Below are 57,328 nucleotides of genomic sequence, written 5' to 3'. Positions count from 1 at the left end.
GCGACGCGATCGATCTCGTCGCCGACCGCGCCGGCCATCATCGCGATGTTCTGGGCGTGCAGAGCCATGTGGCCTTTCTGGATGCCGGTGGTCGCCAGCGCCTTCAGCGCCGAGAAGTTCTGTGCCAGCCCAACCGCGGCGATGATGCGGGCGAGACGTTCGGCGCTGGTCACGCCGAGGATCGCCAGACAGGCCTGCGCCGTCGGATGCGCCTTGGTGGCGCCACCGATCAGCCCGACCGCCATCGGCAGTTCGATGGAGCCGCTGAGCTGTCCGTCGGCGGTTACCTCGAAGCGGGTCAGGCTGCCATACTGGCCGCTGCGGGCGGCAAAGGCATGGGCGCCGGCCTCCACCGCACGGGTGTCGTTGCCGGTCGCCAGCACGACGGCGCTGACGCCGTTCATGATCCCCTTGTTGTGGGTGGCGGCGCGATACGGGTCGGCGGCTGCGAAGTGATAGGCGCTGATGATGCCGTCGCGCACCGACTCGCCGCCGATCTGGTCGAGCGGCCACACCGCATGCGCCCGCGCCAGCCGGCGGTCGGCCAGATTGGACAGGATGCGCAGATACACCCGGCCGCCGCTCCAGGCGGCGATGTGGGGGGCCAGCTTCTCCGCCATGCTGTTGACGGCGTTGGCGCCCATCGCGTCGCGGGTATCGACGATCAGATGGGTCACCAGCATCGGGCCGCCCTGGCTGTCGAGCACACGCACCTCGACGTCGCGGAAGCCGCCGCCGAAGGACAGCAGTACCGGGTCGCAGCCGTCGCAGATCGCCTTGATCTCCTCGCGCCGCCCGAGGATGCGCAGGCGGGCCGCGTGGGGGTCGGCCACATCGACCGCCTGGATCTGGGCGATCATCAACGTGCCGGACATCGAGGTGGTGAAGCCGCCGGCGTCATAGCATTGCCGGGCCGCGTTGCAGACCGCGGCGACGACCGACGACTCCTCCGTTGCCATCGGGATCAGCACATCCTCGCCGTCGACCCTCATATTGGTCGCGACTCCCAGCGGGATGTTCATCGACCCGATCACGTTCTCGACCAGACGGTCGGCAAGGCCCAGATCCAGGTTCCCGGTGTCCGACAGCCGCGCGGCGGCCGCCGCATCGAGGCCGGCGAAGTCCGAGACGATGCCCAAGCGCTCCGCCGGCGATTTCTTGTGGAATCCGGAGATGCGGGAACTGCGGGTGGTGTCGATCATTCCTGAACCCTGTCGTACACTTTGTGGATGCATCCCCCTCCGGCGCCGCACGGCGGCGCGCACCGGATGGAGCAATGAGGGCGGGACAATGCTGGTGCTGGTTGAACGGGCGCCGCGGGCTTCCCCACCATCACCATTCGTTCCATTGATGATCAGTGATACAAAGGGACGGCACAAGGGACAGTTTCCCGAAATCTCCGGGACACTGTACCAGCGCATTCATTGGGACACTGAAGCGGTGACGCGATGACACGGGTGGGCAGCATCGTCGACAGGATCGCCGGCCTGATCGGCGAGGGCCTGTTGAAACCGGGGGAGCGCCTCCTGTCGGTGCGGGCCGGCGCCGTCGAGCACGGCGTCTCGAAGAACACGATGGCGGAGGCCTACGACCGTCTGGTGGCGCTGGGCCATGTCGAGGCGAAGCAGGGGGCCGGCTATTATGTCGCCCGCGTCCGCCACGCGGCGGTCGGACAGCAGTCCGCCCATGTCGCAGAGGCGGTGGACTTCGTGTCGCTGCTGCGCGAACAGCTGGTGCAGAGCTATGCCGTGCGGATCGGCGACGGCCGCCCGCCGCCGTCCTGGATGGAGCGGTTCGAGGTCGGCGGCAATCCGAGATTCACGGCCGCAAGCCGCGGCCTGACGCCGGACCACGGCTACGGCTCCCCCTGGGGCTTCCTGCCGTTGCGGGAGCGGCTGGCGCTGACGCTCGGCGAACGGTCGATCACGGCGTCGCCGGACCAGATCCTGCTGACCCAGGGCGCCAACCACGCACTCGACCTCGTGGCCCGCCAGATGCTGGAACCGGGGGACACGGTGCTGGTCGACAGCCCCGGCTATTATCCACTGTTCGGCAAGCTCCGGCTGTCGCGCATCAACATCGTTGGCGTCCAGCGGCGTCACGACGGCCCCGACCTCGACGATCTCGCCGCCAAGGCCGCCGCCCACAAGCCGAAGCTGTTCTTCACCCAGTCGCTGGCGCACAACCCGACCGGCGGCTCGATCACGCCCGCCGTCGCGCACCGCCTGCTGCGGATTGCCGAACAGCACGGCCTGTACGTCGTCGAGGACGACCCCTTCGCCGATGTCCTGCCCGCCGCCAGCCCGCGCCTCGCCGCGCTCGACCAGCTGGAGCGGGTCATCTATGTCGGCACCTTCTCGAAGACCCTGTCGGCCAGCCTGCGTGTCGGCTATGTCGCAGCGAAACGCCCGCTGATCGACCGGCTGTGCGACGTCAAGATGCTGACCGTCGTCAGCACCTCCGACTATGTCGAGCGGATCGTCTACGCCTTCATCGCCTCCGGCCAATATCTCCGGCACCTGCGCCGGCTGAAGACGCTGATCGGGGAGCATACGGAAAAGGCGACGCTCGCCCTGACCCGCATCGGCGTCCGACTGCCGCCGGCTGCTTCCGGCGGATATTATCTGTGGGGTGAACTTCCCGACCGCATCGACGAGGCGGAACTGGTACGCCAAGCTGCGGAACAGGGGATTTTCCTGGCGCCCGGCACGCTGTTCCTGCCGACGCGGACGGCCACTGCGCCGGCGATGCGGATCAACATCGCCTACGCCGACGACCCCCGCTTCATCGCATTTCTCGGCGACCGTCTGCACGCACAGGGCGCGCGGTAACCGCCGCCGCGGCGACCCGCCGCTTCGCCACAACGGGCACTATCTGCGGTCGCCATCCCGGCGGCTTTCCTCGACGACCCAGCGGCGGAAGCGGTCGCGACGCTCATCCGGCTTGCGCCGGCTGGAGACGACCAGGAAATAGCCCCGTTTCGTCTGGATCGGCCGGTCGATCAGGGCAACCAGATGCCCGTCCCGCATCAGCTCGGCGATCAGCGGGCTCCATCCCAGCGCCACCCCCTGGCCCATCAGGGCAGCCTGCAGAACCAGCGGGTAATTGTTGAAGGTCAGATCATGGCCGCCGGCCGGCACGGGCAGCCCGTGCAGGGTGAACCAGTCACTCCAGGACAGCCAGGCGGCCGGCCCGACGCTTTCCAGATGCAGGAGCGGCAGGGATGACAGATCGGCCGGGGAAGCGGCGCCCCCGGCGGCGAACGGGGCGCGGCTCGCCCGGAAGGCAGGGCTGCAGACCGGCAGGACCCGCTCGGGGAACAGGAGTTCCGCCTCGCAGGCGGGCCAATGGCCGTGACCGAAGGTGATGGCGATGTCCGCCGCCTCGCGGCGCAGGTCGATCGCGTTCTGCGTCGTCACGATCCGCACGTCCAGTTCGGGCAAAAGCTGGCGCAGGGCGCCGAGACGGGGCAGCAGCCAGCCGGAGGCGAAACCGAAGTCGGTGGCGACGTTCAGAACGCCCGGCCGCTGCCGGTCGCGGATGCGGGTCACCGCATCGCCGATGCCGTCCAGAGCCTCACGCGTCGCCTCGTAGAGCCGCACGCCGTCCGGCGTCAGCGCAACTCCGCGGTGCAGGCGACGGAACAGCGCCGTCCCCAGATCGGCCTCCAGCCAGCCGATCTGGTGGCTGACGGCCGACTGGGTGCAGGCAAGCTCGCGGGCGGCAGCGCTGAAGCTGAGCAGCCGGCCGGCCGCCTCGAAGAAAAGCAGGGTGCGCAGCGGCGGCAGGCGGTCCTTTCCCATGAGCGGCCTTCATACCGGCATGATGAGACAGGGGCTTCACGCCCGCTGTTGGGTGCGTCAATTCTATCGTTCTCGAACGATCTGTCCATAAACGGTATGAAGTAGGCGGATATGGCACGGCGCCCCAACATCCTCATCCTTATGGCCGACCAGATGATCCCGCAGGCGCTCGGCGCCTACGGCAACTCGACGGTACGGACGCCGCACATCGACCGCTTGGCGGAGGGCGGCGTGGTGTTCGACAGCGCCTACTGCAACAGTCCGCTCTGCGCCCCCTCGCGCTATGTCTTCCTGTCCGGGCGGTTGCCCTCGGCCATCGGCGGCTACGACAACGCCGCCGAATTTCCCTCCGCGGTCCCCACTTTTGCCCATTACCTGCGACTGGCCGGCTACCAGACCATTCTGTCCGGCAAGATGCATTTCTGCGGGGCCGACCAGCTTCACGGCTTCGAGGAACGGCTGACCACCGACATCTATCCGGCCGATTTCGGCTGGACGCCGGACTGGACCCGGCCCCAGGATCGGCCGAGCTGGTATCACAACATGAGTTCGGTGCGCGACGCCGGCCCCTGCCTGCGCACCAACCAGCTCGACTTCGACGAGGAGGTGGTCTTCACCGCCGAACGCAAGCTGTACGACATCGCCCGCGGCCGGCGGGAACGGCCCTTTTGCTTCGTGGTGTCGCTGACCCATCCGCACGATCCCTACGCCATCACCGAGCGCTACTGGAACCGCCACACCGACGCGGAGGTCCCGCTGCCGCGCGTCACTCTGGCGCCGGACGCAATGGACCCGCATTCACGGCGGTTGCGCCATGTCTGCGCAATGGACGAGATGCCGCTCAGCGAACGGCAGATCCGCAACGCCCGCCGCGCATACTATGGTGCCGTCGCCTATGTGGACGACCAGATCGGTCGGCTGATGGGCGCACTGGAGGAAACCGGACTGGCCGAGGATACCGTCATCGTCCTGCTGTCCGATCATGGCGACATGCTTGGCGAACGCGGGCTGTGGTACAAAATGAGCTTCTTCGAGTCCGCCTGCCGCATCCCGCTGATCATCCGGGCGCCAGGCTGGTTTCAGGCCGGGCGGATCGCCGCCTCGGTCTCGTCGATGGACCTGCTGCCGACCCTGGTCGAGTTCGCCCATGACGGGGCGGCGCCAGGCTGGCGGACGCCGATCGACGGGCGCAGCCTGCTGCCGCACCTTCAGCGCAGCGGCGGCCATGACGAGGTGATCGGCGAATATCTCGCCGAAGGTGCCCTGGCCCCCATCGTGATGATCCGGCGCGGTCGCGACAAATTCATCCATTCACCGGCCGATCCCGACCAGCTCTACGACCTGTCCGACGATCCGGACGAGTTGGTGAACCGGGCGGAGCAGCCCGCCGCCGGCTCGGCGGCGGCCGATGCCCTGCAACGCTACCGCGCCGAGGTGGAACAGCGCTGGGATCTGGCGCGCCTGCATGAGGAGGTTGTCGCCAGCCAGCAGCGGCGCCTCCTGGTGGCCGATGCGCTGCGCCAGGGGCCGCACCGCTCCTGGGATTTCCAGCCCTTCACCGACGCAGGCACCAGCTATATGCGCAACCATCTGGATCTCGACGATCTGGAAGCCATGGCCCGCTTCCCGCGCCCTGGCACCCCGGCGCATTAAGACGGCGCCCTGGCGCGCCGGACGTCGACCATCACCCGACAGGAGGGAGAGCACATGCGTGCACCGGAGCTTGCAATGGGCGGTTTGACAGCGGGGCGTTCGGCACTGGCCGGTCTGGTGGTCGTGATCGGGATGACGGCCGGCGCGCTGGCGATTTCGGCGGCTGCATCGGCATCGGCGGCGGAGCCCGCGAGCTGCCAGACGGTGAGGATGGCTGATCCTGGTTGGACGGACATCACCGCGACCAATGCGGTGGCGGGAGCGCTGCTGGGAGCCATGGGCTATCAACAGAAGATCGAGACGGTCGCCGTGCCGATCATTTTCCAGGGGCTGAAGACCGGTCAGATCGATATCTTCCTCGGCAACTGGATGCCGGCCCAATCCACCTTCCTCGACAAGCTGATTGCCGAGAAATCGGTCGAGATCGTGCGCCCGAACCTGGAGAACGCCAAATTCACCCTGGCGGTGCCGAAGGCGGTGGCCGATGCCGGCGTGCACAGTTTCGCCGACCTCGCCCGGTTCGGCGACCGGTTCGAAAAGAAGATCTACGGGATCGAGCCGGGAGCGCCGGCGAACCAGAACATCCAGCGCATGCTCGACAAGAAGGATTTCGGGCTGGAGGGCTGGACCCTGGTCGAATCGAGCGAGCAGGCCATGCTGGCACAGGCGATGCGACGGACGCGCAGCAAGGATTGGGTGGTCTTTCTCGGCTGGCAACCGCACCCGATGAACACCCGGATCGACATGACGTATCTCAGCGGCGGCGACGCCTATTTCGGTCCGAACTATGGCAGCACCACGGTCAACACCCTGTCCCGGCGCGGCTACGGCACCGAATGCACGAATGTCCACCGCCTGTTCAGCCAACTCGCCTTCACCGTCGAAATGGAGAACGAGATCATGGCCGCCATCACCGAAGACAAGAAAGCCCCCAAGGACGCAGCGGCCAGCTACCTGAAGGCGCATCCCGACCTGCTCGGCCCCTGGCTGGCCGGCGTGTCGACCCGCGACGGCAAGGACGCCGCCACGGCCGTGCACATGGCATTGAGCCTGAAGTGACGCAACCAAACGAGAAGGAGACGTACAACCATGCTGGCCGCGTTGCGCGCATGGGTCCGGGCCCGCTTCCCCTCCTGGTTCAGGCCGGCCTACCGGCCTGAACGCCATTACATGCGGGGTCCCTCCGGTTTGCGATGAGGCCGGAGGGGGAAGGGCCGCCGGATCATACGGCAACCATCTCCATCAGCCGGGCACGATCGGCCGGGGAGGCCGCTTCACCATGGAGCGTGATGCGTCCCCGCTCCACCGCGTAGAAGCGGTCGGCAACATCCAGGGCGCGGTGGATGTTCTGCTCCACCAGCAGGATGGTCAATCCCGCCCGCTTCAGTTCCGTGATGATCGCGAAGATCTCGTCGACGATCATCGGCGCCAGACCTTCCGTCGGCTCGTCGATCAGCAACAGCCTGGCGGTACCCACCATCACGCGGGCCATCGCCAGCATCTGCTGCTCGCCGCCGGACAAGGTGGTGCCGAGTTGCCGGCGCCGTTCGGCCAGCCGGGGGAAGCGGGCGAAGGCCTGTCCGATCGCCTGCTCATTCTCGCGGCGCGCCCGGCCGGGACATTGGCGCAGCCCCAGCCGCAGGTTCTCCTCGACGCTGAGTCCCGGGAAGATGCGGCGATCCTCCGGCACCAGCCCGAGCCCAAGGCGGGCGATCGCGTCGGGCGTCTGCCCGGCCAGATCGACGCCGCCGAAGCGGATCGTGCCGGAACTGGCCGGCACCCAGCCGGCGACGGATTTCAGGATGGTGGTCTTGCCGACGCCGTTGCGGCCGAACAGCCCGACCACCTCGCCCGGACCGGCCTGCAGGGACACCCCTTGCAGAACATGGCTCAGGCCGTAATGCGCGTGCAGGTTCTCGATGGAAAGCATGGGTGTCACCCGTGTCCGAAATAGGCGGCCTGTACGGCGGGATCGGCACGCACCACGGCGGGCGGCCCTTCGGCAATCTTCCGGCCCTGGGCCATCACGACGACATGGTCCGACAGGCTCATCACCAACCCGATGTCGTGTTCGATCAGCAGCACCGTCAGGTCGCCGGCCAGCGAGCGGATCAGCGCACCGGTGTCCGCCGTGTCGCCGTGGCTCATGCCCTGGGTCGGCTCGTCCAGCAGCAGCACCCGCGGCTCGGCGGCCAGCGCCACCGCGATCTCCAGCCGCCGCTGTTCCCCGTGCGACAGGTTGCCGGCAAGCTCGCGCGCCTTGGCCGACAGGCCGAAGCGCTCCAGTAGCGCGTCGGCCTTGGCGAGCGCACGACGGCTGTGGCCGACCGGACGCAGCGCGTGCCAGGGCCTCTCCAGCACCTGCGCGGCGATCCGCAGGTTCTCCAGCACCGGCAGCTCGAAGAACAGGTTCGTGATCTGGAAGGACCGCGCCAGTCCGGCGGCGAGCAGGCGGTCGGGGGACCGCCCCGTGACATCGGCGCCGTCCAGGGTGACCCGACCGCCGGTCGGGCGGATAGCGCCGCTGATCAGGTTGAACAGCGTGCTCTTGCCCGCCCCGTTCGGACCGATGACCGAGGTGATCCGTCCGGCCGCAGCCTCGAAGCCGACGCCCGCCACCGCCTGGAGCCCGCCGAAGTTCACCGACAGGTCGCGCACGCCCAATGCACAGGCGCCGCCTGCGCTGGCCGCCGCCTTGAGGGAGGATGCCGTCATGGCGTCGTCCTCCCGGTTTCAGCTCTTGAGTCGCCGCGGCGACTCAACCGGGCCAGCAGCGCGCCGACCAGCCCCTTACGCAAGAAGATGACGGACAGCATGAAGATGACCCCCACGACGATCAGGTGATGTTCGGTCCAGGATCCGACGACCGAGCGCAGAGCGGTCAGCAGCAGGCTGCCCACCACCGGCCCGACCAGCGTGCCGACGCCGCCGACGATGACGGTGATCACCGCGTTGCCGGAGGTTTCGAAGAACATCAGTTCGGGCGAGACGAAGCCGCGCAGCATCGGGTACAGCGCCCCCGCCAGCGCGGCGACGCAGGCCGCCAGCACATAGACCGCCAACTTGTAGCGCCAGGCGTTGAAGCCCAGGAACGGCACGCGCTTCTCGTTGGCGCGGATGGCGGCCAGCGTCCGGCCGAACGGAGCGTCCATCAGATAGGACAGCCCAGCATAGGCCGCGACGGTCAGCCCCAGCACCAGCAGGAAGAAGGACAGCGGGTCGGCGGTGTCGAGACTGAACGGCCCAAATCCGACTTGGACCTGCGGGATGCCGATCAGCCCGTCCGACGCGCCCAGCGCGCGGGTGTTGTAGACGGTCTTGGCGGCGACCTGCGCCAGCCCGAAGGTGATGAGGGCGAAATAGACGCCCTTCACCCGGTTGGCGATGACGCCGCCGATCAGGCCCGCCACGCCGCCGGCCAGCAGGGCCGCTCCCATCGCCAGCCAGAAGCTGGGGGCGACATCGCGCAGGACGAGCGCCGAGACATAGGCGCCCAGCCCGAAATACAGCGCCTGCCCCAGCGACAGCAGGCCGGTGTAGCCCAGCAGCAGGTCGACGCTCATCGCCAGCCCGGCGAAGATCAGCGCCTCGGTCGCCAGACGCAGGTAGAAGCCGTTGTCGGTCGCCCAGGCGACGGCGGCCAAGCCCAGCGCCGCCGCCAGGAAGGCCAGCGCCAGCCAATGGACCGGGGCCAGACGGGACAATCCGGACGCCGGCCGGGTGCTGCCGGGATCGGAGAGGGTGTGCAATGTGGCCTCAGGCATGTCCCAGCCTCCCGAACAGGCCCTGCGGCCGGACCATTAGCACCAGCACCATGATCCCGAACACCAGCGGATCCGACCAGACCGGCGAGATGTAGAGGCTGGAGAGCGCCTGCACCTGGGTCAGCAGCAGGCCGGCGATCACCGCCCCCTGGATCGACCCCATGCCGCCGACGATCACCACGGTGAAAGCCATCAGGATGAAATCGCGGCCCATGGTCGGAAACACCGAATAGATCGGCGCCAGCAGCACGCCGGCCAGCCCGGCCAGAGCCACCCCAAAGGCGAAGGTGCCGGCATAGACCCGGCGAACCGGCACCCCCAGAGACGAGGCCATGTCCTTGTCGAAGGCGGCCGCCCGCACCATGGCGCCAAGCCCGGTGCGGAAGACCACCAGCCAGACCGCAGCAATCAGCGCGAGGCCGAAGCCGATCAGGAACAGCCGGTAGTTCGGCAGGAACATGCCGAGGATCTCGGTGCCGCCCTCAATCGGATTCTCGGGCCGCAGTGTGTTGGGTCCATAGACCAGCTTCAGCACATCCTCCAGGATCATCCCGAGCCCGAAGGTCAGCAGCAGGGTCAGGATGTGGCGGTCGCGGCTGTGGAAGACCCGTGCGATCAGCCAGCGCTCGGCCACCCAGCCGATCGGCAGCATCAGAAGCGGCACCAGCACCAGCAGCGCCCAGAACCCGACGCCCAGCCCGGCTAGCGTCAGGGATAGGAAGGCACCCATGGCGTAGAATTCGCCATGGGCCATGTTGATGACGTCCAGCAGCCCGAAGATGATGGTCAGGCCCAGCGCCATCAGAACGACGGCAACCCCGAGCGACAGACCGTTCAGCGCCTGCGGCGCCAGGACGAATTGCAGATAGTCGATGAGATCGGCCATGGCCATCGGCTCCTTGACTGCGTCCTCAGAAGCGGGTGCAGAGGTCCGGCCCGATGGCGGCCTCGCCCGGAACGGTGCCGACCACGTCGAAGCGGTTGTTGGTGCCGTCGGACGAGATGCGCACGGCGTACATGTCCTGAACCGCCTGATGGTCGCCGGCCCGCATGGTCTTGGTGCCCTGCGGCGTGTTCCAGCTCAGCCCCTCCATCGCCTTGCGCAGCGCCTCGGTGTCGGTGCCGCCGGCCTTCTCGACCGCCGCCTTGAAGAAGCCGATCAGGCCGTAGCTGTCGGCGCCGTAGAGGTCGGGGGCGGTGTCGTAGGCCTTGCGGAAGGCGGCGACGAAGGCCTTGTTCTCGGGCGTCGCCAGTTCGGCGGAATAGCCGACGCCGGTGACGAAGCCGTCGGCCGCCTTGCCGATGGCGCCGATGTTCTGAGCAGTGACGGTGCCCGACGCGCCGACAATGGTCAGGTTGCGCAGCAGTCCGTACTCGCCCATCTGCGTCAGCAGCCGCACGGTATCGTTGCCGGCGGTGGAGGTGTAGAGCACGCTGGGCCGCGCGGCGCGGAGCTGGCCGAAATACTGCGAGTAATCCTTGCTGCCGAGGGGCGCGAAGACCTCGCCGGTCGATTGCGCGCCGGTCTTCTCCGCCGCCTCCTTGAAGGCCGCGACGGTGGAGCGGCCCATCTCGTAATCGGGGCCGAGATAATAAACCTTGGCCTTCGGCTTGTCCTTGGCCAGCCATTCCGCCAGCGCCGCCGACTGCTGTCCCGCCCGCGCGTTCACCCGGAAGACGTTGGGCGAGCATTTGTCGGTGGTGATGGCGTCGGAGAAAGAGACGGTGGTGGCGATCAGCCGCCTGTTGCGCTCGGCCAACTGCCCAACCGCCAGCGTCGAGCCGGAATTGACGGTGCCGGTCAGGAAATCGACCTTGTTGACCTGGAACAGCTTCTCGGCCTTCTGGGTGGCGACGGCGGGATTGGCCTCCTCGTCCTCGAACAGCAGCTCGACCTGACGGCCGAGAATGCCGCCGGCGGCGTTGACCTCCTTCGTCGCCAGTTCCAGGCCCCAGCGGACCTGCTGGCCGATCGGCGCGTAGGTACCCGACAGCGGGGTCACCACCCCGATGCGGATCGGATCGGCGGCCTGCGCCGCTCCTGGAGCCACCAATGGCGCCGCCAGCAAGGCCAGCAGCGGCGACAGGGTGTAGATTGACCTCGGAAGAGCGTTCTTGGACATGGATGGACTCCCTCACTGGCGCGATGCCGCGCCCTGTTGTTGGAAAGGCGGCGCCCGCTCGTTCGATGGCGGGCGCTCGACGTCGGAGCCGAAACCGGAACCGGGGATCAGTTGCCCTTGAAGACCGGCTTGCGCTTCTCGTGGAAGGAGGCGACGCCTTCCTTGAAATCCTCCGAGCCGCGCAGGCGGCCGTAGGCCTGCCCCTCGATCTCGATGGCGCCGTTGACCGAAACGTTGTTGCCGCTGTTCAGCACGCCCTTGATGGTGCGCTGGGCGAGCGGCGAGAAGCCGCGCAGTTCATCGACCAGGGCGGCAACCGTCGCTTCCAGTTCGGCGTCGGCGACGCAGTCGGTGACGAAGCCCCAGTCGGCGGCCTGACGGCCGGGGATGCGCTTGGCCCGCATCACCATGTCCTTGGTCCGGCAGATGCCGATCATGTGCAGCAGGCGGGCCGACCCGCCGGAACCGGGGATCATGCCGATGCGCATCTCCGGCAGGGCGAACTGCGCGGTCTCCGACACGATGCGGAAGTCACAGGCGAGCGACAGCTCGAAGCCGACGCCGAAGCAATAGCCACGGACCTGGGCGATCACCGGCTTGCGGCAGCGCTCCGGGGCGGCGATGTTGACCGCCAACTCCGAAACATGCTCCGCCGACTTCTCCATGAAGCCGGCGATGTTGCCGCCGGACGAGAAGTTCTCGCCCTCGGCGCGCAGGACGATCACCCGCACCTTGGGATCGCGGTCCAGCGCTGCGAACACGGCGGCGAACTGGTCGCGCTGGAGCATGCTGACGATGTTGAAGGGCGGACGGTGCAACACGATGTCGGCGCGCTCCAGGGATTCGTCGATCTCCACGCGGAAACCGTCAAGATCGGCGAGCAGGCTGTCGGTGCTGTCGAAACGGTAGGGGGTCACGGTCGGGAACTCCATGGATGAAGGCAGTGTTCAGGAGAGTGTCGGGCTGTGTTCGGCCGGCTTGTGTTCAGTGGGCTTATGTTCAGCGGGCTTGTGTTCGAGCGCGAATTCGCCGGCCTGAAGCTTGCGGCGCAGGATCTTGCCGACCGGCGATTTCGGGATTTCGTCGAGGAAGACGTACTCGCGCGGGCGCTTGAAGTTGGCGAGGCCGGAGGTGCGGCAATGGTCGTCGAGATCCTTCGCCTCGACGCCGCGGGCGCGCTTGATGAAGGCGACGACCCGCTGGCCCCAGCGCTCGTCGGGCAAGCCGGCGACCGCGACCTCCAGCACGCCGTCATGAAGCGACAGCACGCTTTCGATCTCGACCGGCGAGACGTTCTCGCCGCCGGTGATGATCATGTCGTCGACCCGGCCGGTAACGAAGAGGTCGCCGTCGGCGTCGAGGAAACCGATGTCGCCGGTGAAATACCAGCCGGCATGCAGCGCCTTGGCGTCGGCGTCCGGCCGCTTCCAATAACCTTCGAAGGACTCGTCGCCGGACAGGTCGGCTACGATCTGCCCCTCTTCTCCGGCCGCGGCGCACGCGTCGGGATCGAAGCTGCCGAGGCGGACGATGCGGATGCGCTGGTTCAGCGCCGCCTTGCCGGCCGATCCCGGCTTTGCCGGGGCGTTCTGGTCGATGGTGAAGGTGTAGATCTCGGACGAGCCGTAATGGTTGACGAACAGCTCGGGCCGGAAGGCGGCGTCCAGCCGCTTCAGCAGGCCGTCGGTCATCGATGCCCCGGCAAAGCCCAGCTTGCGCACCGACGACACGTCGCTCCGCGCGAAGTCCGGGTCGGCCAGCAGGTCGTGGTACAGCGTCGGCACCAGATAGAGACAGGTCAGCCGCTCCGCCGCGATCAGTTCAAGCGCGCGGCCGGTGTCGAAGCGCGGCAGGCAGACGAAGCAGCCGTCGACCAACGCCATCGCCAGCAGCGAACGCACTCCCATCGTGTGGTAGAGCGGCATGACCCCCAGCGTCCGCTCGCCCCGCCGGTAGCAATTCTGGGCGACATGGGCGATTGCGGAGGCGCGCTCCGTCCGGTGACGGCGCGGCACGCCCTTGGGCTTGCCGGTGGTGCCGGAGGTGTAGAGGAACAGCGAGACATGCTCTGCCATGGCGCGCGGCTGCGCTTGGGCCATCTCGCTTTCCAGCAGATCGGCGAAGCGGTGGTCGCTTCCATCGCCCGGATCGCCGACCGCCCAATCGCCAATCACAATGCGGGGCAGCGCCCGCGCCGCGGCGGAGTCCCTGACGGCGTCGGCCGAAACATCCTGATAGAAGAGGGCGCGCACCTCGGCGTCGGGCAGGCAATAGTCCAACTCGTCGGCCTTCACCCGCCAGTTCAGCGGCACGACAGCGATGCCGGCCAACTGGCAGGCCCAATGGATGGTCGCCATCTCCCAAGTGTTCTGCAGCGCGGTGGCGATGCGGTCGCCGGGGCACAAGGCCAGCCGGTCGAAGGCACCGACCAGCCGGCGGATGCGCTCCAGCCATTGCGCGTAGGTCAGCCGCAGATCACCGTCGATAATGGCGACCGCGTCGGGGCTGCGCTCCGCGCTGGCGAGGATGCTGCGGCCGAGGTCAAACATGGGCGACCTCCTCCATCGTCCGGCTCGTGACCTCCATCACGGCGCGGACGATGCCGGCATAGCCGGTGCAGCGGCAAAGATGGCCGCTCAGCATGTCGCGTAGCTCCTCTTCGGTGGGTTTGGGATTGCGGCCCAGGTAATCGGTCAGCGACATCAGGATGCCGGCCGTGCAGAAGCCGCATTGCAGGGCGTGATGCTGGCGGAAAGCCTCCTGAAGCGCGGTCATGCGCCCCTCGTTGGCCTGCGCCAGCCCTTCGACGGTGTCGATGCGCCGGCCGTCGGCCTGGACCGCCAGGGTCAGGCAGGCGCGGGCAGCCACGCCGTCGATGCGGACGGTGCAGGCGCCGCAGACGCCGTGTTCGCAGCCGACGCGGGTGCCGTGGGCGCCCAGCTCGTGGCGCAGGAAATCGCTCAGCAGCAGGCGCGGATGGGCGTGGCCGGTGCGCGGCGTGCCGTTCAGGACGATGGAGACGGCATGGCGCGTCTCCGCCGCCAGCGGCGATGTTGATTTCAGCGGCGGCATGACAGGGCCTCCTCAAGGACGGTGCGGCCGATCCGGCGGACGAGGTCGCGGCGGTAGCGCGCGGTGGCGTGCTGGTCGTCGTCGCCGCCGAGATCCCAGGCGAAGGCGTTCAGCGCCTCGTCGAGGTCCGGCGGCAGCCTGCCAGCGGCGAGCGGCCAGGAGCGCAGCGTCGGCCGGTCCGCCACCCCGCCGACGGCGAGGCTGGCGCGCTCCCCATCCACTGTGGCGGCGCAGGCAGCGATGGCGAAATCGCCATGCCGCATCGACTGCTCCCGGAAGGCATGGCCGCTGCCCGGACGGGCCAGCGGGAAGCGGACGCATTCGACGATCTCGTCCGACGCTTTCACGGTGGTCAGCGGCCCCAGGAAGAAATCGGCGGCGGCGACGGTGCGACGGCGGCGCAGGTTGCGCAGCACCACCTCGCCGCCGGTGGCGACCAGACAGAGCGGCGTCTCGGCGCTGGGGTCGGCATGAGCGACCGATCCGCAGAGCGTGCCGCGGTTGCGGGTCTGGAAATGGCCAACCCACGGCAGGGCGGCGGCCAGCAGAGGCACTTCCTGGGCCAGGGTCGGACGGGCCAGAACCTCGGCCTGGGTGACGGCGGCGCCGACGGTCAGCCAGCCATCGTCGGCGCGCAGCGTGCGCAGCTCCTCCAGCCGGCCGAGGTCGATCAGCAGGCGCGGCTGCACCAGCCGCATGTTCAGCATCGGCATCAGCGACTGGCCGCCGGCGATCACGCGGGCGTCGTCACCCCCGGCCGCCAGCGCCGCCAGCGCGTCGGCGACGGTCGCCGGCCGCAGATAGTCGAAGGATGCGGGTTTCATCGCTTGAGTCCCAGAAGGCGCAGCAGGCGCGCCAGAAGTGACGGGTGTTCGGCCGGTGCGGCGGTGCCACCGGCGCGCGCCACCAGCTTCTCGAAGAACTGGCCGATCAGCAGGCGCGACGCGCTGTCCAGCATCCGGCCGCCGACCGCAGCGACCTTGCCGCCGACCGACGCGCCATACAGGTAGGTGACGCGCGTGCCGGTGGGCGTGCGCTCCAGCGTGACATGCCCGGTGCCGCTGCCCGATCCGAGCGCACTGGTGCCGCTGCCGGCCAGGGTCAGCGCGTTGGGCGGGTCGAGGTCGGACAGCGCCACCTCCGCGGTGTAGCGACCACGCACCGGGCCGATGCCGACAACAACCTCCGCCCGGTAGGCGTTGGGACCGACGAGGTCCAGCGCCTCGCAGCCGGGCAGCAGCGCCGCAAGCTCCTTCGGGTCGAGCAGGATGGCCCAGACTTGTTCGGGGTTCGCCGGCACCTCGCGGCTGCCCTCCCCGGTCAGGCCGCGCCCGCCTTTGGCGGCGGCCGACGGCGGAATTTCCCTGGCGCCGGCCGCCGGCGCCGGTCGCGGCGGTTCAGGCGGATGGATCAGCGCCGCCAGTTTAGCGGGGGTGATCGGCAAGGACGGCGGCCCGTCCACGGAAGCGGCAGACAGCGCATCGGCCACCGCGTTGGCGAGGCAGACCGGCGTGCTCATGCAGTTCCCCTCCCCCACCCCCTTGGCGCCGAGCGGCGTTACCGGCGACGGGCTTTCACGGTGAAGGATGACGGGAACCGGCACCTCGCAGGCGGTCGGCACCAGATAGTCGGCGAAGGTGCCGGACAGGAAGCGGCCGTCATCGCCATAGGCGTATTCCTCGTACAGCGCGGTGCCGACGGCATGGGCGAAGCCGCCAAGAATCTGACCCTCCACCAGCAGCGGGTTCAGCAGCCGGCCGGCATCGTGCATGGTGACGTAGCGGTCGATCCGCACCGCACTCGTCGTCCGGTCGATTTCCACGCCGCAAAAATCGAAAATGAAGCCGTAGCAGGCCGAACTGTTGATGTGGTCGGCGTCGGTCGGCGCCTTCAGCGGCTCCGGCGTCCAGAAGGCGGTCTCGCGCAGCGCCGCCTCCTGCCCGTCGGGCAGCGTGCCGGGCGCCCAGTGGCCGGCGGCGGCAACGCGGGAGAAGGACAGGCTGTTGTCCGGGTTGGCCTCGGAGAAGACCTTGCCGCTGGCGAAGCGCACATCGTCGGCCCGGCAGTTCAACTGTCCGGCGACCAGCACCGCCATGCGCCCGCGCAGCCGGGTCGCCGCCACCTGGGCCGCCCCCGCCACCGCCCCGGCGAAGCGGCTGGAATAATTGCCCGAAGCGATCGACCAGGCATCCTTGCCGGTGTCAAGGTCGGTGTTGACGCGGATGTCCTCGAAGCGCAGGCCGAAGACGTCGGCCACCACCTGGGCCAGCACGGTGCGGTGCCCCTGCCCCTGCGGAGCCGAGGCCACCGTCACCGACACGCCACCGGTGGGATCGACGGCGACGCTGGCGGTCGCCTGCGCGCCGTTCTTCGGTCCGGCCTTGCGCCGTTCATCGGCGGTCAGGACGGTGGTGATGTAGCCCATGTTGGAGATCGACGGCTCCACCACCGCGGCGTAGCCGATGCCGTAGAGCCGCCCCTCCGCCCGCAGCGCGTCGCGCCGCGCCTTCAGCGCATCGAGCGCACCCTCGCGCACCGCCTGGTCCAGCGTCGCGCGGTAGTCGCCGCTGTCGAGCGTCCCGCCCGACGCGGTGCGGTAGGGCATGGCGTCGACCGCCACCAGATTGCGGCGGATGACGTCGAGCGGGTCGAGCCCCAACTCCGCCGCCACCCGGTTCATCAGCCGCTCCAGCCCGTAATAGAGCTGCCCGCCGCCGAAGCCGCGATTGAGACCGGTCGGCGTCTTGTTGGTGACGACGATGCGGTTGGTCACCGCCAGGTTGGGAATGTCGTAGGCGCCGGTCAGGTTGCCGTGGTTGCGGTAGAGCGAGGCCGGTTCCGGCGCCCGCAGATAGGCGCCGCAATCCTCGGTCTGCTCCATCCGCAGAGCCAGCACCCGGCCGTCCGGCTCCACCGCCGCGTCGATACGCATGCGGCGCGCGGTGGCCGAGGTGGCGGCCATCAGATGCTCCAGCCGGTCCTCCACCCACTTCACCGGCCGGCCGGCAACGCGGGCGCACAGCCCCATCAGCACGACATAGGGGAACACCGCCTGCTTGTTGCCGAAGCTGCCGCCGGAATGGGGCGGCGTCTTCAGCCGCAACCGCGATCCCGGGACGTTCAGCGCCTTCGCCATCACCGGATGGACGGCGAAGGGGCCGGAGAAGTTCGACAGCACCTCGTAGGAATCCTCGGCCGCGTCGTAATCAGCGAGGACGACGAAGCATTCCATCGGGGTGCAGGAGTTGCGGGGATACTCGACCTCGACCGACACGGTGCGGGCGGTGCTGGCGAAGGCGGCCTCGGGATCGCCGTAGCGGAAGCTGCGGCTGTTGACGAGGTTGGAGCCCACCGCCGGATGGAGCGGCTCCGACCCTTCCTCCAACGCCTGGGCAATCGAGGTCACCGGCGGCAGCGGGCGGTAGCGCACCTCGATGCGGTCGAGCGCGTCTTCGGCCAGATAGCGGCTGTCGGCCAGCACCACCGCCACCGGTTCGCCGACATGGCGCACGCGGTCGATGGCGAGACACCAATGCTCCATCGGCGCGCGGATGCCGACCAGGAACGCGCTTGCATGGCGTTTGGCGTCGGCCCCGGTCACCACGGCGGCGACGCCGGGAACCGCCAGCGCGGCAGTGATGTCGATGCCCAGAAGGTCGGCATGGGCATGCGGCGAGCGCAGGATCGCGGCGTGGAGGGTGCCGGGCTTCACCGGCAGATCGTCGGCATAGCGGGCAACGCCGGTCAGCAGCGCCGCATCCTCGACCCGCGGCATCGCGCGGCCGACGAATGGCGCCGGACTTGGCTTGACTTCAATGGTCTGCGTGGCGGTCGCAGGGGCCGTTTGGGTGGCCGTCATCGTCATCCTCCGGTTACCGGAGAAGACTAGACCGTTCGCCCCGCAAAGCTTTTACCGTGGAGTGTCGCGATTTACCCTAGCGTCTCATTTTCATGCATGCCCGGCCTCAGGCGGCCCGCCGCCTGCCCGGTCCACCAGATTGACGACGCGGCGGTATTCGGTGGGCGTCACGCCCTGGTGGTTGCGGAAGAAGCGGCTGAAATGGCTGGGCGCCGAAAAGCCGAGCCGGCCGGACACCTCGGTGGCGCTCTCCAGCCCGGCGGCCATGGCGTCGATGGCCGCTTCCATCCGCAACACGTTGAAATAGAGCGCCGGGGTGATCGCCATCGTCTGCTGGAACAGCCGGAACATGTGGGCACGCGACAGACCGGCTGCGGCAGCGACGCGGCCGGCGTCGAATTCCTCGCCCAGGGTTCCCCGCATGAAACGAATGGCCTGACGGATGCGGAAGTCGCCGGCCGCCGGGGCGGCATGGCGCGTGCCGCCCAGCGTCCGCCATTCGGAGAAACGGTCGATGATGGCGATCATCAGGTCGAACAGCGCCTCCTCCATCCGCTCGCCCGACGGATCGTCATACAGCAGTTCGGCTGCCATACGGTCGGCCAGCCGGCGGATGTACGGCGTCAGCTCGCCGCAGGACTGCGCGAAGAAGCCGGGATTGCCGCTGGCGTTGAGTTCCCTCTGCATGGCGCCAAGCCAGCGCGGTTCGATGTACAGCGCCAGGATGACCGTGCGCGGAGCGCCCGGCTGGTGGGCATAGGAATGGGCCTCCCAGCTGTTGACCAGAACCGCAGTGTCGTCGCGCAGCGGATAGAGCTGTTCCCCCACCGCGAAACGGGTGTCGGCGCCGGACGCCTTGATCAGCACATGGCAATGGGGATGCGCGTGATGGATCAGCGCATTGTCCATGTCCAACAAGGCGACGCGGCCAAAGCTTCCCTGATGGATGCGCATCGCTTTCGACATGGCGTCCGATCCCTTTCTACCCGCCCGCAGCCAGCGGCCGCAGGGGTAATCTTCGATAGTTTGCTTTACAAGCTAATCATCAGCGGCCGCCTTTACCAGATCCATCGGACGGGATCCCTTGGACGCATGGCTGCCGGTAAGAGGAGAAGGAGCGGCAAAAAGAAGTGCCGGCCTGCTGCCCGAAGATGGCGGATCGACCTTAGAGGCGGTTTCCAGAACCCTTGTGTCTTTGAATTTTGCTAGAGAAGAAGCCCTGGGGGGTGGGGCATGCCCCACCCCCCAGGGTGGAGCGGCACCCGCTAAACCCTTGGCCCTGGCCGGCCGCGGATGAGCTTGGGACCGCTCCGCCGTCTTCCACGCCCGAACAGTTGCCTGGCACGACCGCCGAACAGGCAAGGAAGGGATCCGAAGAATGGCACTTCTTCTCATATTTGTCGGCATTGATGTAAGCAAAGACGCTCTCGATGTCCATCTCCTGCCCGGCAACGCTTCCTGGCGCGTGGACAACACCGAGCAGGGCTGGAAACAACTGATGGCGTGGCTGGAACGCCACGGCGAGCCGGCCCAGATCACCATCGCCCTGGAGGCCAGCGGTGGCTTCGAGAAGGGCTGCGCCCGCAAGTTCGCCGAGGCGGGCTATACCGTCTCCATCCTCGATCCGGTACGCGTGCGCCGCTTCGCCGAGGCCGCCGGTCAGTTCGCCAAGACCGACGCCATCGACGCCCGCGTCATCGCCCGCTTCGCCCAGACCTTCACCACCACCCCGGCGGTCTTCGACCAAGCCACCGAGCGGCTGGCTGAGACTGTGCGCTGGCGCCGCCAGCTGATCGAGCAGAAGACCGCGCTGGACAATCAACTGCGTGGCTTGACCAGCACCTCCCTGCGCCGTGCCACGCGCGGCCTGCTGACCCGGCTCGAAACGCTGATCGAGCGGATCAGCGACGAGATCGCCAAGCAGATCCAGGCCAATCCGGCCTGGACCGCCGTGACCAAGCCGATCCACTCGATCAAGGGAGTCGGCCCGGTCACGGTCGCCACCCTGCTGGCCGAGTTGCCTGAACTGGGCAGGCTCGACCGGCGAAAGATCGCCGCATTGGTTGGGGTGTGCCCTTACACCCGCCAAAGCGGCAAGAGCGACGCCAAGCGCATGATCCGCGGTGGGCGCCTTGGACTGCGCAACGCACTCTACATGGCCGCACTAACCGCCATGCGATATGATCCAACCCTCAAAGCCTTCTCCAAGCGCCTCAGAGCCGCCGGAAAGCCGGGAAAGGTCGCCGTCGTCGCTGTCATCCACAAAATGCTGACAATTCTCAACGCTCGGGTCCGTGACGCACTGGCAGCCATTCCCACCAACACATGAACAAGACAGTTGCTCATCCGATGATCACCCCTCCGGAAACCCGCTGATCTGCTGTCGGTTTCCTGTGCCTTTGGCACAGAGAGGCGGGCATGGGACCGACAGTTGCGGACTTGGTTGCAGGGCTCATCGACCGGATCGAGGCTCGGCCTGCCGGCCCCGGGCGTCCGCCGATGTCCACCGTGGAGGTCATCGAAACCCTCCGCTTCTTCCTGCGTGAGGGCGTCCAGTGGCGCGAACTTCGGGCGGCGGACGGGCGCGCCTCAGGCTCAACCCTGCGCCGCCGCTTGGACAAATGGGACACGACAGCGTTGCTCCGCCGTGTCCATGCCGTCCTCGTCCGTATGGCGCGCTCCGGTCCCGATGCCGCCGCTTGGGACGTCGTGGTCGACAGTTGTTCGGTACGTGCAAAGCACGGTGGTGAGTTGACCGGACCAAACCCGACCGACCGCGGCAAGCCCGGCACCAAGTATCACGTGGTGGTCTCCACTGACGGCCTGCCACTGGCGGTCATGCCGTCAGCCGCCAATGTCCATGACACCATGCTCTTCCCGGACTTGCTGCGCCTGGCCCAGGTGGTCTGCGCCGCCATTGCCAAGCTCTACGCCGACGCAGGCTACGACAGTGCCGATAACCGTTGGCTCTGCTTACGTGACGGGGTTCAACCGCACATCCGCAAGATCGGCGAGCCCCATGGCTCCGGGCTCGGCAAGGTCCGATGCGTTGTCGAGCACGGCTGCGCTTGGCTACTCGCGAACAAACGCCTGGATCGACGGCAGGATAGGCTCGGACGGATCGTCCTCTCCTTGCTCACTGCCGCCGCCATCTTCATCATCGCAAACCGCCTCAGTGCATTCTGAAGACCGCCCCTAAGAGGCGATCAGCGACCGTCCGCTCGGCACCTCCTGGGACGACATAAGCGGGGCCGCCAGCGGGCCTCTGGTCGACTTCCTCCAGCTCTGCCTGGAGGCGCTGGGCTACACGCCGACCAAGAATGCCTTGCACAACCGGGACGACTACCAGCTGCCGTTGCACCTCCTTCCGCCATCCTTTGCCACCGATCTGGAGGCATGGATGCGGCGGCTGTCCGGCGCCGATCCGCTGGACGACCTGGGTCCGGCCTGCCCGTTGCGCCCCAGCTCGCTGAAGACCGCCCGCGGCCATGTGCTGCGTTTCGCCGCCTCCGTCGTACGTGCCGGCGAGGAGCCCCAAGACGATCGAGGAGGGGCCGTATCACGAGTCGATGAAGGAGCGCCTGAACAGCCTGGAAGCGGGCAAAGCCCAGTTGCTCGCCGCAGCGGAGGAGTCCGACGCCGATCTGCCGGCGGTACTGCTGCCCCCCTACCGCCGCAAGGTGGAAGCGCTGAAGACGGCCCTCGCTGGCGGCGAGGACAGCGCCGAGGCGATGGAAATGGTGCGGATCATGATCGAGCGCGTTGCCCTGATGCCCTCCCCTGCCGGGGCGGGGTTGGACGCCGACCTGCATGGCGAACTGGCCAGCATCCTGGCTGTCTGGTAGGGCGCTGCTCAGATGCGCAAGGCTCAGACGCACGAACGCCCCGGACCTTCCGAACAGGGCCGTCAGTGTCGGTGGTTGCGGGGGCAGGATTTGGCTTTTACCGAACGTGCGCCCGACATGGGCGTAAAGAACAGGTCACCCAAGCAGATTCGAGCCAATGAGTATCGCCACCATGTCACTTGGTGGAAACTTCTTATGGTTGACATGCCAGCGCATCGGCTGCAAATGCAGGAATGCTGCGCAGAGTCGAGATTACAGCAGCGATGCGCAGCTAACCAAAAATGGAGGTCGGGACGCTTTCGAGTTCTAGTACTACAGCCGGTCTCGACTGGGCGAGTTGAGCTGTTGAGCTGTTGAGCTGTTGAGCTGTTGAGCTGTTGAGCTGTTGAGCTGTTGAGCTTGGATCCTGCGGGAGGGTCTGAGCATGAGTGGCATGGCGCAAGCGGCGGCTTGGTCCGACGCCCTAGCAGGGCTGATCAACGGACTGCACTCGTTCTATAGTGCAGTTGGTCGTCAACGTGCTGTGCGGTACGTACAGGGCCTGCTGGCGCCGCTGGAGCGCAAGACCGGCTGGCAGTTGGCCGAAGCTTTGGGTGATCCCTCACCAGCGGCAATGCAGGATTTCCTGGGCCGGACCCGCTGGGATGCCGATGCCGTGCGCGACGACCTCCAAACTTATGTCATCGAGTACCTGAGCGACGACGAGGCCGTCCTGATCTTGGACGAGACCGGCTTCATCAAGAAAGGGGACCGCTCGGTCGGGGTGAAACGGCAGTATTCCGGCACCGCCGGACGGATCGAGAACTGTCAGGTGGGCGTCTTCCTCGGCTACGCCACCCGGCGCGGCCGGGTTCTGGTCGACCGCACACTCCACCTGCCCGAGGAGTGGGATCGCGCTGGACCATCGAGTCCTGCTTCGAGGCCGCCAAGGGCGAGGTCGGGCTCGACCAATATGAGGTTCGGTCGTGGACGGGCTGGCGCCGGCACGTCACGCTGGCCATGCTGGCTTTGGCCTTCCTCACCGTCGTGCGCATGACGGCCATTGGGGGGAGAGGACCGGCTCAACCTGACCGCCGACCTTCTCCCCCTGACCGTGCCCGAGATCCGCACCCTCCTGGCAGCCTTGGCCGGCCGGTAACTCCTCCCCACCGTCGCTATCGCTTGGTCCATATGGCGAAGACGACATCAACAGCGGGCACGCTGGTCTCATTGGAAACGCCGAACAAAAACCGATAGAGACCGGCTGTAGTACTAGTGCGGTTCAGTTCCCCTTCAATCGGATACCACAACGAGCAGATCCTTGGTCTCGACACTCCATCCCTGCTCGATCACGATGCGCTCGACCGTACCGGGGCGATCGGCGCGCACGATGGTCTCCATCTTCATCGCTTCCAGCGACATCAGCGCGTCGCCGGCTTCGACCCGCTGGCCCGGCCGGATCAGGATCCCGGTGATCAGCCCAGGCATCGGCGCCCCGATATGGGCGGGGTTGCCGTTCTCCGCCCTGGTCCGTCCAGCCCGCGTCGGTGTTACCGAGCGGTCCTGTACCTCGATCGTGCGCGGCTGCCCGTTCAGTTCGAAGAATACGGCGCGCTGCCCAGCTTCGTCGGCCTCCCCGATCGCCAGGTAACGCATGAGCAACGTCTTGCCCGCTTCCAGAGACAGCGACACCTCCTCGCCCCGCACCAGCCCGTGGAAGAAAACCGGGGTGGGGAGCACGCCGACGTCACCATAAACCGCACGGTGCTTGGCGTAGTCGGTGAACACAGTCGGGTACATGAGGTATGAGGCGAGTTGGCAGTCATCGACCGGATGGCCTGCCGCACGCTCCGCCGCGGCGCGCTCCGCCTCCAGGTCGGCCGGCGGGATCAGCGCACCGGGCCGGCCGGCCAGCGGCGTCCCGCCCTTCAACACCTTGCGCTGCAAAGCGTCCGGGAAGCCGCCCGGCGGCTGGCCGATCTCGCCGCGCATCAGCTGCACCACCGAATCGGGGAAGGCGATCTCCTTTGCCGGGTCGAGCACATCCGCCTCGCCCAGCCCGCCGGCGACCATCATCAGCGCCATGTCGCCGACCACCTTCGACGTCGGCGTCACCTTGACGATGTCGCCGAACAACCGATTCACCGTGGCGTAGGCTTCGACCACCTGATCCCAGCGCTCCTCCAAACCGAGCGCGCGTGCCTGTTCCCGCAGGTTCGTGTACTGGCCGCCGGGCATTTCGTGCCGGTAGACCTCCGACGAACCGGCACGCACGTCACTCTCGAACGGCGCATAGCATCGCCGCACCTGCTCCCAATACTGGGACAGCACCGTGATCGCCCGCCGGTCAAGGCCGGTGTCGCGCGCCGTATGCTCAAGCGCCGCGGCGATGGAACCCAGGGGGGGCTGCGACGTCAACCCCGACAGGCTGTCCATGGCGGCGTCCACCACGTCCACCCCGGCCTCCACAGCAGCCAGCACGCTGGCCGCGCCGGCGCCGGAGGTGTCGTGGGTGTGGAAGTGGATGGGCAGCCCGACCTCCTCGCGCAGCGTGCGCACCAGCAGAGCGGCAGCGGCCGGCTTGCACAGGCCGGCCATGTCCTTGATGCCGAGGATGTGGGCGCCCGCCGCCTCCAGTTCCCTCGCGAGGGCCACGTAGTATTTCAGGTCGTACTTGGGCCGGCGCGGATCGAGCAGATCGCCGGTGTAGCAGAGGGCCGCCTCGCAGATCGCCCCGGTCCCGCGAACCGCGTCGATTGCGACGCGCATGTTCTCGACCCCGTTCAGGCTGTCGAAGACGCGGAACACGTCGACGCCGCCCGACGCCGCTTGTTGGATGAAGTGGCGCACCACGTTGTCCGGGTAGTTGGCGTAGCCCACCGCATTCGACGCGCGCAGCAGCATCTGCAGCAGCTGGTTCGGCATCGCCGCCCGCAGGCCGGCGAGGCGCTCCCACGGGTCCTCCTTGAGAAAGCGCATGGCCACGTCGAAGGTAGCGCCGCCCCAGCACTCCACCGAGAACAGCTGCGGCAGCAGTCGGGCATAAGCCGGCGCCGCGGCGAGCAGATCGTGGCTTCGAACCCGGGTGGCCAGCAGCGACTGGTGGGCATCGCGCATGGTGGTGTCGGTCACCAGCACCTTGCGCTGCTCGCGCACCCAGCGGGCCAGGGCGTCGGCCCCGTCCAACTCCAGGCGCTGCTTGAGGCCCGGCGGCGGCGCGTCCGCGGACATGGCGGGCGGCTTCGGCTGTGCCGGACGGGGAGCGGCTTTGCTCTTCAGCTCGGGATAGCCATTGACCATCACGTCGGCGATGTAGGTCAGCAGCCGGCTGGCGCGGTCGCGGGGCGGCGGGCGGCGGAAAAGCTCGGGCGTGGTGTCGATGAAACGCGTGGTGCAGGTGGCGGCGCGGAACTCCGGATGTGCGATCAGCGCCTGAAGGAAGGTGAGATTGGTCGTCACGCCGCGGATGCGGAACTCGCGCAGGGCCCGGTCCATGCGGGCGATCGCCTCGTCCGGGGTCGGCGCCCAGGCGACCACCTTCTCCAGCAGACTGTCGTAGTGCCGAGTGAGCACCGCTCCGGAGTAGGCCGTGCCGCCGTCCAGGCGGACGCCGAAACCGTTGGCGCCACGGTACAGGCTGATGCGGCCGTGGTCGGGGACGAAGTTGTTGTCCGGATCCTCGGTGGTGATGCGGCACTGGATGGCGTGACCCGACAAGTTGATGTCGCTCTGGGCCGGAACCCCGCTCCCGGCATCGCCGATGCGGGCCCCGGCGGCGATGCGGATCTGCGCCTTCACGAGGTCGATGCCGGTGACCGCTTCGGTGACGGTGTGCTCGACCTGGATGCGCGGGTTCACCTCGATGAAGTAGAAGGCGCCGGTGTCGGCGTCCATCAGGAACTCGACGGTGCCGGCGTTGCGGTAGCCGGCAGCGCGGGCAAGCGTGAGTGCGGCGTCGCACAGCGCGGCGCGCTCGACCGCCGTCAGGTAGGCGGCCGGGGCGCGCTCGACGACCTTCTGGTTGCGGCGCTGGACGGAGCAGTCGCGCTCGAACAGGTGGACGAGCGTGCCGTGCGCATCGCCCATAACCTGCACCTCGACGTGACGGGCGCGGCGGACGAGCTTCTCAAGGTAAAGCTCGCCGTTGCCGAAAGCGGCCTGGGCCTCGCGCCGGGCGGCGGCGACCAGATCCGGAAGGCCCTCAGCCGTCTCGACGACGCGCATGCCACGGCCACCGCCGCCCCAACTTGCCTTCAGCATGAGGGGATAGCCGATCTCCGCGGCAAGGCGCGCCGCGCCGGCAACGTCGTCGGGCAGTGCGCCCGTTGCGGGCATGACGGGAACGCCGGCCGAGACGGCAAGGGTGCGCGCCGCCACCTTGTTGCCGAGCAGGCGCATGGTGTCGGCCGACGGACCGATGAAGGTGATGCCCGCCGCGGCGCAGGCGTCCGCGAAGTCCGGGTTCTCGGAAAGGAAGCCATAGCCGGGGTGGATGGCGTCGGCGCCGGTGCGGACGGCGGTGGCGATGATGGCGTCGATGTCGAGATACGCCTCGATGGGTCCCCTGCCCTCGCCGATCCGATAGCTCTCGTCCGCCTTGAAGCGGTGCAGTGAAAAACGGTCCTCGTATGCAAAGACGGCGACGGTCGGGATCCCGAGTTCGGTAGCCGCACGCAGCACACGAATGGCGATCTCGCCCCGGTTGGCGACCAGAATTTTGCGAAAGGGGGAGGCATGCATCACGATATCCCGACCAGAAGAGAACATCCGGAAGCCGTCCGGACCTGACGGAGGGTTGGCGTCACCCCTACAAGGCGGCGTCCAGGGCCGGCATTGCCGTAAACAGGTCGGCGACGAGGCCGTAGTCGGCGACCTGGAAGATCGGCGCCTCCTCGTCCTTGTTGATCGCGACGATGATCTTGCTGTCCTTCATGCCGGCCAGATGCTGGATGGCCCCCGATATGCCGACGGCGATATAGAGATCCGGCGCCACGATCTTGCCGGTCTGCCCGACCTGATAGTCGTTCGGCACATACCCCGCATCCACTGCGGCGCGCGACGCACCGACCGCGGCGCCCAGCTTGTCAGCCACCGCTTCCAAAAGATGGAAGTTCTCCCCCGACTGCATGCCGCGTCCGCCGGAGATCACCACCCGCGCCGAGGTCAGCTCCGGCCGTTCGGACTTCGACAGCTCCGCCGACACGAAGCTGGACATCCCCGGATCGGTCGTGGTCGCCAGCGCCTCGACCGGCGCCGAACCGGTCGCCGCCACCGGATCGAAGGCGGTGCTGCGCACCGTGATGACCTTCACCGAATCCGCCGATCGCACCGTGGCGATGGCGTTGCCGGCATAGATCGGCCGCTCGAAAATGTCCGGCGACACCACCGCGGTGATTTCCGAAATCTGCGCCACGTCCAGAAGCGCCGCCACGCGCGGCAGCACGTTCTTGCCCGTGGAGGTCGCCGCCGCCAGCACATGGCCGTACCCCGGCGCCAGGCTTGCCAGCAGTGTGGCCAGCGGCTCGGCCAGCGCATGCGCGTAGATTGCGTCCTCGGCCAGCAGCACCTTGGCGACGCCGTCGGCCTTGGCCGCGTCCTCTGCCGCGGCGCGGGCGCCTTGCCCGGCAACCAGGACGTGGACTTCGCCGCCGATCTTCCGGGCGGCGGCGATGACGGACAGCGTGGCGGTCTTGAGCGACGCGTTGTCGTGTTCGGCCAGGATCAGGATCGTCATGTCAGATCACCCGCGCTTCCGTCTTGAGCTTGTCCACGAGGGCGGCCACATCGGCCACCTTGATGCCGCCCTTGCGCCTGGGCGGCTCGGTCACTTTGAGTGTCGTCAGACGTGGCGCCACATCGACGCCGAGCGCGTCGGGCGTGAGTGTCTCGAGCGGCTTCTTCTTCGCCTTCATGATGCTTGGCAGCGAGGCGTAGCGCGGCTCGTTCAGGCGCAGGTCGGTGGTGACGACCGCCGGCAGCGCCAGCTCGATGGTCTCCAGACCACCGTCGATCTCTCGCGTGACCGTCAGCCTGCCCTCGCCCGGCACCAGCCTGGAGGCGAACGTGCCCTGCGGCCAGCCGAGCAGCGCCGCCAGCATCTGGCCGGTCTGGTTGCAGTCGTCGTCGATCGCCTGCTTGCCGAGCAGCACCAGCTGCGGAGCTTCCTTTTCGACCAGCACCTTGAGCAATTTGGCGACGGCGAGCGGCTGCAGCTCGGCATCCGTCTGCACCAGGATGGCGCTGTCGGCACCCATCGCCAGCGCGGTCCGCAGCGTCTCCTGGGCGCCGGCCGGGCCGATCGAGACGGCGACCACCTCGGTGGCCTTGCCGGCTTCCTTCAAGCGAACCGCCTCTTCGACAGCGATCTCGTCGAAGGGATTCATCGACATCTTGACGTTGGCCGTCTCCACGCCCGAGCCGTCCGCCTTCACGCGGACCTTCACATTGTAGTCGACCACCCGTTTGACGGGCACCAGCACCCTGCTCAACTCGGCATCCCTCCCTAATTCCGTATGGGTAAGGCCGTGACATCGCGCATCGCCCTGCGCGGCGATCGCCACGGCCTGTTGTCTCGTCACCGGCTCCGGCCGGAACTCCCGGCCTCTACTCCACAGCCGGCTCTCCGGCTGCAGCGAGAACGAGCCGCGCCTTGCGCGCCACCGCTTCGTCGACCATGCGGCCGGAGACCACGCCGACGCCCTTGAGGCTTTCGAGCAGGATGTGGCGGGCCTCCGCCACGGCCTCCGCACTCGGTGTCAGCGCTTCGTTGATGACGGCCACCTGCCTTGGATGGATGGCCGCCTTGCCCCCAAAGCCGAGGCGGATGGATGCATGCGTTTCGGCGCGCAGTCCGGGATCGTCGTCCGGCATGAAGTACGGTGAATCGATGGCGGCAAGCCCGCCGAGCGCCGCCGCCTGGACCACCCGGCCGCGCGCCAGCAACAACGGCTCCCACGCGCAGTCCGCACCGAGATCGGCGGCGAAGTCGGCGGCCCCGAAGAACAGCGCTTCGAGGCGCGGAGTGGCCCGCGCCATGGCCTCGGCCTTCTCCACGCCTCTGGCGCTCTCGATCAGAGCGATCAGGCGGGCGGTCTTTCCCGCCTGGGTCAACAGCCCGTCCAGCAAGCGCAGGATGTCTGGCGAGTCGGCCTTGGGGACGATGATCGCGTCGGGCTGCGCTCCGGAGTGCAGGAGGGCCAGCATATCTTCAAGCCCGAACGCCGTGCCTGGAGCGTTGATGCGCAATGCACGCCCTGTATGGCCATCCGGCGCCTGGGACAGCCAGTCCATCGCTGCGGTCCGTGCCACGGCCTTGCCGCCGGCCGCAACGGCATCCTCCAAATCGATGATGACGACGTCGGCACCGACCTCGGCCGCCCGAGTGAAGCGCTCCGGTTTGGTGCCGGGCGTAAACAGCCAGCTGCGGCGGGGCATCACGCGGCCTCCAGTTCGGCCTGCATGGCGATCCGTCCGGCGGGATCGAGCGCCCACAGCGATGCCCCGTCCGGGGTCGGCGTTCCGCAGAGCGTAAAGGGCTGCACGTCGAACAAAGGCCGTTGCGCGCGGAACTGGAAGGTGGAGATCCGGGCGCCGGGGTTGTGACGCAGGAACAGGTCCATCAGCAGGGTGGCGATCAGCGGACCATGAACCACAAGCCCCGGGTATCCCTCGACCGCCTCGGCGTATTGCCGGTCATAGTGGATCCGATGGCCGTTGAAAGTAAGCGCCGAGAAACGGAACAGCAGCATCGGGTCGGCGTCGACGGTCCGCTCCCACACGGCCGAGGGTGCCGGGTCGGCTGGGTCGGTTGATGGCGCGGCACCGGGAGCCGCGGCCTCACGATAGACGATGTTCTGCAACTCGCGCAGCGCAGGACCGTCCTGAACGAAGACGTCATGCGCGACCGTCACGAACAGCATGGGGCCCGACCGTCCCGTCTTGGGCTCCACGGAAAGGATGGTCGAGCGCCGGCGCAGGGCCTCGCCCTGGCGGATCGGCGCGAGAAATTCAAGGCGTCCGCCGGCGAACATGCGGCGCGGCAACGGCACCGGAGGCAGGAAGCCGCCGCGGTGGGGATGGCCGTCGCGGTCGAGCATCCCCTGCATGGCTTTCGGCAGGAAGTACAGCCAATGCCCGAGCGGCGGCACCTCGCCGGATCGCCAGGGCGGAGCCGCGTAATCCAGCGTGGCGGCCAGCGCCAGAAGCGGCGGCACCGCGGCGACGTCGAGGTTCTCCTCCTCGCGCCCGATCCAGTCCTTCAGGTTTTCCAGGTTCATCATACCCATCCCTCGCGGGCGTCCCGGTCAGAACGACTTCGGCATTTGGAGCACGTGCGTGCCGACGTGGGACAGAATCAGGTTGGTGGAGATCGGCGCGATCTGATAGAGGCGCGTTTCGCGGAACTTGCGCTCGATGTCGTACTCTTCCGCGAAGCCAAATCCGCCGTGGGTCTGCAGGCACGTATCGGCGGCATGCCAGGAGGCCTCGGACGCCAGCATCTTCGCCATGTTGGCTTCGGTACCGCATGGGATGCCGGCGTCGAACATGGACGAGGCCCTGTCGACCATCAACGCCGCGGCCTGCGTCTCCACGTAATTGCGTGCGATGGGAAACTGGACGCCCTGGTTGGCGCCGATCGGGCGGCCGAACACCTCCCTCTCCCGGGCATAGGTCGAGGCGCGGTCGATGAAGAAACGGGCGTCACCGATGCATTCCGACGCGATCAGGATGCGTTCCGCGTTCATGCCGTCGAGGATGTAGCGGAAGCCCTTGCCCTCCTGGCCGATCAGGTTCTCCGTAGGAACCTCCAAATTGTCGAAGAACAGTTCGGTGGTGGCGTGATTGATCATGGTGCGGATCGGCCGGATGGTCAGCCCGTTGCCGACCGCCTGGCGCATATCGACCAGCAGAACACTCATGCCCTCCGCGGGCTTGGCCGCCTGATCGCGAGGCGTGGTGCGCACCAGCAACAGCATCAGGTCGGAATGTTCGGCGCGCGAGATCCAGACCTTCTGGCCGTTGACGATGTATTTGTCGCCCTCCCGTTGGGCGAAGGTGCGGATGCGGGTGGTGTCGGTGCCACTCGTCGGTTCGGTCACTCCGAACGCCTGGAGGCGGAGCGACCCATCGGCAATTCCTGGCAGATAGGCCTGCTTCTGGGTCGGCGTGCCGTGCCGCAGGAGGGTGCCCATCGTGTACATCTGGGCGTGGCAGGCTCCGCCGTTGCAACCGCTGCGGTGGATTTCCTCGAGGATCGCGGTCGCCGCACCGAGGCCGAGGCCGGAGCCGCCGTATTCCTCGGGGATCAGCACCGAGAGAAAGCCCGCCTGTGTCAATGCCTGGACGAATTCGGTCGGGTAAGTGCGGCTCGCATCGAGCTTGCGCCAGTATTCGCCAGGGAAACCCGCGCACAAACGGCGGACAGACTCTCTGATTTCGGGAAAGGAATCCGCGTCCATTTCAATTCCATTAGTGTTGCGGGTTGATGTTCGGGGAATTAAACGGCGCTTGGACGATATCCGTCAAATGGGATGTCATCTATGCAGGTCATAGGGTCCCACTATGGCGGCGTGGCGGAAACGCAATGCAGCCGGTTACCCCTGAAGGCGGGGAGGACCGTCGTTTCAAGCCGTGCCTCCGCGTCACTCCGAGGCATGGCCCTACAGTCCCGGGTAGTTCGGTCCGCCGCCGCCCTCGGGGGTCACCCAGTCGATGTTCTGGGTGGGATCCTTGATGTCGCAGGTCTTGCAGTGGACGCAGTTCTGAGCGTTGATCCGCAGGCGCGGATCGCCGCCGTCCCCGCTGCGGACGATCTCGTACACCCCGGCCGGGCAGTAGCGGGTCTCCGGCGCGTCGTAGAGCGCCAGATTGATGCGGATCGGCGTCTCCGCGTCCTTCAGCGTCAGGTGCGGCGGCTGGTCTTCCTCGTGGTTGGTGTTCGACAGGTACACCGAGGACAGCCGGTCGAAGCTCACCGTGCCATCCGGCTTGGGATAGGCGATCGGCTGCGCGTCGCCGGCCTTCTTCAGCGTCGCGTGGTCCGGGTGCCTGTGGTGCAGCGTCCACGGCGACCTGCCGCCGACGGCCGTCTCGTAGGCCGCGTTGGCGAGGCCGGCCCACAGGCCCTTCCGAAAGCCGGGCCGGATGTTGCGCACCCGGTACAGCTCGTCCCACACCCAGGATTTCCTGAGGCGCGCCTGGTATTCCGTCACCTCGCGCCCGTCGCCGCCGCCGGTCAGGTGGTCGAACACCGCCTCGGCCGCGACCATGCCCGACTTCATTGCGGTGTGGTTGCCCTTGATCTTCGGCACGTTCAGGAAGCCGGCGCCGTCGCCGACGATCAGGCCGCCGGGAAAGGTCAGCTTCGGGATCGACTGGAAGCCGCCCTCGCTCAGTGCGCGGGCGCCGTAGGCCAGACGCCGGCCGCCTTCGAAGGTCGGACGGATGGCCGGGTGCGTCTTGTAGCGCTGAAACTCTTCGAATGGGCTCAGATGCGGGTTGGCATAGTCCAGCCCCACCACGAAACCGACCGACACCAGATTGTCCGACAGGTGGTACAGGAACGAACCGCCGTAGGTGTCGGGGGTCAACGGCCAGCCGATGCTGTGTTCGATCAGGCCCGGATTCGATTTGGCTGGGTCGATTTCCCACAGCTCCTTGATGCCGAGGCCGTAGGTTTGCGGATCGACGCCGTCGCGCAGGTTGAAGCGCGCCATCAGCGTCTTGGTCAGGCTGCCGCGGCACCCCTCGGCGAAGATGGTCTGCCTGGCATGCAGCTCGACGCCAGGGGTGTGGTTGCCGGTGGCCCTCCCATCCCTGCCAATGCCCATGTCGCCGGTGGCGACGCCCTTCACCACGCCCTGTGGATCATGGAGCACTTCCGCACCGGCGAAGCCGGCATAGATCTCGACGCCCAGCTGCTCCGCCTGCTGGCCGAGCCAGCGGCCGAGATTGCCCAGCGAAATGATGAAATTGCCGGTGTTGTGCATCTGCGGAGGGGTCGGCAGGCGGAACGCCTTGGCCTCGGTGAGGAAGAGGAAGCGGTCCTCCTTGGCCGGGGTATCGAGCGGGGCGCCCTTGTCGCGCCAGTCCGGGATCAGTTCGTCGAGCGCATGTGTCTCGAACACCGCGCCGGAGAGCAGGTGCGCTCCCACCTCCGAACCCTTTTCGATGACGCAGACCGAAAGCTCCTTTCCGCTCTCCTGCGCCAGTTGCTTCAGACGGATGGCCGCGGACAGGCCGGACGGACCCGCGCCCACGACAAGCACGTCGAATTCCAAGCTCTCGCGTCCACTCATGTGCATTTCCATTGAGGAGGCGCAGCGGGCCTCGAAAAAGAGGGGAGAGTGTTCGCATAACCCCGACCGAGCGCCGCGCTTCGCGGGGAACGCGCGGTGCGGCGGGAGGTTCTGACTGCGTTTCGCCGCGCGCCGAAGTCGCCGCATCCCGCAATATGCGATGGTTTGGAAAGGGAGCCGGGCGATGCTCGCCCGGCTCAAGTCCCGCACTCCGCCAGGAGGAAGAAAGCGCAGAGCGCGGGAAACTGAGGACAATGTCGAAGACGCGTGCCGAAGAGGGGCGGGATCCCAACCTTCATCTTTTCGATGAAATCCGTGGAACGGACAGCGGCTCCAGCGCAAAGGTGCCCAGCCGCATCCAGGCCGTGTTGTATTGGACCGGTACGCGGGCTTCCCCGGTCCGGTCGAGCGCCACCGCCGCACGCAACGGCCAATAGGGATCCCGAAGCATTTCGCGGCCGAGATAGACCAGATCGGCCTGCCCCTCCCGGATGATGCCCTCGGCCTGGGAGGGCTTCAGGATCATCCCGACGGCCGCCACCGGAATTCCGGCGCCGCTACGGACCGCCTCGGCACCCGGAACCTGGTAACCAGGACCGAAGGGAATGGTGGGGCGCGGTACGTTCCCCCCGGACGACACGTCGATCAGATCGACCCCATCCTCCTTGAGCCAGCGGGCAAGCTGCACCGTGTCCCCGGTGCTCCATCCGCCATCGGTCCAGTCGGTGTGGGACAGCCGGAAGGACAGCACCTTGCCGGCCGGCCAGACGGAGCGGACCGCCTGCGCCACCTCGCGGGTGATGCGGCAGCGGTTTTCCAGAGTGCCGCCATACTTGTCCCCGCGCCGGTTGGACAGCGGCGAATTGAACGAGTGAAGCAGATAGCCGTGGGCCGCATGAACCTCCAGCCAGTCGTAGCCGGCCGCGTCTGCCCTCCGGGCCGCGGCGGCGAAAGCCTCCACTATCCGCCGGATCTCTTCGCCGGTCATCTCGCGCGGGGCGGCATAGCCGTCGTCGAACGCCAGCGGGCTGGCGCCGTCCAGCGGCCATGCTCCCTCCTCCTCCGTAAGGGGGCGGCCCTGCTGTTCGCGCGGGTCGAGTTCCCAGGGGGGGAGCCGGGCGGCCTTGCGTCCGGCATGGGCGAGCTGGATCCCGGCCGCCGCGCCCTGGCTTTTCAGGAAGCGGACGATGCGGGCATGTCCTTCGACATGCCCGTCACGCCAGAGTCCCAGGTCGGACGGGGTGATGCGTCCCTCCGGCAGCACCGCGGTTCCCTCCGTCAGCACCAGTCCGGCGCCGCCGGCCGCGCGGGAGCCGAGATGGACGAGGTGCCAGTCGTTCACCTCCCCATCGACGGAGCTGTACTGGCACATCGGCGAAACGCCGATGCGGTTGCGCAACGTGACGCCGCGAAGGGTGATCGGGTCGAAAAGGCTGGGCATTTGAAATCCTCGAAGAACTCGGGCCAGATCCTGCATGTCCCGCCGCCCTGCTATTTCCGGTAATATTGCCATTCGAGCATCAGGCACCCCCGACGGGAGCCGTAGGGGCCATGCGGCGTGCCCGGCGGCCGGCAGGAATAGGCAGGTGCCTGGATGCCGGATGCGCCGGTGCCATCCTCGAACTGCATGTCTCCCTCCAGGAGGTAGACCTCTTCCCAGTAGTCGTGCACCAGGGTGGCGGACGTGGCGAATCCCGGTGCGAAGCGGACGATCCGGGTGCGCGCACCGGTTTTCGACGTCTCGTCCAGGTCGTCGGAGAGGAGTTTCACCTGCAAGGCGGCCGGGTAGCCCTTCAGCGGTTCCCAGCCTTCGGACAGGTCGAGCGCGGTCAGGTCGATGGGACGGCGCGGAGTGTTCATGCTGCTGGTCTCCGGAAAGCGATGTGCGCCGCTGCGCAAGGCCGGTTGCGTATGGCCTGCCGGGCAAGGGTCGCAGAGGGCAGCATTCCATTTTCGCCGTACCGAAGGAAGAGCCGGAGCCCGGCCGCTCCGGCCCCATAGGAAGCGGCTATCCCGGACATAGCCGATAAGCCACGGGGGCCGCACGGCCGCTCCGACATGCGTCAGGCCGCGGCTTCGCCGACGCTCAGATAGCGGTTGCGCAGGGCCTCGTCCTCCAGCAGGGCCGACCCCCTGCCCTCCCATGCCACCGCCCCTTTTTCGATGATGTACTGCCGGTCGACCACCTTGCAGACTGCCTCGATCTCCTTGTCGACGACGATCATCGACATGCCGTCGGAGCGGAGCATGGCGAGGTTGGCCCATATTTCCTCGCGGATCAGCGGGGCCAGCCCCTCCGTCGCCTCGTCGAGGATCAGCAGCGACGGATTGGTGACCAGCGCCCGTCCGATCGCCAGCATCTGCTGCTCGCCGCCGGACAGCAGGTTGCCCGGATTCCCCAGCCGCTCGCGCAGGCGCGGGAAGACCTCCAGCACCCGGTCGTAGGACCAGCTGCGCCCGGCGTTCCGCATGGGCGCCGGACGGGCCGCCATCAGCAGGTTCTCCCGCACGGTCAGGTTGGGAAAAATCCGGCGCCCCTCGGGAACCAGACCGACACCGCGCCGGGCGATCCGGTGGGCCGGCATCGCATCGATCCGCGCCCCGTCGAAGGCGATGGTCCCGCCGCGCGGCGGGCAAATGCCCATGATCGTATTGATCGTGGTCGTCTTTCCCATCCCGTTGCGGCCGACGAGCGCGATCGCCTCCCCCTTCGCCAGCCGGAGGGAGAGGCCGTGCAGGATGCGGACGGCGCCGTAGCCGGCCTGGACGTTCGACAATTCGAGAAGCATGCCGCCCCCTTAATGCTGATGACCGAGATAGGCGGCCTGGACCGCCGGGTCGGCGCCGATCTCGGCCGGCGTGCCGGTGGCGATCACGCTGCCGCGCACCAGAACGCTCACCCGGTCGGCCAGGGAGAACACCGCGTCCATGTCGTGCTCCACCATGACGATGGTGTAGCGGCCCTTGAGCGATTTCAGCAGCTGCACCAGCCGCTGGCTCTCGTCGCGTCCCATGCCGGCCATCGGCTCGTCGAGCAGGAGCAGCTTCGGCTCCATCGCGAGCGCGATCGCGATCTCCAGCTGGCGGCGGTCGCCGTGCGACAGGTGGGCCGCCATGCTATGCGCCCGGCCGCCCAGGTTGACCAGCCGCAGGCACTCCATCGCCGGTTCCTGCAGCCTGCGGTCGTCGTCGGCCCGCTTCCAGAAACGGAAGCTGTGCCCCTGCCGCGCCTGGATCGCCAGCGCCACGTTCTGCAGCGCGGTGAAGCCGGCGACGATCGAGGTGATCTGGAACGACCGTGCAACCCCCAGCAAGGCCCGGCGATGCACCGGTTCCCGCGTGATTTCCACCCCGTCGAACCGGATGGTGCCGGCGTCGGGCAGGATGCCGCCGTGCAGCTGGTTGATGAAGGTCGTCTTGCCCGCCCCGTTCGGACCGATCAGGGCATGCGTTTCGTGCCGGCGGATGTCGAGCGACAGGTCGCGGGTCACTTGCAGCCCGCCGAACCGCTTGCCCAGCCCGACGACCTGCAGAATGGACTCAGTCATGGCCGCGCCCTCCGTCGCCGCTGCGCAGTGCGCCGATCAGGTTGGCGAGACCGTCGCGCAGGAACAGGACCAGCAGGATGATGATGATGCCGAAGGGAAGCTGCCAATGGATGGTCAGCGCCGACAGGACGAGTTCCAGCAGCAGGAACACCACGGCCCCCAGGGCCGGGCCCCAGACCGTCGCCATGCCGCCGAGCACGACCATGACGATCAGATCGCCGGATCGCACCCAGGACATCTCGGCCGGGCTGATGAAGGTCTGCGACACGACCAGCAGGGCTCCCGCCAGTCCGGCGATCGCCCCGGCGATGACGAAGACCGCCAGACGATAGCTCAGCGGCGCGATGCCGACCGAGGACACGCGCCGGTCGTTGCCGGCGGCCGCGCGGATCACCATGCCGAAGCGGCTGTCGACGAGCCGCGTCCCCGCCACCAGCACGGCGAGCAGCACCGCCAGGCACAGGTAGAAGATCGTGGTCCGCCCGCCGAGCGCCATGCCGGCGACGTCGAGCGACGTGGAGACCTGAAGCCCCTCCTCGCCGCCGTACCGTTCCAGCGCGACGAAGAAGTAGAAGAACATCTGGTTGAAGGCGAGCGTGATCATGATGAAGTAGGCGCCGGCCGTCCGCAGGGCGATCAGCCCGAAGGCCGCGGCGGCCAGCCCGCTTCCCAGGACCGCCGCCGGCACCAGGACCAGCAGCTCGGTCGTGCCGTGCTCCGCCAGGATCGCCACGGTGTAGCCGCCGAGCCCGAACAGGGCGGCATGCATCAGGCTGACCAGCCCGGCGACGCCCAGGACGATGTTCAGCGAGACGGCGGCGATGGCGAACACCACCATGCGGGTGAACACGCGGATCAGGAACGGCTGGTCCAGCCCCTCGGCCAGCACCGGCACGAGGGCCAGAAAGCCGACCAGGATGATGACCGGCGCCAGACGGCGTAGCGGTTCCAGGCCGGACAAGGATGCTGACCGTCGAAAGGTCGTTTGTTCAGGATTGTCAAGCATGGCTCGGAAACAGACCTCCCGGTCGCAGGGCGAGCAGGGCCGCCATGATGACGTAGATCGCCATGGACCCCAGGGCGGGGTGCAGCAGCACCCGGCCGAAGGTGTCGCCCAGGCCGATGAGCAGAGCCGCGACGAAGGCGCCGCGGATCGACCCCAAGCCGCCGACCACGACGACCACCAGCGCCAGGATCAGGATCGGCTCTCCCATGCCGACCTGGACCGCGAGGATCGGTCCGGCCATGACGCCGGCCAGGCCGGCCAGGGCCGCGCCGGCGACGAACACCACGGAGAAGACGCGCGAGACGTCGATGCCGAGCGCCGCCGCCATGGTCCGGTCGCTGGCTCCGGCGCGGACCCACATGCCGCCGCGGGTGTGCGTCACCAGCACATAGAGGACTCCGGCCATGACCAGCCCGACCACCAGGACCACCAGCCGGAACACCGGATATTGCAGGTCGGGGAGCAGCGGCACCGATCCCGCCAGCAGGCCGGGCAACGGCATGGCCAGGGGCGTCGCCCCCCAGATCATGCGGACCAGCTCGTTCGCCGCCAGGATCAGCCCGAAGGTCGCCAGCGTCTGGTCCAGATGGCTGCGGCGATAGAAGTGCCTCAGCAGGATGCGGTCGACCGCATAGCCGACCGCGGCGGCGGCCGGCACCGCGACCAGCACGGCCAGCAGGAAGCTTCCCGTCGCTGCCAGCACGCTCGCCGCCACGTAGGCGCCGATCATATAGAGCGAGCCGTGCGCCAGATTGATCAGGTTCATGATGCCGAACACCAGCGTGAGCCCGGCCGACATCATGAAGAGCATCACGCCGAGCTGACATCCGTTCAGCACCTGCTCGATGATTAGGTTGAGGGTCATGTCATGAATCCCGGCTTGAGGACCGGGAGATGGGCGACCGTTCCTGTATTTTGCATGTCTCCACCCTGTCTCATGAATTATTGCCGGAAGCCGGCGGTCCGGTTCGGTGGAAGCGGCCCGCGCGGATGCGGATCGCGCCGTCGATCGAAGGACGGCGCGGCGGCTGATCTTTTCCGCGGGCATGACGTCTTGAGCGGGCTTCCAGGAGATCGCACCATCCCGCAGCGAAGCGCCTACATTCCGTTTTGCCAACGAACTTTTTGGGATGCGCAGGCCCTTAAGGCCCAACTGGTTTGGAAGAATAACACCCGGCGGTCGGGCGACCTAGGCCCCAGTCGGACTGCCGGCCCAGCCATAGGACCGGCCTATGCCGGATACGGGTTGCAGGTGAGGAAGCCGCCACCGGCGGCCGGGCGCGGCGCCGTCAGGCCGACGCCACCTGCTTGAGGAAGCCGTCCACCTGCGCCCGCAGGGAATCCGCTTCGCCGGCCAGCGCCGTCGCGGCAGCCAGAACGTGTCCGGCGATCCCGTCGGTGCTCGCCATGGCGGCCGAGACCCCGCCGATGCTCTTGGAGGCATCGCCCGTCCTCCCGGCCACCCGCTGCATTCCGGTTGCGATCTCGCGGATCGCGATGCCCTGCTTTTCCACGGCGTCCGACACCCCTTCGGTGACCGCGTCGATCCGGCCGATGATGTCGGTGATGGCCTGGATGGCCTGGGCCGAGTCCTGCGACGCCCTCTGCACCGACAGGATCCGGCCTGTGATGCTCTCCGTCGCCCGCGAGGTCTGGCTGGCGAGCTGCTTGACCTCCCCCGCGACCACGGCGAAACCGCGTCCCGCTTCTCCAGCCCGGGCCGCTTCGATGGTGGCGTTCAGCGCCAGCAGGTTCGTCTGTTCGGCGATGCCGTGGATCAACTGCACGATGGCTTCGATCTCCGACGCGGCCTGCGACAGCGCGGCCATCTTGCGGGTCGACTCCCTGGCTGCAGCGGTGGCTTCCGCCGTGATCCGGACCGAGCTGTCCATCTGCTGGCCGATCTCGCCGATCGAGGCCGACAGCTCCTCCGTCGCCGCAGCGACGGTCTGGACGTCGCTCGTGACGCCGGAGGCCGCGTCCGCGGCGCTCGACGCCTCGCCGGATGCCTGACCGGTGGTCGCGGACAGGCGCGACGCGGTGTCCTGCAAGCTCCGGGCGGAGGAGCCCACCGTCTCCACCACCCGATGGACGTTCCGGTCGAACGACGCGGCGAGCGTTTCCATCGCCGCGCGCCGCGCCTTCCCCGCCTGCTCCCGGATGCCGTCCTGCTCCCGCTTCAGGCGATCCATCTCCAGGATGTTGGCCCGGAAGACGTCGAGCGCCTCCGCCACGGTGCGCAGTTCGTCCCGCCTGTCGTGGCCCGGCACGCTGTCGATCATCTCGCCGCGGGCCAGACGGCGCATGGCGGTGACGATCCCGGCCAGCGGACCGGTGATCCCCCGCCCGATCCCCCAGGCGAGGCCGCTCCCGATCACCAGGGCGAACAACACCCCCGCCGCGATCAGCCAGCCGGCTTCCCGCCGCCCCTGCTCCATCCGGTCGAGCCCGAGGCGGCGCAGCCGCTCGGCCTGCGCGGTGACCTCTCCGGCACTGGCATACAGGCTGGCGGTCAGGCGCCGCTGCTCCGATTTGGCGGCGACGATCTTCCCGGCGCCGGCGCGGAGCTGCCCGATGTCGTTGCGAAGCCTGCCCAAATTCCGGCGGATGTCCGGGTCAGCGACGCGGAAATAGATCTCCTCGGTGATCCCCAGCAGCAGCCCGGTCGATTCGTCGAGATCGGCGCTGTCGGTTCCGCTGGCGACCAGCGCCAGACCCTCGGCTTGCGCACGGTTGCTGAGCCCGATCGTGGTGAGCGCGGCATCGCGGAGATCGGTGGCCTTGGTCAGCCGATCCTGCGCCTCCTCCATCTGGTCGTTCACGGTATTGCGCTCCTCCAGAACCGCAGTCCTCACCAGGCCCATGCGGTCCCGCACCAGCGCCAGCGCTCCGTCGAGCCCCCGCCCGTCGGCAGCGCGGAGCGCGGCATCGAGCGCCCCCGTGTAGGCGTCCAGCGCGGCGGCCAGCGCCGCCGCCGCGCCGTCGCCCAGCCTTGCCCGCAGGGCCGTCACCGCACCCCCGGTCCCGTCTAGAACCCAGCGCAGCCGCTCCGCATCGGCCGGATCGACCGATCCCGTCCAGACGGCCTGCGCGCCTTGAAGTTCCGCGAGGTTCTGGCCGAGCGCGCTCATCAGTTGATCAACCACCGCGGCCTTCGCCTGACGCTGCTTCACCTGGGCGAAGGCGGTCCGCGCCGCCGACACCTCCTTGGCCTGGGCGTCGGCGATGGCGGTCGCCACCGCCTGCAATCCCCCGGTCACCTCGGTCAGGGAGCGGCTGATCTCCCGGATGGCGCCCTGCTGCGCGGTCTGCTCCTCGAAGGCGGCCCTGAAGACCCCGACCGGCGCCTCGAGCACCGCCTGCTCGCCGGTGGCGATCTCCGACAGCCGGCCGACCAGGGCGATGTCCGCGAGCACCTGCCGGATCAGCCGCTCCGCGTCCTTGCCCAAGTCTTTGTCCACGTCATTGCCCGGCGTCGTACCCCGCCCCGGCCTGTCGCCGGCGGCAACCATGGCGGCGGCATCCATCGCCAGCTGCTGCGCCGCCTGGGCGCCGGCGACATGCCGCGCGAAGGCCTCCAGACCCTGCCAGCCGGCGACTGCGACGGCTGCCGTCAACAGCAGCAGACCGAGGAAGCCGCCCATGATCCTGGTTCTGATGGACATTGGAAATCCCCGTTTGGCACGCGGCGGCATCGTCCGCCGGCGGCCGTCACTGTCCGATGCGGGCCTTCAGCTCGTCGGGCAGGATCCGTTGCCGCTCCACCAGCTTTCCGCCCTGAATCTGGCTGACGATCACGGGGATGAGCATCTGCTGCGCCGACCCGTAATCCGCCTTCCCACCATAGGCGGCCGGCCCGTAGAAGGAATCGAACACCACCTCGGGCAGGGCCGCCGCGACCTTGCGCGGATCGACGCTCTGCGCCTTTTCCATGCCGGCCTTGAGCGCCATCACGGCGTTGTAGGCGCCGATCTCGATGGCGTTCAGGTTCTCGCCGAACGTCGCGCGGGCCTCCTCGTTGATCGCCTTCTGTCTTTCTGTCGCGAACGGCCCGTCGAAGGGAATGGCAGCACCGACATAGACGCCGTTGGCCGCCTCGCCGCCGGTCTGGACGATGCCGTCGGTGCCCGATCCTGTGCCTTCGACCTTCACGCCGTCCCAGCCCAGCACCTTCAGCTCCCTGAGGATCGAGCCGCTCTCGCCGGGGGGCGAGGTTCCGAGGTCGACCGCATCCGGCTTCATGCCGGCGATCTTGGCGGCGATCGGCTGGAACTCGGTGGTTCCGCGCTCGTACCAATCGCTCGACACCACCTTGACGCCCAGCGACTCCCAGACCTTGCGGTTGACCGGTTCGGAGTCCTGCCCAGTCGCGTCGTTGGGATTGAGCAGCACCACCGTCCTGATACCGGGATTCTCGTTCTTCACATAGCCCAGAAGCGGTCCGAACAGTTCGTACGGCGTGTTCATCTGGGTGAAGGTCAGCGGGAAGTTCGGACCCTTGATGCTGGCGCCCCAGGCAACCGTGAACAGCAGGGCGCCATTCCGTTCCGACAGCGACTGCAACGCCCGCACCGGCGCGGTTCCGATGCTCAGCGCGATGAATCGCACCCCGTCGCGGTTCAGCAGCGTCTGCGCCACCTTCGCCCCGTCGGCAGCGTTGTATTTGTTGTCGTAGGAAATGCATTCGAAAGAATAGGTCTTGCCGGCGACCTTGACCCCTCCCGCTGCGGCGACGTCCTGCGCCGCCCGCTTGCAGAGCCAGTCCGCCGCCTTGCCCCAGACGGCCGCGGTACCGGACAGCGGCACCGAGAGGCCGAGCTTGACCACCTCGTCCGCCGCCCGGCCGGTCCCGGCCGCCAAGGTGATCATGCCGCCGACGGCCAGAGCCAGCCTGACGCTTCCCTTCATGGTCCCTCTCCCTGATTTGAATTGGTGCTGGCAGGACGCACCGTGTCGGGCCGGCAGGCCATGCGCCTACCGGCCGCCGATCATCGGACGCCTGCAAATATCCGGGAAACAGTGTATTCACCGACAATGTATTTCCAGCGGTAATGCGCCAGTTTTAAACTATTCCTCTCATAGGATTTTACTATGGCCCGAATTTCTTCCGTTGTGGTCACGCCGTTCGTCGGGAGAATGTTTTGCAGCCGACAAACGATTCATCGGGATTGCGGGAAAATGGCCGAACAGGCGACACACTACATCTGGTCCGACCTGCCGTCGGAACATCTGCATGGATCGATCACCCGGCGCTTCGTTACGAGCGAGACCGTGATGGTCGGCGAGGTGAAGTTCCGCAAGGGCGACACGGTGCCCCGCCATTCCCACCCGAACGAACAGTTCACCCACGTCATCTCCGGCGCCTTGAAATTCGCGTTCGGCGATGAGGGGGAACAGGAGATCGTCGTCGGCGCCGGTGGGATCGTGGTGATCCCTTCCGGCCTGCCCCACAGCGTCGAGGCCCTGGAGGACACGCTCGAATACGACATCTTCAACCCGCCCCGGCAGGACTGGATCGATCCGGCCAGCGGCTTCCTGCGCGGCTGAACAGGGATCAACCGGGGAGTCCGCCGCCTCAGCGGATCCCCTTCAGCATGCCGCCATCGACCTGCAGCGTCGCGCCGGTGACGTAGGAACTGCGCGGCGAGGCCAGGAACGCCACCACGTCGGCGACCTCTTCCGGTTCGCCGACACGGCCGAGCGGAATCTCCCGACCCAAGGCCGCCCTCAGATCCTCCAGGCTACTTCCGATCTTCGCGGACGCCTTTTCCAGGCGTCCGGTATGCACCGGTCCCGGACAGACCGTATTGATGCGGATGTTGTCGGCACCAAGTTCGATCGACGCCGTTTTGGCATAGCCGATCACCCCCGCCCAGGTCGCGACGGACAGCCCATAACTGGCGATCGGCTGGATGGCCGATATGGCGGTGATGTTGACCACACTGCCGCCGCCGCGCCGCCGCATCGACGGGACGAAGCCGCGGGTCAGGCGGACGACGCTCATCAAATTCTGCTCGACCGCCATCGCCCATCGGGCATCGTCGAAGCCGAGCAGCTCGCCGACCGGTGGCGCGCCGTCGTTGTTGACCAACACGTCCGCTCCCCCGTAATGGGCGAGGGATTGCGTGACGATGCGCTCGCAATCCTCGGCGCTGCGGATATCGGCGGTGATGGGAAGCACCTCGGCGCCGGTCTGGCTGCGGATGCGGTCCGCCGCGTCCGCCAGCGCCGCCTCCTTGCGGGCGCTGATCGCCAGTTTCATCCCTTCACCGGCCAGCATGCGCGCGATGGCATAGCCGATGCCCTGGCTGGCGCCGTTCACGACGGCGACCTTCCCGGCCAACCGCAAGTCCATGATGCCTCCTGCCGGAAATCAAGCTTCAGCGCGCCAGCCCAAGCTCACGGGCTTCGCGTTCCAGCCCCTCGCGGAACGGTGGAGCCGCGACGTCGATCATCCGCTTCACCCGCTGCGACAGGGTGAGGCCGCGCAGATCGGCCAGGCCATGCTCCGTCACGATGATGCCGGCATCGGAGCGGGCCGTGCTGACCGGGCCGGAGAGGTGGCCGACGATGCGGCTGACCGTCCGATCCCCGCCGCCGGCGGTCGCCGGCAGGGCGATGATGGGCAGTCCACCGCGCGAGCGGTGGGCACCGCGCAGGAAATCGACCGCACCGCCGACCGCACCGACATGGACCCCCCTGACCGTTTCGGCATTGATCTGGCCGGTCAGATCCACCTCGATCGCGGAGTTGATCGCGACGAAGCGATCGATGCTCTCCAGAACGCCGGTATCGTGCGTGTAGGCGGTGGCCCGCAGCGACACCGCCGGATTTCGGTCGGCGAACTGGTACAGACGCCGGCTGCCCATCAGCATTCCGGCCACCGACACCCCGCGATCGACCGTCTTGCGGGCGTTCGTCACGACGCCCCGCTCGATCAGGTCGACCACCTCGTCGCCGATCACGCCGGAGTGGATCCCCAGGTCGCGCCGATCGGCGAGGTCGCCCAGGATCGCTTTAGGCACGCCACCCAGCCCCATCTGCAAGGTCGAACCGTCTTCGATCAGGGCGGCGACCCGCCGGGCGATTGCCCGGTCCACGGGACCGGCATCAGCTGCCGGCAACTCCACCACCGGCCGCGCGGTCCGCACCATCACGTCGATGGCGTCGGCCGGCAGGACCCCGTCCCCCCCGGTCCAGGGAGCCCGCCCGTTCACTTCGGCGATGACCAGACGGGCCGCGGCGACCAGCGGCACCAGATACTCGTGCGCGAGGCTGAGGCTGAACCCATGCGGCCCTTCCGCCACCTGCACCAGCAGAACGTCGACCGCTCCGGGAAGCCTGGCCGCCATGTCCGAGTAATGGCAGGGCAGCGGGTCGAGCAACCCGGCGGCGGCCAGCCGCCGGTTCTCCCCGGTGCCGCAATAGCTGGAGAAGGTGACGGCATCGGCATGCGCCGGATCGGCCGTCCCGGTCAGCGTGATCCCCAGGAAGGCGCGGAAGCCGCCGATGCGATAGCGCTGGGTCATCAGGGCGGCGGTCAGCGGCAGCGGCTCCGCCGCCGCCTGCCCCCAGGCGACCAGATCGCCGGGACGCACGAACTCGGTGAAGTCCAGCGCGTCGAGGGTGATTTCGCGCGGCACCGCTTCAGGCCGCCTCGAACAGGGCGGCAAGACCCTGCCCGCCGCCGATGCACATGGTTTCCAGCCCGTAACGTCCCTTGCGGCGGCGCAGCTCGTGCAGCAGCGTGGTCATCATCCGCACTCCGGTCGCCCCGATCGGATGACCGAGCGAGATGCCCGAGCCGTTCACGTTGAGGCGGGAGCGGTCGTCCCAGTCCCACCCCTTGAGCACCGCCAGCACCTGTGCGGCAAAGGCCTCGTTCAGCTCCACCAGATCGATGTCGGCGAAGGACAGCCCGGTCTTGCCGAACAGCCGCTTCACCGCCGGGACCGGGCCGAAGCCCATGATCGCCGGATCGCAACCCGCTGCCGCCCAGCCGGAGAGAAAGCCTATCGGCGACAGGCCCAGCGCCTCCAGCCTGTCCTCGGCGACCACGAGGCAGGCCGCGGCGGCGTCGTTCTGCTGGCTGGCATTGCCGGCGGTCACGGTGCCGCCCTTGGTCAGGGGGCTCAGGCGCGCAAGGCTTTCCGGACTTGTTGCTGGACGGATGCCCTCGTCACGGCTGACCACCACCGGCTCCTGCTTGCGGCGGGGAACCGTGACGGGGACGACCTCCTCATCGAAACGCCCGGCCTCCCAGGCGGCGGCGGCACGCCGATGGCTCTCGGCGGCGAAGGCGTCGGCCTCATCCCGCGCGATCCCATGGATGCGGGCGAGGTTTTCGGCCGTCTCGATCATGCCGGAGATGGGACCAAAGCGGTGCTCGGGCTGCGACCGCTCCCGCCCGCGGTCGAGCCGGTCGTAGAGAGCGGCGTTTCCGGACCGGGCACCCCAGCGCATGCCGGTCGTATAGTATTCGATGTTGCTCATGCTCTCGACGCCGCCGGCCAGCACGACGTCGCAGGCCCCGGTCTCGACCATCATGGCGGCGGTGATCAGCGCCTGCAGACCACCGCCGCAGCGGCGGTCCAGCTGCATCCCCGGAACCTCGATGGGCAGCCCGGCATGCAGGGCGATCCAACGCCCGACACAGGGCGTCTCGCTGTTGGCATAGGATTGGGCGAAGACCACGTCCTCGATCAGCGCCGGGTCGATGCCCGTTCGTTCCAGCACGGCCCTGACCGCCACCGCGCCGAGTTCCTCGACCGGCACCGGCTGAAGGCTGCCGCCGAACGTGCCGACCGGCGTGCGAACCGGGCTGACAAAGGCTGCTCGTCTCATCATCGATCACTCCGGTGGCGGGATCAGACGGGATCCCAGCTGAACACATCGGCGCTGCGGTCGAGCGGCACGAAGGACGGCTTCAGCGCCGCCATGCCGTGCTCGACGATGGTGTCGGGCGTCCAGCCCTCGCCGCGGTGGATCGTGCGCAGCGGCCGGCTCTGGCTCATCAGGACGATCTCGTTGTTGCGCGCCGCGAAGATCTGCCCGGTGACGTCCTGGGCGGCATCGGACGCCAGATAGACGGCGAGCGGCGCGTTCTTGGCCGGCGTCATCCGCATCAGCTTTTCGACGCGGGCCTTCTGCTCGGGTGTCTCGGCGGGGATGCCGCTAGTCATCCGGCTCCAGGCGAAAGGGGCGATGCAGTTGGAGCGCACGTTGTAGCGCTTCATGTCCAGCGCGATCGACTTGGACAGGGCGGCGACGCCGAGCTTGGCCGCGGAGTAGTTCGACTGCCCCAGATTGCCGATCAGCCCGGACGTGCTGGTCATGTGGACGTAGGCGCCCTTTTCCTGTGCGCGGAAATGGTCGGCGGCGGCCCGGCTGACAAAGAAGCTGCCGTTCAGGTGGACGGCGATGACGGACAGCCAGTCTTCCGGCGACAGCTTGTGGAACATGGCGTCGCGCAGGATGCCGGCATTGTTGACCACCGCGTCGATGCGGCCGAAATGGTCCAGCGCCGCCTGCACGATCTTCTGCGCGCTGGCCCATTCGCCGACGCTGTCGGTGCTGACGCAGGCGCGGCCGCCTGCCCGCTCGATGATGGCCCTGGTTTCCTCGGCCGGCGTCGCCGACAGGCCGGCACCGCCGAGCGATGCCCCCACGTCGTTGATCACCACTGCAGCCCCGGCGGCGGCCATCGCGATGGCGATGTCGCGGCCGATCCCGCCACCGGCACCGGTGACGATGACGGCCTTTCCTTCAAGTAGCATTCGTCGAATCCTCGTTTTTGACTCTAGGCAGGTTTCTCCAGATCGGGCCACAGGCCCGGCCTGGAGAAACCTGCGGACTCTATGGTTTTGCAGGTTTTCCGAGCCCGCCCATCTGTGGGCGGAGCTCGGAAAACCTGCTTAGGAGGGCAAGCCCAGCACGCTCTTCGCCAGAATGTTCCGCTGCACCTCCGACGAGCCGCCGTAGATGGTCGCCGCGCGGGCGGTGAGGAACAGGCCGGCCGGATCCAGGTCGCGGTCGCCGTCGATCGGGTCGAGCAGGCCGGCATGCTCCGCCGCGATCTCCATCATGGTGTCGGTGATGCGCTGGAACAGTTCGCTCTGGTGGATCTTCAGGAGCGACACGTCGGGTCCCAGGCTTTCGCCGCGGCGCAGCCGGTCGGCGAAGGTCTCGAACAGCGCGTTGTGATCGGCCAGATCGAGCGCCAGCTGCGTATAGCGGTCGCGGAAGACCGGATCGTCCCAGACGCCGAGATGCCGCGCCAGATGCTTCAGCCGCGCCAGCGCGTGGGCTGACTGGCGTGGCGAGCCGAGGAAGATGCGCTCGAACCCCAGCAGAGCCTTCGCCATCGACCAGCCGCGGTTGATCTCCCCGACCAGATTGCCCTTCGGTACCCGGACATTGTCGAAGAAGACCTCGCAGAACTCGTCATGACGGTGGATGTTCAGGATCGGGCGCACCGTGATGCCGGGGCTGTCCATCGGCGCCAGCAGGAAGCTGATCCCCTCCTGCTTCTTGCCCCCCTTGGCCGTACGGACCAGCAGGAAGATCCAGTTGGCGTCCTGGGCCAGCGTCGTCCAGGTCTTCTGGCCGTTGATCACCCATTCCTCACCGTCGAGCACCGCCTCGGTCCGTAGCGAGGCGAGGTCGGAACCGGCGTTGGGTTCGCTGTAGCCCTGGCACCAGATATGCTCGCCCGAGAGGATCTTCGGGAGGAAATGGGATTTCTGTTCCTCGCTGCCGTGTCGGATCAGCAGGGGGCCGAGCAGGATGATCCCGTGGTCGGGCAGCCGGGCCGCCCCGAAACGCTCGAACTCGTCGACGTAGATCAGCTGCTTGGAGGCCGAAAGGCCCATGCCGCCGTAACGCCGCGGCCAGTTGGGCGCCAGCCAGCCATGGCTGGCGAGGATCAGGTACCAGTCCCGGGCCTCGTCCCAGTGCAGCCGCTTGGCCGGGTTGCGCAAGTGGCGGGGATGGTGGTCGGCCAGGAAGGTCCGGACGGCGGCGCGGAACGCCTCGTCGCCCAGCGCGTCGAAATCCGGCGGTTGCGTCGGGATCGTCATGGTCTGTGTTCGCCTCTCGTCTGGGGTCGCCGGTTTCACGGCTCGTCCACCACTTCGTCCATCGGGGACTGGAGCGCGGCGTAGCGGCGCCGGTGCAGGGCAGCGCCGCCATAGGCGGGCGCCAGCACCATCGCCTTGCGCAGGTAAAGGCCGACGTCGCACTCGTCGGTGTAGCCGATCCCGCCATGCAGCTGGATCGCCTGCCGGGTCACCAGCATCGCCGCGTCCGAAGCGCGGGCCTTCGCCCGCGACACCGCCGCCTGCGCCTCCGCACCGACGGCCCCGCCGTCGAGGCAGGCCGCGGCACTCTCGACGCTGGCGCGGGTCAGCGCCGCTTGGAGCGTCAGGTCGACCACACGATGCTGCAGAGCCTGGAAGCTGCCGATCGGCGCGTCGAACTGGCGGCGCGTCTTCAGATAGTCGACGGTCAGCGCCAGTGCCCCCTCGATTACGCCCAGCAGATATGCCGCGGTGGCGAGCGCAGCCTCGTCCAGCACCCGGCCGGCGTCGCCCGGCAGGAGTTCTCCCTGCACGCCGTCGAAATGCAGGGTCGCCAGATGCCCGCCATCCTGCCCCAGGGACCGCTCGACGGTCAGGCCGGCGGCGTCGCGCGGCACCAGGACCAGGCCGCTTTCCGTCGTCACCAGGAACTCGTCCACCCCGTCGGCGGACGGAATGAAGCGCTTGCAGCCGGAAAGCCGTCCGCCGGCGAAGCTCGCTCCACCGGTAGGGTCGAGGCTGCCGGCGCGCTCCTGCCAGGCGAACAGCACGATGCGGTCGCCCGACAGCCGGTCGCTGCCGGCGTTGCGGCCGAGCAGGCGGACGGCGGCGGCGGCGGCGATCAGCGGCTCCGGCGTCAGCGTGGCGCCCAGCTCCTCGACCAGCGCGCAGAATTCCAGCATGCCAAGGCCGGAGCCGCCATCCGCCTCTTCGACCCGCAACCCGATCCATCCGAGATCGCCCATCGAACGCCAGACCGCCCGGTCGAAGCCGGGCGACCGGTCGCGCCAGTCGCGGGCACGCCGCAAGTCGCCGCGCTTGGCGATCGCCTGCGCGCTGTCACGGATCATGCGAATGTTTTCCAACCGGTCCGCATCGATACTCATAGCCCCGTACCCTTCAATTGCAACCATCCGCGCCGGCAGCGAACCGCGACTACGTGAATTCGACGAACCCGTTGTTGAGCACCACCGCGTCGCGTTCGACCACCCGCGCCCGGAACGATCCGTCGCGCCAAATCTCGGTGCGTATGGTTTCGCCGGGAAAGACCGGTGCGGAGAACCGGAGGGACATCCGCCGCAACCGGTCCGGCCGGTAGTCCGCCAGCGCCCGGAGCAGGGCGTGGCAGGCCACACCGAAGCTGCACAGCCCGTGCAGGATCGGCCGCGGGAAGCCTGCGTGCAGCGCCACCGCGGGATCGGCATGCAGACTGTTGTCGTCGCCGTTCAGCCGGTAGAGCAAGGCCTGCTCGGGCCGGGTGGCGATGTCGATCACCATGTCGGGCGCCCGCTCGGGAACGGCGTGCACCGGCGGAAGCGGCCCAGACGGCCCGCCGAAGCCGCCGCCGCCGCGCAGGAAAATCGTGCTGCGCGTCACCGCGAGAAGATCGTCGGTTGTGGCATCGACGATCCGCTTTTCGGTCAGCAGAAGAGCGGCCCCGCCGGCCCCCTTGTCGATCAGGCCGGTGATGCGCGTCCGTCCGATCACCTGCCCGTCCACGGGCAGCGGGCGCAACAGTTCGATTTGCTGTTCCCCGTGAAGGACCGATTTGGGATCGACCCCGCGGTCGTCGCGGCCGAGCCAGAATCCGGGATGGCCCAGCACCACCGCCATGGAGGGGACCGCCACCAGATCGCGGTGGTGATCGACGAAGTCGAGCTGCCGCTCGTCCAGCGGTTCCTGCCCGAACCCGACGGAGAGCGCGTAGAGGATCGCGTCCCGCTTGCTCACGCTCTGGCGGATTTCCGGAATTTCTGTCTTCAGTAGCTTTTCGGCATCGATCATTGGCGATCCGCTGTTCCCGCAGGCGGCGGAGCCGCGCCGGGATCTTCCCTTGGCGCGGGAATTCCCTGCGTGCCGCCGCATGTGTTTTCGGTGCGTGTAGCCAGGCCCGATCCCGGCGACGGCGCCCCGATTCATGGGAGCAACGCCGGTCAGCCGGTCGGCCAAGCTGTGTGAACGATTATCTCACCGGGATTATTGGAATAGAAGACTTCGATTCTTGCGACCGTGGCAGATATAGGCCGCTTCTATATTTTAAAATCGACCCTTCCATTATCGGCGGACCGCTCCGTATGCCGGGCAGCCCGGACGCCACCGGGCTGGAGGCGGCGTCCGGGCGGTGCGGCCGATCAGACGGAACAGGATTTCCCGAAGGACGGCGGGCGCTTCTCGCGCAGGGACGCCACGCCCTCCCGCACGTCAGGGCCGCTGAACCCCAGGATTTCCAAGGCGGTCGAAGTGTCGAAGATCGGTCCGGCCATGCGGAGCCAGTTGTTCAGGGCGTATTTGGTCCAGCGAATGGCGCTCGGCGCCCCCTCGGCCAAGCGGATCGCGGTCTTCAGCGCGGTTTCCTGAAGCTCCGCTTCCTCGACGCAGAGCGCGACCAGCCCGATCTCCTCGGCCTTCTGTCCGGTCAGCGGTTCACACAGCATCAGGTAATACTTGGCCTTCGCCAAGCCGCACAGAAGCGGCCACAGGATCACGGCATGGTCGCCGGCGGCGACACCCAGCCGGGTGTGCCCGTCGACGATCTTGGCGTCCTTGGCCGCTATCGGGATATCGGACAGCAGGGCCGCCACCAGGCCCGCCCCGACGGCCGGCCCCTGAATGGCGGAGACGATCGGCTTGGAGCAGTTGAGGATGTTGTAGACGAGGTCCTTGGCTTCCTTCCAGACCCGGCAGCGCGCGTCGAAGTCGCCGATCATCTCGTCGATCATCTCGAAATCGCCCCCGGCGGAGAAGGCCCGCCCCTCGCCGCACAGGATGACGGCGCTGACGCTGGGGTCGCGGTCGATGTCGCGCCAGACGTCGGTCAGTTCGCGATGACCGATGGCGTCCAGCGCGTTCATCCGCTCCGGCCGGTTCAGCGTCAGGCGCAGGACGCCGTCCGCCGGACGGTCGAACCGGATCCGCTGGTAGTTGGCATAGAGGTCGCTCATGTCCAATGTCTTTCACGTTATGGAACGCCGCGAGGCGATGCCGCCATCGACGGTGAAGATCGCGCCCGACGTGTAGCCGGATCGCGGCGAGGCCAGGAAGACGAAGAGGCTGGCGACCTCCGCCACATGGGCCGGCCGGCCCAGCGGATAGGCCCGCGCCAACTGCAGATAGCCCTCCTCGTCGCCATGGAGGGCCTTGGCGCGCTTCCTCAGAAGACCCTCGATGCGGGCGGTCGCCACCGGCCCCGGATTGACGCCGACCACCCGGATGTTGTCGTCCAGGCTGCGCCCGCCGAGCGCGCGGGTGAAGGCCATCAGGCTGGCATTGCCCGTGCTTCCGGCGATGTAGTTGAAATCGAAGACTTCACCGCCGTTCCCGATGTTGTTCAGGATCACGCCGCTGCCGTTCGCCTTCATCAGCCGGTACATCGCCCGCGTCAGATCGATATAGCCGAAGACCTTCAGCTCCCATCCGGCGCGCCAACGCTCCGCATCGACCTCCCAAAGGTCGCCGCCCGGAATGGCGCCGGCATTGTTGACCAGCACGTCCACAACGCCGCAGACCCCGACGAGGCGGTCGATGGCCCCCGGTTCGGTCAGGTCGAGCGCCTGCACGGCGACAGCGACGTCGTGCTCGGCGCGGATCGCCTGAGCCAGCGCGTCGAGCTTGTCGGCGGATCGCGCCACCAGATGCAGCGAGCAGCCTTCGGCGGCGAACGCGTGGGCCAGCCCCTCGCCGATGCCCTGCGATGCGCCGGTGATCAGGATTTTTTTGCCCTTCAACTCCAGATCCATTTTCCCCTCCTTGCTGCCGCCACCTATTGGCCAATTGCCGCCCTGATCTCGTCGAGCGCATCGGGGTTGCTCAGGGCGGTCAGGTCTCCCGGCGGGCGGTTCTGGTAGATGTTTCGGATCACGCGCCGCATGCTCTTGCTGGTGCGCGTCTTGGGGATTTGGCTCACCACATGGACCTTCTCCGGCCGGAAGGGCTTGCCGAGCCGCAGTTCGATGTGCTTCCCGGCCGCCACCGACAGCGCGGCGGCGTCGCGCGCGCCGCCCGTTGCGGGAACCACGAAGACCACCAGCTTCTGCCCCTTGACAGCATCGTCCACCCCGATGGCCGCAGCCTCCGCGATGTCCGGCAATTCCAGCAGCACGTCCTCCACCTCCGCCGGCCCCAGCCGCTTGCCGGCAACCTTCAAGGTATCGTCCGAGCGTCCGCGCAGGAAATGATTGCCTTCGCTGTCACGGATCACCAGATCGCCGTGGATCCACATGCCGGGAATGGTCCGCCAGTAGCTGTCGAGATAGCGTTCGCGGTCCTGCCAGAAGGCCTTGGTCATGCCGATGAAGGGGCCGAGGACCGCCAGTTCGCCGATCTGGCCGGTCAGGCTGCGCCCGGCATCGTCGACCACGTCCACCACGATTCCCGGCGAGGCGGTGTTGAAGCCCGACGGCATGATCGGCTTGACCACGACGCTGGACAGCAGGGCTCCCGACACCTCGGTGCCGCCGGTATAGTTGATGACCGGTGCCGCCCCATGGCCGAAATTCTGCTGGTACCACTGGAAATGTTCGGGGTCGATGCCCTCGCCGGCGGTGATCAGCAGCCGCACGCTCGACAGGTCGCCCCGCATCGACACCGCCGCATTGGCGGCCAGTCCGCGGATCAGGGTCGGCGCGGATCCGTAATGGGTGATGCGATGCCGTTCGATCAGCCGCGACATGCGCGACCAGTCCGGAAAGTCGGGGGCGCCGTCATAGCAGACCAGCATCGCTCCCCGCATCAGCGCCGTCGTGGCGACCAGCGCGCCGGCGATCCAGCCCATGTCCGCCGGCCAGCAGAACACGTCCCCCCGGCCGACATTGAAGTGGACCGCGGCATCGTGGGCGATCCTGACCGGGAAGCCGCCGTGGGTGTGAACGGCTCCCTTGGGCTTTCCCGTGGTGCCGGAGGTGTAGATGATCATGAAGGGATCGTCGGGCGACATGCGCGCCGACGCTTTCGCGGCGTGCGCCACCCCCGACGCCGATACGACGTTCCAGTCGTGCCACCCCGCGGGCAGCTCCTCGTCCGCCGATTGACGCTTGACGATGATGCTGCTCAGATCCGGGAGGTTCGCCGCCGCCTCGCGCAGATGCGCCAGGACGCCGATCCAGCGGCCGCGCCGGTGGAAGCCCGTGGTGCCGAGCAGCGCCGTCGCCGAGCAGGAGGCAAGCCGTGCCACGATCGCGTCGACGCCGAAGCCGCTGAACAGCGGCACGGCGATGGCGCCGATATGGGAGAGCGCCAGCAGGGAGACGATGCTCTCGATGCCGGTTTCCATCAGCAGGCCGACACGGTCGCCGCGTCCGATGCCCAGCCCCGCAAGCCCGCCGGCGAAGCGGCCGACCGCTTCGGGCAATTCCCTGTAGGGAATGCTGCCGACGGTGCCGTCCTCGTGTTCGGCAACGATGGCCGGACGATCGCGCAGGTCGGGATCGGCGGCACGGGCCAGAATCGAGTCGACCCAGTTCAGTTCGCCGCCGACGAACCAGCGTGGGAATTCCATCCCGTCGCTGAGATCGACCAGCCGGTCGTAGGGACGTTGCCAGACAATGCCGCAATAGTCGGTCACCGTCCTCCAATACCGCTCGGGCTCGTCGATCGACAGACGATAGAGCGCATCGTAATCCGATACGCCGAGCAGCCTGCCCAGTTCGGTGACCTTTGCGGATTCGATGTCGTTCGCGCTGGGCGTCCAAACACCGTATTGGTCTTTCGTCACGGACACCCTCCACACTGGCTGTTCACTTCAGTCATCGAACAGTTTGCCCTTCAAGCGAATAATATGCCATGGCCCGCCCCCCGACGGAGCGGCCTCAAATGCCAAGGTAGGCCCGCTGGACCGTCTCGCTGCGCGCCAGCGCGGTGGACTCGTCCTCGGCCACGATGCTGCCGTTTTCCAGGATGTAGCCGTAGTCGGCGATCGACAGCGCGACTTCGGCGTTCTGCTCCACCAGAAGGACGTCGACGCCGGATCGCCCGATCGTCCTGACGATTCCGGCGATATCGTCGACCACCGCCGGTGCCAGCCCGATGGTGGGCTCGTCAAGCAGCAGGATCCTGGGCGCGCTCATCAATGCCCGGCCGACGGCGACCATCTGCTGCTGACCGCCGCTGAGGCTGCCGACCGGGGTGGACAGCCGGTCGCGCAGCGCCGGGAAATAGTCAAGCACGCGCGCGAAGTCTTCGCCCACCCGCAGCCTGTCCTTGCGTCGGTAGGCGCCAAGCTCGAGATTCTCGCGGATGGTCATGCTGCCGAACAGCCGGCGGCCTTCCGGGACCAGCGACAGGCCGCGCACGACGATCTCGTCGGCGGGCAGGCCGGTGACCGGCTTGCCAAACAGGCTGACGCTGCCGCCACGAGGCTTCACCAGACCGCAGACCGCCTTCATGATCGTCGATTTGCCGGCCCCGTTGGCGCCGATGATCGTGGCGATCCGCCCCCTGCGCAGCGCCAGCGATACGCCGCGCAGAGCGGGAACCACGCCGAAATTGACGCTGAGATCCGTGATCTCCAGGGAAAGTTCAGTGGGAGTCATGGCGCTTTCCCAAATAGGCGGAGATGACGGCTTCGTCGCGGCCGATCTCCGCGGGCGTGCCGCTGGCGAGCTTCTGGCCGTGGTGAAGGACGACGATCCGGTCGCAGACCTGCATGACCGCCTTCATGTTGTGCTCGACCAGCAGGATCGAACTGCCGTCCTCGTCCCGGATCGAGCGGAAGAGGTCCAGGATGCCGGCGACCTCAGACTGGTTCAGCCCGGTCAGGGGCTCGTCCAGGCAAAGCACCCGTGGCCCGGTGGCCACGGCGATCCCGATGCTGACCAGCCGCTGGAGGCCGTGCGGCAGGTTGCCCGCCCTTTCGTCGAGATAGGCGGTGAGGCGCAGACGCTTCGCCGTCTCCGCCACACGGGCGCGGCGCGGTTCGCCACGCGCCTGCGGCAGCGCCCCCACCGCGCCGACCAGCAGATTGTCGCGCACCGTCATGCCGCGCATCAGGCTGCCATGCTGGAAGGTCCGGACCAGGCCCAGCCGGCTGATTTGTTCGGGCGACCGGCCGGTGACATCGCGTCCCCCAATGAACAGACGTCCGGCCGTCGGCTTGTGAAAGCCGCTGATCAGGTTGAACGTCGTGCTCTTGCCGGCGCCGTTCGGGCCGATCAGGCCGAGGATCTCGTTGGGACGGATGTCCATGTCGAGATTGGAAACCGCCAGCAGGCCGCCGAAACGGCGGGTCAATGCTTCGGTTCGCAGAAGTGCGGTGGTGTCGGTCATTGTCCACGAGCCTCCCGGATGGCCGGGGTGGAAGCGGCCGGCCCGCCCGGCCGGCGCAGGAGTCCGTCCACCATGCCGACGATCCCCTTGGGCATGATCAGCACCGACAGGACGATTGCGGCGCCGTAGAAGACATGTTCTCCTGCCCCGAAGCTCAGCGCGACGCTGCCGAGAAGGATCAGGAGCGCGGCACCGGCGACCGGTCCGAAGATCGACTCCTCGCCGCCGACCTTCAGGTAGGCAAGCGCCATGATCGAGAGCAGCACGCCGAAATCGCCGGGACTGATGACGGTGTTGGCGAAGGCCTGGAGCGACCCCGCGATCCCGGCGGCGAAGCAGGCGATGGCGAAGCAGATCACCTTCGCGCGGTGCACGTCGATGCCTACCGTCCGCACCACCGCGTCATTGTCGCGGATGGCGGTTAGGACCTTGCCGAAATCGGACCGCTCCACGGCATAAAGCCCGACCAGCATCAGAACGACCGCGGTCATGACGAAGGTGCCGTACCAAGCGTCCAGACCGGCCGGCGGAAAGATGCCGACCATTCCGGAATTCCCGCCGAGCCAGTCGATCTGCGTGCAGCAGAGCCGCACGACTTCGGCGAAGGCGAAGCCGATCAGCTTGAAATAGGGCCCCTTGATCCGCAGCGTGACATAACCGAACAGAATGCTGACCAGGGCGGCCATGACGCCGGCGGCCAGGATCGCCGCCAGGAAGGGCAGCTCGAAGCGGGTCGTCAGCAGGCCGGCGGTATAGGCGCCGATGCTGACGAAGGCCGCGGTGCCGAAGTTGAGTTCGCCGAACAGCAGGACCATCCTGAGG

At 67.7% G+C, this 57,328-nt stretch carries 49 protein-coding genes and 1 pseudogene (2 of these 50 cut by a window edge); 9 read left to right on the top strand and 41 right to left on the bottom strand.

The window, feature by feature from the left end; genetic code table 11:
* Positions 1–1,202: the 5' portion of a hydroxymethylglutaryl-CoA reductase, degradative gene (locus ACCD06_RS20820; protein WP_136702919.1), read on the bottom strand. 88 nt of this gene lie to the left of the window's left edge; 1,202 of the gene's 1,290 nt are visible here — the first part of the coding sequence; it begins with the start codon at positions 1,200–1,202; its stop codon lies beyond the left edge, outside the window.
* A 246-nt stretch (positions 1,203–1,448) separates the two neighbouring features.
* Here ACCD06_RS20820 and ACCD06_RS20815 point away from each other — a divergent pair, with 246 nt between their 5' ends.
* Positions 1,449–2,831 carry a PLP-dependent aminotransferase family protein gene (locus tag ACCD06_RS20815; protein ID WP_413343176.1) on the top strand — a complete coding sequence of 461 codons (1,383 nt, stop codon included), beginning with the start codon at positions 1,449–1,451 and terminating at the stop codon, positions 2,829–2,831.
* A gap of 39 nt (positions 2,832–2,870) precedes the next feature.
* On the opposite strand, the gene ACCD06_RS20810 is transcribed toward ACCD06_RS20815, so the two are convergent.
* Positions 2,871–3,803: a choline sulfate utilization transcriptional regulator gene (locus ACCD06_RS20810; protein WP_413343174.1), complete on the bottom strand. Its 933-nt coding sequence runs from the start codon at positions 3,801–3,803 to the stop codon at positions 2,871–2,873.
* A gap of 111 nt (positions 3,804–3,914) precedes the next feature.
* Between ACCD06_RS20810 and betC the strand changes: the two genes are divergently transcribed.
* Positions 3,915–5,456 (top strand): choline-sulfatase, encoded by a 1,542-nt coding sequence (gene betC / locus ACCD06_RS20805; protein ID WP_413343172.1) that lies wholly within the window; start codon positions 3,915–3,917, stop codon positions 5,454–5,456.
* Between the two features lie 54 nt (positions 5,457–5,510).
* Positions 5,511–6,515 carry a choline ABC transporter substrate-binding protein gene (gene choX, locus ACCD06_RS20800; protein ID WP_413343170.1) on the top strand — a complete coding sequence of 335 codons (1,005 nt, stop codon included), beginning with the start codon at positions 5,511–5,513 and terminating at the stop codon, positions 6,513–6,515.
* Positions 6,516–6,678: 163 nt separating this feature from the next.
* On the opposite strand, the gene ACCD06_RS20795 is transcribed toward choX, so the two are convergent.
* From ACCD06_RS20795 to ACCD06_RS20745, 11 genes are all read right to left on the bottom strand, one after another.
* Complete coding sequence (locus ACCD06_RS20795) at positions 6,679–7,386, bottom strand: ABC transporter ATP-binding protein (protein WP_109155691.1); 708 nt, start codon at positions 7,384–7,386, stop codon at positions 6,679–6,681.
* A 5-nt stretch (positions 7,387–7,391) separates the two neighbouring features.
* Entirely contained in the window at positions 7,392–8,171 is a 780-nt protein-coding gene (locus ACCD06_RS20790) for an ABC transporter ATP-binding protein (RefSeq protein ID WP_109155690.1), read from the bottom strand.
* On the bottom strand, positions 8,168–9,220 hold the full coding sequence (locus ACCD06_RS20785) for a branched-chain amino acid ABC transporter permease (RefSeq protein ID WP_413343167.1): 1,053 nt from the start codon (positions 9,218–9,220) through the stop codon (positions 8,168–8,170). The genes ACCD06_RS20790 and ACCD06_RS20785 overlap by 4 nt, the downstream gene beginning before the upstream one ends.
* Entirely contained in the window at positions 9,213–10,106 is an 894-nt protein-coding gene (locus tag ACCD06_RS20780; RefSeq protein WP_413343165.1) for a branched-chain amino acid ABC transporter permease, read from the bottom strand. Before ACCD06_RS20780 ends, ACCD06_RS20785 begins: the two co-directional genes overlap by 8 nt.
* A 25-nt stretch (positions 10,107–10,131) precedes the next feature.
* Positions 10,132–11,343 (bottom strand): ABC transporter substrate-binding protein, encoded by a 1,212-nt coding sequence (locus ACCD06_RS20775; protein WP_413343163.1) that lies wholly within the window; start codon positions 11,341–11,343, stop codon positions 10,132–10,134.
* Between the two features lie 107 nt (positions 11,344–11,450).
* On the bottom strand, positions 11,451–12,260 hold the full coding sequence (locus tag ACCD06_RS20770; RefSeq protein ID WP_247871128.1) for an enoyl-CoA hydratase/isomerase family protein: 810 nt from the start codon (positions 12,258–12,260) through the stop codon (positions 11,451–11,453).
* Positions 12,261–12,290: 30 nt separating this feature from the next.
* Positions 12,291–13,892, bottom strand: coding sequence for an AMP-binding protein (locus tag ACCD06_RS20765; protein ID WP_413343161.1), 1,602 nt, complete (start codon positions 13,890–13,892; stop codon positions 12,291–12,293).
* Positions 13,885–14,415 (bottom strand): (2Fe-2S)-binding protein, encoded by a 531-nt coding sequence (locus tag ACCD06_RS20760; protein WP_413343159.1) that lies wholly within the window; start codon positions 14,413–14,415, stop codon positions 13,885–13,887. Before ACCD06_RS20760 ends, ACCD06_RS20765 begins: the two co-directional genes overlap by 8 nt.
* Complete coding sequence (locus tag ACCD06_RS20755) at positions 14,403–15,239, bottom strand: FAD binding domain-containing protein (protein ID WP_109155684.1); 837 nt, start codon at positions 15,237–15,239, stop codon at positions 14,403–14,405. The genes ACCD06_RS20760 and ACCD06_RS20755 overlap by 13 nt, the downstream gene beginning before the upstream one ends.
* A complete protein-coding gene (locus ACCD06_RS20750; RefSeq protein WP_413343156.1) occupies positions 15,236–18,274 on the bottom strand; it encodes a xanthine dehydrogenase family protein molybdopterin-binding subunit in 3,039 nt (1,012 codons plus the stop codon). The genes ACCD06_RS20755 and ACCD06_RS20750 overlap by 4 nt, the downstream gene beginning before the upstream one ends.
* A 90-nt stretch (positions 18,275–18,364) precedes the next feature.
* The gene (locus tag ACCD06_RS20745) at positions 18,365–19,240 is read right to left on the bottom strand and encodes an AraC family transcriptional regulator (protein WP_413343154.1); all 876 of its coding nucleotides are present in this window, start codon (positions 19,238–19,240) and stop codon (positions 18,365–18,367) included.
* Positions 19,241–19,667: 427 nt separating this feature from the next.
* Between ACCD06_RS20745 and ACCD06_RS20740 the strand changes: the two genes are divergently transcribed.
* The 4 genes and pseudogenes from ACCD06_RS20740 to ACCD06_RS20725 all read left to right on the top strand — a co-directional run bounded on the left by ACCD06_RS20740 (position 19,668) and on the right by ACCD06_RS20725 (position 23,355).
* Positions 19,668–20,603 (top strand): IS110 family transposase, encoded by a 936-nt coding sequence (locus ACCD06_RS20740; RefSeq protein ID WP_413344062.1) that lies wholly within the window; start codon positions 19,668–19,670, stop codon positions 20,601–20,603.
* A gap of 89 nt (positions 20,604–20,692) precedes the next feature.
* Positions 20,693–21,460 (top strand): IS5 family transposase, encoded by a 768-nt coding sequence (locus ACCD06_RS20735; protein WP_413343152.1) that lies wholly within the window; start codon positions 20,693–20,695, stop codon positions 21,458–21,460.
* 383 nt (positions 21,461–21,843) lie between these two features.
* Positions 21,844–22,119 (top strand): hypothetical protein, encoded by a 276-nt coding sequence (locus tag ACCD06_RS20730; protein WP_413343150.1) that lies wholly within the window; start codon positions 21,844–21,846, stop codon positions 22,117–22,119.
* Between the two features lie 424 nt (positions 22,120–22,543).
* Positions 22,544–23,355, top strand: a pseudogene (locus tag ACCD06_RS20725) (IS701 family transposase).
* Between the two features lie 36 nt (positions 23,356–23,391).
* Here the strand turns inward: ACCD06_RS20725 and ACCD06_RS20720 are convergent.
* The 13 genes from ACCD06_RS20720 to ACCD06_RS20660 form a co-directional block, all read right to left on the bottom strand.
* Positions 23,392–26,838, bottom strand: coding sequence for a pyruvate carboxylase (locus tag ACCD06_RS20720; RefSeq protein WP_413343148.1), 3,447 nt, complete (start codon positions 26,836–26,838; stop codon positions 23,392–23,394).
* A gap of 67 nt (positions 26,839–26,905) precedes the next feature.
* Positions 26,906–27,832: an electron transfer flavoprotein subunit alpha/FixB family protein gene (locus ACCD06_RS20715; protein WP_413343146.1), complete on the bottom strand. Its 927-nt coding sequence runs from the start codon at positions 27,830–27,832 to the stop codon at positions 26,906–26,908.
* 1 nt (position 27,833) lies between these two features.
* A complete protein-coding gene (locus tag ACCD06_RS20710; protein WP_413344060.1) occupies positions 27,834–28,586 on the bottom strand; it encodes an electron transfer flavoprotein subunit beta/FixA family protein in 753 nt (250 codons plus the stop codon).
* Between the two features lie 115 nt (positions 28,587–28,701).
* Positions 28,702–29,532: an aldolase/citrate lyase family protein gene (locus tag ACCD06_RS20705; RefSeq protein WP_413343144.1), complete on the bottom strand. Its 831-nt coding sequence runs from the start codon at positions 29,530–29,532 to the stop codon at positions 28,702–28,704.
* On the bottom strand, positions 29,532–30,377 hold the full coding sequence (locus ACCD06_RS20700) for a MaoC family dehydratase N-terminal domain-containing protein (RefSeq protein WP_413343142.1): 846 nt from the start codon (positions 30,375–30,377) through the stop codon (positions 29,532–29,534). The genes ACCD06_RS20705 and ACCD06_RS20700 overlap by 1 nt, the downstream gene beginning before the upstream one ends.
* A gap of 24 nt (positions 30,378–30,401) precedes the next feature.
* A complete protein-coding gene (locus ACCD06_RS20695) occupies positions 30,402–31,556 on the bottom strand; it encodes an acyl-CoA dehydrogenase family protein (RefSeq protein ID WP_413343140.1) in 1,155 nt (384 codons plus the stop codon).
* Between the two features lie 201 nt (positions 31,557–31,757).
* Entirely contained in the window at positions 31,758–33,395 is a 1,638-nt protein-coding gene (locus ACCD06_RS20690) for an electron transfer flavoprotein-ubiquinone oxidoreductase (protein ID WP_413343138.1), read from the bottom strand.
* A 295-nt stretch (positions 33,396–33,690) separates the two neighbouring features.
* Positions 33,691–34,836, bottom strand: a complete 1,146-nt coding sequence (locus ACCD06_RS20685; protein WP_413343136.1) for an NADH:flavin oxidoreductase/NADH oxidase — start codon at positions 34,834–34,836, stop codon at positions 33,691–33,693.
* A gap of 50 nt (positions 34,837–34,886) precedes the next feature.
* Positions 34,887–35,255, bottom strand: a complete 369-nt coding sequence (locus tag ACCD06_RS20680; protein WP_413343134.1) for a cupin domain-containing protein — start codon at positions 35,253–35,255, stop codon at positions 34,887–34,889.
* Between the two features lie 203 nt (positions 35,256–35,458).
* Positions 35,459–36,184, bottom strand: coding sequence for an ABC transporter ATP-binding protein (locus tag ACCD06_RS20675; RefSeq protein ID WP_109095812.1), 726 nt, complete (start codon positions 36,182–36,184; stop codon positions 35,459–35,461).
* A 9-nt stretch (positions 36,185–36,193) separates the two neighbouring features.
* Positions 36,194–36,943 carry an ABC transporter ATP-binding protein gene (locus ACCD06_RS20670; protein ID WP_109095811.1) on the bottom strand — a complete coding sequence of 250 codons (750 nt, stop codon included), beginning with the start codon at positions 36,941–36,943 and terminating at the stop codon, positions 36,194–36,196.
* Positions 36,936–37,904 carry a branched-chain amino acid ABC transporter permease gene (locus tag ACCD06_RS20665; protein WP_413343131.1) on the bottom strand — a complete coding sequence of 323 codons (969 nt, stop codon included), beginning with the start codon at positions 37,902–37,904 and terminating at the stop codon, positions 36,936–36,938. Before ACCD06_RS20665 ends, ACCD06_RS20670 begins: the two co-directional genes overlap by 8 nt.
* A 37-nt stretch (positions 37,905–37,941) precedes the next feature.
* Complete coding sequence (locus ACCD06_RS20660; RefSeq protein WP_109095809.1) at positions 37,942–38,814, bottom strand: branched-chain amino acid ABC transporter permease; 873 nt, start codon at positions 38,812–38,814, stop codon at positions 37,942–37,944.
* A gap of 29 nt (positions 38,815–38,843) precedes the next feature.
* On the opposite strand from ACCD06_RS20660, the gene ACCD06_RS20655 reads away from it, so the two are divergent.
* Positions 38,844–38,981 carry a hypothetical protein gene (locus ACCD06_RS20655; RefSeq protein WP_158285343.1) on the top strand — a complete coding sequence of 46 codons (138 nt, stop codon included), beginning with the start codon at positions 38,844–38,846 and terminating at the stop codon, positions 38,979–38,981.
* Between the two features lie 257 nt (positions 38,982–39,238).
* Here the strand turns inward: ACCD06_RS20655 and ACCD06_RS20650 are convergent, their stop codons facing one another.
* Both ACCD06_RS20650 and ACCD06_RS20645 read right to left on the bottom strand, forming a co-directional pair.
* Positions 39,239–41,614 carry a methyl-accepting chemotaxis protein gene (locus tag ACCD06_RS20650; RefSeq protein WP_413343128.1) on the bottom strand — a complete coding sequence of 792 codons (2,376 nt, stop codon included), beginning with the start codon at positions 41,612–41,614 and terminating at the stop codon, positions 39,239–39,241.
* A 46-nt stretch (positions 41,615–41,660) separates the two neighbouring features.
* Positions 41,661–42,857, bottom strand: a complete 1,197-nt coding sequence (locus tag ACCD06_RS20645; protein WP_109095807.1) for an ABC transporter substrate-binding protein — start codon at positions 42,855–42,857, stop codon at positions 41,661–41,663.
* A 270-nt stretch (positions 42,858–43,127) separates the two neighbouring features.
* Between ACCD06_RS20645 and ACCD06_RS20640 the strand changes: the two genes are divergently transcribed.
* Positions 43,128–43,496, top strand: a complete 369-nt coding sequence (locus ACCD06_RS20640) for a cupin domain-containing protein (protein WP_413343126.1) — start codon at positions 43,128–43,130, stop codon at positions 43,494–43,496.
* 28 nt (positions 43,497–43,524) lie between these two features.
* On the opposite strand, the gene ACCD06_RS20635 is transcribed toward ACCD06_RS20640, so the two are convergent.
* The 13 genes from ACCD06_RS20635 to ACCD06_RS20575 all read right to left on the bottom strand — a co-directional run.
* Positions 43,525–44,304, bottom strand: coding sequence for an SDR family NAD(P)-dependent oxidoreductase (locus ACCD06_RS20635; protein WP_109095805.1), 780 nt, complete (start codon positions 44,302–44,304; stop codon positions 43,525–43,527).
* Between the two features lie 25 nt (positions 44,305–44,329).
* Positions 44,330–45,592 (bottom strand): acetyl-CoA hydrolase/transferase family protein, encoded by a 1,263-nt coding sequence (locus tag ACCD06_RS20630; RefSeq protein ID WP_413343124.1) that lies wholly within the window; start codon positions 45,590–45,592, stop codon positions 44,330–44,332.
* Between the two features lie 4 nt (positions 45,593–45,596).
* On the bottom strand, positions 45,597–46,796 hold the full coding sequence (locus ACCD06_RS20625) for an acetyl-CoA C-acetyltransferase (RefSeq protein ID WP_413343122.1): 1,200 nt from the start codon (positions 46,794–46,796) through the stop codon (positions 45,597–45,599).
* A gap of 20 nt (positions 46,797–46,816) precedes the next feature.
* Positions 46,817–47,725, bottom strand: coding sequence for an SDR family NAD(P)-dependent oxidoreductase (locus tag ACCD06_RS20620; protein WP_199237468.1), 909 nt, complete (start codon positions 47,723–47,725; stop codon positions 46,817–46,819).
* Positions 47,726–47,863: 138 nt separating this feature from the next.
* Complete coding sequence (locus tag ACCD06_RS20615; protein ID WP_413343120.1) at positions 47,864–49,027, bottom strand: acyl-CoA dehydrogenase family protein; 1,164 nt, start codon at positions 49,025–49,027, stop codon at positions 47,864–47,866.
* A 35-nt stretch (positions 49,028–49,062) separates the two neighbouring features.
* Positions 49,063–50,097: an acyl-CoA dehydrogenase family protein gene (locus ACCD06_RS20610; RefSeq protein WP_413343118.1), complete on the bottom strand. Its 1,035-nt coding sequence runs from the start codon at positions 50,095–50,097 to the stop codon at positions 49,063–49,065.
* A gap of 85 nt (positions 50,098–50,182) precedes the next feature.
* Positions 50,183–51,031, bottom strand: coding sequence for a MaoC/PaaZ C-terminal domain-containing protein (locus ACCD06_RS20605; RefSeq protein WP_413343116.1), 849 nt, complete (start codon positions 51,029–51,031; stop codon positions 50,183–50,185).
* Positions 51,032–51,378: 347 nt separating this feature from the next.
* Positions 51,379–52,188 carry an enoyl-CoA hydratase/isomerase family protein gene (locus ACCD06_RS20600; protein ID WP_413343114.1) on the bottom strand — a complete coding sequence of 270 codons (810 nt, stop codon included), beginning with the start codon at positions 52,186–52,188 and terminating at the stop codon, positions 51,379–51,381.
* 12 nt (positions 52,189–52,200) lie between these two features.
* Positions 52,201–52,983: an SDR family oxidoreductase gene (locus tag ACCD06_RS20595; RefSeq protein ID WP_413343112.1), complete on the bottom strand. Its 783-nt coding sequence runs from the start codon at positions 52,981–52,983 to the stop codon at positions 52,201–52,203.
* A gap of 23 nt (positions 52,984–53,006) precedes the next feature.
* Positions 53,007–54,956 carry an AMP-binding protein gene (locus ACCD06_RS20590; RefSeq protein ID WP_413343110.1) on the bottom strand — a complete coding sequence of 650 codons (1,950 nt, stop codon included), beginning with the start codon at positions 54,954–54,956 and terminating at the stop codon, positions 53,007–53,009.
* 94 nt (positions 54,957–55,050) lie between these two features.
* The gene (locus tag ACCD06_RS20585) at positions 55,051–55,773 is read right to left on the bottom strand and encodes an ABC transporter ATP-binding protein (RefSeq protein ID WP_413343108.1); all 723 of its coding nucleotides are present in this window, start codon (positions 55,771–55,773) and stop codon (positions 55,051–55,053) included.
* On the bottom strand, positions 55,760–56,506 hold the full coding sequence (locus tag ACCD06_RS20580) for an ABC transporter ATP-binding protein (protein ID WP_109095797.1): 747 nt from the start codon (positions 56,504–56,506) through the stop codon (positions 55,760–55,762). Before ACCD06_RS20580 ends, ACCD06_RS20585 begins: the two co-directional genes overlap by 14 nt.
* On the bottom strand, positions 56,503–57,328 hold the 3' portion of the coding sequence (locus tag ACCD06_RS20575; protein WP_413343105.1) for a branched-chain amino acid ABC transporter permease. It continues 131 nt past the right edge of the window; only the last 826 of its 957 coding nucleotides appear in the window; its start codon lies off the right edge, out of view — the gene reads right to left on this strand; its stop codon occupies positions 56,503–56,505. Before ACCD06_RS20575 ends, ACCD06_RS20580 begins: the two co-directional genes overlap by 4 nt.

Origin of the sequence: Azospirillum sp. CT11-132 (assembly GCF_047302835.1) — a bacterium.
Lineage (GTDB): Bacteria > Pseudomonadota > Alphaproteobacteria > Azospirillales > Azospirillaceae > Azospirillum.
This window is presented reverse-complemented; position numbering and strand designations above follow the sequence as displayed.

Coding starts and splice junctions, on each gene's coding strand:
- ACCD06_RS20670 (WP_109095811.1), bottom strand. CDS start 36,943: ATGACTGAGTCCATTCTGCAGGTCGTCGGGCTGGGCAAGCGGTTCGGC.
- ACCD06_RS20700 (WP_413343142.1), bottom strand. CDS start 30,377: ATGATGAACCTGGAAAACCTGAAGGACTGGATCGGGCGCGAGGAGGAG.
- ACCD06_RS20595 (WP_413343112.1), bottom strand. CDS start 52,983: ATGGATCTGGAGTTGAAGGGCAAAAAAATCCTGATCACCGGCGCATCG.
- ACCD06_RS20790 (WP_109155690.1), bottom strand. CDS start 8,171: ATGACGGCATCCTCCCTCAAGGCGGCGGCCAGCGCAGGCGGCGCCTGT.
- ACCD06_RS20615 (WP_413343120.1), bottom strand. CDS start 49,027: ATGACGATCCCGACGCAACCGCCGGATTTCGACGCGCTGGGCGACGAG.
- ACCD06_RS20685 (WP_413343136.1), bottom strand. CDS start 34,836: ATGCCCAGCCTTTTCGACCCGATCACCCTTCGCGGCGTCACGTTGCGC.
- ACCD06_RS20730 (WP_413343150.1), top strand. CDS start 21,844: ATGAAGGAGCGCCTGAACAGCCTGGAAGCGGGCAAAGCCCAGTTGCTC.
- ACCD06_RS20585 (WP_413343108.1), bottom strand. CDS start 55,773: ATGACTCCCACTGAACTTTCCCTGGAGATCACGGATCTCAGCGTCAAT.
- ACCD06_RS20715 (WP_413343146.1), bottom strand. CDS start 27,832: ATGACGATCCTGATCCTGGCCGAACACGACAACGCGTCGCTCAAGACC.
- ACCD06_RS20775 (WP_413343163.1), bottom strand. CDS start 11,343: ATGTCCAAGAACGCTCTTCCGAGGTCAATCTACACCCTGTCGCCGCTG.
- ACCD06_RS20720 (WP_413343148.1), bottom strand. CDS start 26,838: ATGCATGCCTCCCCCTTTCGCAAAATTCTGGTCGCCAACCGGGGCGAG.
- ACCD06_RS20610 (WP_413343118.1), bottom strand. CDS start 50,097: ATGATCCGTGACAGCGCGCAGGCGATCGCCAAGCGCGGCGACTTGCGG.
- ACCD06_RS20735 (WP_413343152.1), top strand. CDS start 20,693: ATGGGACCGACAGTTGCGGACTTGGTTGCAGGGCTCATCGACCGGATC.
- ACCD06_RS20795 (WP_109155691.1), bottom strand. CDS start 7,386: ATGCTTTCCATCGAGAACCTGCACGCGCATTACGGCCTGAGCCATGTT.
- ACCD06_RS20755 (WP_109155684.1), bottom strand. CDS start 15,239: ATGAAACCCGCATCCTTCGACTATCTGCGGCCGGCGACCGTCGCCGAC.
- ACCD06_RS20695 (WP_413343140.1), bottom strand. CDS start 31,556: ATGGACGCGGATTCCTTTCCCGAAATCAGAGAGTCTGTCCGCCGTTTG.
- ACCD06_RS20745 (WP_413343154.1), bottom strand. CDS start 19,240: ATGTCGAAAGCGATGCGCATCCATCAGGGAAGCTTTGGCCGCGTCGCC.
- ACCD06_RS20675 (WP_109095812.1), bottom strand. CDS start 36,184: ATGCTTCTCGAATTGTCGAACGTCCAGGCCGGCTACGGCGCCGTCCGC.
- ACCD06_RS20810 (WP_413343174.1), bottom strand. CDS start 3,803: ATGGGAAAGGACCGCCTGCCGCCGCTGCGCACCCTGCTTTTCTTCGAG.
- ACCD06_RS20605 (WP_413343116.1), bottom strand. CDS start 51,031: ATGATCGATGCCGAAAAGCTACTGAAGACAGAAATTCCGGAAATCCGC.
- ACCD06_RS20760 (WP_413343159.1), bottom strand. CDS start 14,415: ATGCCGCCGCTGAAATCAACATCGCCGCTGGCGGCGGAGACGCGCCAT.
- ACCD06_RS20600 (WP_413343114.1), bottom strand. CDS start 52,188: ATGAGCGACCTCTATGCCAACTACCAGCGGATCCGGTTCGACCGTCCG.
- betC (WP_413343172.1), top strand. CDS start 3,915: ATGGCACGGCGCCCCAACATCCTCATCCTTATGGCCGACCAGATGATC.
- ACCD06_RS20705 (WP_413343144.1), bottom strand. CDS start 29,532: ATGCCCCGCCGCAGCTGGCTGTTTACGCCCGGCACCAAACCGGAGCGC.
- ACCD06_RS20660 (WP_109095809.1), bottom strand. CDS start 38,814: ATGACCCTCAACCTAATCATCGAGCAGGTGCTGAACGGATGTCAGCTC.
- ACCD06_RS20635 (WP_109095805.1), bottom strand. CDS start 44,304: ATGGACTTGCGGTTGGCCGGGAAGGTCGCCGTCGTGAACGGCGCCAGC.
- ACCD06_RS20690 (WP_413343138.1), bottom strand. CDS start 33,395: ATGAGTGGACGCGAGAGCTTGGAATTCGACGTGCTTGTCGTGGGCGCG.
- choX (WP_413343170.1), top strand. CDS start 5,511: ATGCGTGCACCGGAGCTTGCAATGGGCGGTTTGACAGCGGGGCGTTCG.
- ACCD06_RS20815 (WP_413343176.1), top strand. CDS start 1,449: ATGACACGGGTGGGCAGCATCGTCGACAGGATCGCCGGCCTGATCGGC.
- ACCD06_RS20780 (WP_413343165.1), bottom strand. CDS start 10,106: ATGGCCGATCTCATCGACTATCTGCAATTCGTCCTGGCGCCGCAGGCG.
- ACCD06_RS20620 (WP_199237468.1), bottom strand. CDS start 47,725: ATGCTACTTGAAGGAAAGGCCGTCATCGTCACCGGTGCCGGTGGCGGG.
- ACCD06_RS20625 (WP_413343122.1), bottom strand. CDS start 46,796: ATGATGAGACGAGCAGCCTTTGTCAGCCCGGTTCGCACGCCGGTCGGC.
- ACCD06_RS20680 (WP_413343134.1), bottom strand. CDS start 35,255: ATGAACACTCCGCGCCGTCCCATCGACCTGACCGCGCTCGACCTGTCC.
- ACCD06_RS20640 (WP_413343126.1), top strand. CDS start 43,128: ATGGCCGAACAGGCGACACACTACATCTGGTCCGACCTGCCGTCGGAA.
- ACCD06_RS20785 (WP_413343167.1), bottom strand. CDS start 9,220: ATGCCTGAGGCCACATTGCACACCCTCTCCGATCCCGGCAGCACCCGG.
- ACCD06_RS20750 (WP_413343156.1), bottom strand. CDS start 18,274: ATGACGGCCACCCAAACGGCCCCTGCGACCGCCACGCAGACCATTGAA.
- ACCD06_RS20645 (WP_109095807.1), bottom strand. CDS start 42,857: ATGAAGGGAAGCGTCAGGCTGGCTCTGGCCGTCGGCGGCATGATCACC.
- ACCD06_RS20765 (WP_413343161.1), bottom strand. CDS start 13,892: ATGTTTGACCTCGGCCGCAGCATCCTCGCCAGCGCGGAGCGCAGCCCC.
- ACCD06_RS20580 (WP_109095797.1), bottom strand. CDS start 56,506: ATGACCGACACCACCGCACTTCTGCGAACCGAAGCATTGACCCGCCGT.
- ACCD06_RS20655 (WP_158285343.1), top strand. CDS start 38,844: ATGGGCGACCGTTCCTGTATTTTGCATGTCTCCACCCTGTCTCATGAA.
- ACCD06_RS20650 (WP_413343128.1), bottom strand. CDS start 41,614: ATGTCCATCAGAACCAGGATCATGGGCGGCTTCCTCGGTCTGCTGCTG.